Consider the following 57671-nt stretch of genomic DNA (forward strand, 5'->3'; position numbering starts at 1 on the left):
CCAGCCTCGTCGGCCGCTACGGCAAGGCGCTCTCCGGCTCCGACGTCCAGCAGATGGAGGGGTTAGAGAGCTTGGAGTTCGACGAGGAGACGGAGAAGATGCTCGGGTTAGAGGACATCGAGAGCGCCCTCGAACAGCTCGACACGGTGGCCGACAGCGACCTGCGGACCGACGAGACCCGCGACGCCGACACGGCCCGCGACGTCGACCTCGCCCGTCAGGACGAGGAGACCCGCGAGGCCGACCGCGACATCGAACTGGAGACCGAAAGCGAGCGGCCGGGAACGTAAGNCGTCGACCTCGCCCGTCAGGACGAGGAGACCCGCGAGGCCGACCGCGACATCGAACTGGAGACCGAAAGCGAGCGGCCGGGAACGTAAGCCCGACTCACAGCCGCCACACATCGCCGAGGGAGAAGACCGCCGGCACCGCGACCGCGCCGCCGACGCCGCTCGGGTCGCGGGCGTCCCCGGATCTGAAGACGTCGACCACGAGGCGGACCGGGAGGTCGACCTGGAGTCGGAGACGGAGTGATCGAGACGGTAAGTGAGCCGGCTACGAGTAGCGATCAGCTCTCACAGGCCCGACACTCGAGAATATCCCGACTGAATTTCTGTGCGGCGTTCACGCTGTGCTGATAGTAGAGGCTCTTGACTCCTTTCTTCCACGCTTCTATGTAGAGCTGATTGATCTCTTTGACGCTCACTTCACTCGGATCGATAGAGACGTTCACGCTCTGTGCTTGGTCGATGTGTTTCTGTCTCTGTGCTGCCTGGTTTATGATCGCCATCTGTGGAATCTCGGCGAAGGTCTTGAACACCTCTTTCTCTTCGTCCGTCAGACACTCGAGATGTTGAACACTCCCGTCGTTATTTGCGATGCTGTCCCAGACTTTGCGCGTGTCCTTGCCCCGCTCCGCCAGTATCGCCTGAAGGAATCTGTTTTTTTGCGTCGACTTTAGCTTCGCACCGTCTCGCACGAAGTAGTTCGATTTCAGCGGCTCGATGCTCGGACTGACCTGACCCAGAATGACGCTGCTCGATTTCGTCGGAGCCACGCTCATCGTCGTCGTGTTCCGCCTGCCGTATCCCTCGAGAACATCCGGCTCCCCGAACTCATCGGCAAGCGCTTCGCTCGCCTCGTAGCTCCGCTGTTTGATGGTCCGGAACAGTTCCCCGTTCTTCTCCATCGCCTCCATGCTGTCGAAGGGGATCATGTTGCTCTGGAGATAGCTGTGCCACCCGAGGACGCCGATCCCTATCGCTCTGTGTCGCTTCGCGAACCGAACGGCCCGCTCCATGAACCGTACGTCCTCCGTGCGCTGGATGAACTCCTCCATCACTGCGTCCAGGAACCGCGTCAGTGTCTCCACTGCGTCGGTGTCCTTCCATTCGTCGTAGTGGAGAGCGTTCATACTCGAGAGACAGCAGACGAAGCTCTCGTCCGCCGTGGCCGGCAGCGCTATCTCGGTACACAGGTTGGACGCGTTTATCTGGTACTCCTTATCCTTGTACACCTGTGGCTTCCCCTCGTTCATGTTTCCCCGAAAGATGATATACGGGACGCCGATGTTGATCCGGGTCTCGATGATATCCGCCCAGGTCTCTCGCTTCGCTTCGTCGCCGTCGATCATCGCCTGAAACCAGTCGTCACCGATGATGACGCCGTAGTAGATGTCCTGTACCGGGTCTCCTTCGGTTTTGATGTTGAGCCACTCTTCTAAGTCGTCGTGTTCGACGTCGATGTAGCCGGCGAACTGTCCTCGCCGGGTTTCGCCCTGGCTGACGACGTTGATGATCGTATCGAACAGCTCTGTGAAACTGTAACTCCCGTTGCTCTTGCCGTTGTTCGTTATCGGACTGCCCCGGGGGCGCAGCTCACCGAAGTACCCGCTCGTGCCGCCGCCCCGCTTGGTCATCTCACCCACCTCGGCTTGGGTGTAGAGAATACTCTCGATGGTGTCCTCCATGTAGCTGCCGAAGCAACTGATAGGAAGGCCTCTGTCCAGTCCGAAGTTGGACCACACCGGGCTGGCGAGACTGTAGAAGCCGCGGCTCATGTACTCGTAGAACTTGTCCGCGAAGCCCTCTTCACCGAGAATCTCTTCGGCGCGCTCCGCTATCTGCCTTACTCTCTCTTCCGCTTCGACGCCCTCGAGCAGGTATCCCTCTCTGAGAAACTCCCTGCTGTCCTCGTTCAGCCAGTAGAACGGTTCCGTCTGTTGGTCCGCAACGCTGTCGAGTGCTGTTTGTGCCATTGTTAGAACATGTCCTCGGCGGTAACGCTCTGCGTGTGTTTGTTGTACGTGGTCGACCGCTTGCTGAAGAAGTCGTTATCCTTCGTCATCATAATGTCCTCGTCGAACCAGCGCGTCTCCTTGAGCGGGTCGTCGTCCGTCTCGAATATCGGTTCCACGTCGACGTTTTCGAGACTCTGATTGAACCGGTCTCGCAGAAACGCGTCGACGTGCGCCCTGGGAAGGAACTCCAGCTCGCCGTCATCGAATATCCAATCCAGGATCTCCATCTCTGCCTCGTAGGCCTGCCGACAGGCTTCTTGAACGTCTTCCTCGAAGTCGTCATCGAAGAGGTCCGGGTTCTCCTCTCTGATCGTCTCCACCAGCTCGACCCCGAACAGACCGTGAATCTGCTCCTCTTTGCTGGTTGCTTCGACGGCGTTCGCTATTCCCTTGAACTTCTTTTCGTGCTTGTCGAAGCTCGTCATTATGAGGAACTGACTGAATAGCGATACGTGTTCGACGAACGTACTGAACAGCAGGATGCTCATCACGTACTCCCGTTCGTCGTCACTCTCGCTCTTCTCCAGATACTCGTCGAGATACTCGATCCGCTTTTTTATCGCCGGCTCCTCAGTTACCTGCTCGAAGTCGTCTGTGATTCCTAAGACGTCAAGTAGGTGGCTGTAGGCGTCCATATGCCGCACCTCGCTTTCCGCAAAGGTCATACCCACATTCCCGACCTCGGCTTTGGGCATCTCCTCGTAAATGTCCGACCAGAACGTCTTCACCTGCACCTCGATCTGCGCGATAGCCAACATCGTCCGCTTGATAACGGTCTGCTCAGCAGGAGTCGTGTTGACTTTGAAGTCTTGGACATCTCCGTCGAAATTAAACTCCGTGTGTACCCAGTAGCTGTTCCGAATCGCCTCGACGTAGTCGAGAAACTCGCTGTACTCGTAGGGCTTCAGCTGTTTTCTCTCCGAGAAGATGTCCGTCTGTATATCTGTGCCTGTACCCGCGTTCGTGTTTGCGTTTTCGCTTTCACTCATTTCGCTATCTCGAACGTGACTGATTGCGTTGGATTGCCGCTGCCACTGTCTAGGGTCAGTCTGGTAGTCCGACCGCTGTCGTGTCGCTCGGGAGACGGTCTTACAGCGTCGTGTGTGTAGCCGTGTGAACCGTATCGGACCACACAGACTCCACTGTCATAAGTATTACCAACAAAATTGTAGTATAACAAATTCACTTTCATATCCGGGGAGCGGAGTCGTTCCTCCGATCCACGAACGAGCGGTGCCGAGACGGAGACTGAGCGGTGAGACACAGGCACCGTCGACCTCGCCCGTCAGGACGAGGAGACCCGCGAGGCCGACCGCGACATCGAACTGGAGACCGAAAGCGAGCGGCCGGGNTTTCATATCCGGGGAGCGGAGTCGTTCCTCCGATCCACGAACGAGCGGTGCCGAGACGGAGACTGAGCAGTGAGACACAGGCACCGTCGACCTCGCCCGTCAGGACGAGGAGACCCGCGAGGCCGACCGCGACATCGAACTGGAGACCGAAAGCGAGCGGCCGGGGAGCTGAGGTCGAGCAGCGACCGATCCAGTCACTCAGGGCCGCCACGTCGCCGGATCGACCGCCCAGAGCAGGGCCACAGCGACGGTGCCGGCGACGCCGGCGGCGGCGAGCGCGAGCGGCGAGTCGGCCGCGGCGGCGATCCCGACAAGCAGCAGAGCGGCGGCGGCGAGCAGCGTGATCGTGTCCTCCGTGGTCGCGGCGCGGACCACGGGCGCGACGGTCGCCCCGACGACGGCGCCGGCGGCGATCGTCCCCGGCCACCCTGAGATCGCGGCCGCCAATGCGTCCGTCTGGGCGAGTGCGGGGAGGACCGCCGCGGGCGCGGCGAGGACGCCGGCCGCGACCGCGAACGCGACGACCGCCCCGACGGCGGGCGCGAGGAGGGTCGTCCGCGCCGAGAGGTCGACGCCCGCGAGCGCGGCGCCGCCGGCGACTAGGAGCACCGCCCCGACCGCGAGGAGGGCCGGCGCGGCGATCAGGGAGAACGGCGTGGCAGCGATGGCCGACACGTCGGCCGACGCGGCCGCCGACTCGGGGACGACAGCGGGCGCGACGTCGACAGCGGACGCGAACGCGGCGACGGCGACGACGAGCAGCGCGAGGCCGATAAGGCGGCGGCGAAGGGAGGTCATACCGGCGGAAGGCCGCCGAGGCACTAAACGATCGCGGGACCCGAGCGCGGTCGACGTTCGGAGGCGGGGGGACGCGACCCGATACCGCTCCGCCTCAGACCGTCACGCCGGCCCGGTCGCCGCCGATCGAGACGACGACGCGCTCGGGCGGCCCGCGCTCGTCGGTCAGCCGCAGGAGAAGCGTCTTGACCACGGGGTCGTCGGTCTCGACCTCGCCGCGGACGCCCGCCACGTCGACGGCGACGCGGAGGGAGTGATCCCCGGTTCGACTGATCGATCCGAGTCGCAGCTCCACCTCGGGCGCGGTGAGCCGCTGGGCGGCAACGAGGATCGACTCGCCGCCGTCGTCGACGAACGACGTGGCCTCGACGAACGCCAGCGTCTCGGACTCGCCCGGGAGGACGGCGGCCTCCGCCTCCGACTTCGACCGGAACGAGGCGGCGTGCGTCAGGAGCTCCTCGGGCAGCGAGCGCACGCTTTTCCCCTCCACCAGCGGGTTCCCGTCGACGTAGCGGCTCCGGACCGCGAGGTCCCGCGGCGTCGACGCCGCGAGGTCGTGCAGGCGGTCGGTACAGCCCGCGCTGGCGACGACGAGGCCGGCCACCACCGCGCGGCGCTTCATGTGACGGGTTCCAACGGTCGCGGATAAAACCCCGTCGTCGCGGGTCTCGCCGCGCGAGAATCGGCGCCGGGGAGGCGGGCGCCGAGGCCACGGTCGCTCCGCCCGGCTACTCCTCGACCATCGGCGCCGGCACGCCGTCGTCGCCGCCGTCGAGCTCGAACGCGCGGCGGAGCTCCGCGATCCGGTCCCGGATGTCGGCCGCTAGCTCGAACTCCAGGTTGCTCGCGGCCTCGTCCATTCGGTCTTCGAGCGCCTCGATCTGCGCTTTCGCCTCCTCGGCGCTCTCCACGTCCCCGACGCTGACCGACGAGGTGTCCGTCTTCGAGCCCGGGAGGTTCGTCTCCCCGACCGGCTTGTCGATGGTGGTCGCCTCGTAGCCGTGCTCTTCGTTGTACTCCAGCTGGATCTCGCGGCGCCGCTGGGTCTCCTCGATCGCCGCCTCCATCGAGTCGGTCGTCCGGTCGGCGTAGAGCACGACCTCGCCGTTGACGTTCCGGGCGGCCCGCCCCATCGTCTGGACGAGGGTGGTCGTCGAACGGAGGAACCCCTCCTGGTCGGCGTCGAGGATGGCGACGAGCGAGACTTCCGGGATGTCGAGCCCCTCGCGGAGCAGGTTGATGCCGACGAGCACGTCGATGTTGCCCAAGCGGAGGTCGCGGATGATCTCGTGGCGCTCCAAGGTGTCCGTCTCGTCGTGCATGTACGCCACGTCGATCCCCGCCTCCTCGAAGTACTCCGTGAGGTCCTCGGCCATCCGCTTGGTGAGGGTGGTGACGAGGACGCGCTCGTCGCGCTCGATCCGGTCGTCGACCCGTTCGAGGAGGTCCTCGACCTGCCCGGTCGCCTCGGTCACCTCCACCTTCGGGTCGACGAGGTGGGTGGGGCGGACGATCTGCTCGACGATCCGGTCCGAGGTCTCGCGCTCGTAGTCGCTCGGCGTCGCCGAGACGTAGAGGGTGCGGTCCGTCTTCGCCTCGAACTCCTCGAACGTCAGCGGGCGGTTGTCGTAGGCGGTCGGGAGCCGGAACCCGTTCTCGACCAGCGAGTCCTTCCGCGACTTGTCCCCCTCGTACTGGCCCTTTATCTGCGGGATCGTCTGGTGGGACTCGTCGATCACGGTGAGGAAGTCGTCGGGGAAGTAGTCGAGTAAGGTGTAGGGGGCGTCGCCGGACTCCCGGTCGTCCATATGGACCGAGTAGTTCTCGATCCCGGAGCAGTAGCCCGCCTCCCGGAGCATCTCGACGTCGAAGGTGGTGCGCTCCTCGATGCGCTGGGCCGCCACGAGGTCGCCCTGTCGCTCGAAGTAGCGCACGCGCTTCTCCATCAGGTCCTCGATCTCTCCGATCGCCTGCTCCAGCTTGTCGTCCGGGATCGAGTAGTGCTCCGCCGGGTGGAGCATGACGGCGGGCTCCTCCGAGACGACCTCGCCTTTCATCGGGTCGACCTTGAGCATCCGGTCGATCTCCTCGCCCCACAGCTCCACCCGGACCGCGTAGCGCCCGTACATCGGGTAGATCTCGACGGTGTCGCCGCGCACCCGGAAGGTGCCCTGCGTGAAGTCCACGTCGTTGCGCTCGTAGTTCAGGTCGACGAGCCGGGCGAGCAGCTCCTCGCGACCGACCTCCTCGCCGACCTCCAGCCGGAGCGCCATGTCGCGGTAGTTCTGCGGGTCGCCGAGCCCGTAGATGGCCGACACCGAGGCGACCACGATCACGTCGTCTCTCGTCAGGAGCGAGCGCGTCGCAGAGTGGCGCAGGCGGTCGATCTCCTCGTTGATCGACATCTCCTTGTCGATGAACGTGTCCGTCTGCTCGACGTACGCCTCCGGCTGGTAGTAGTCGTAGTAGGAGACGAAGTACTCCACCGCGTTGTCCGGGAACAGCTCGCGGAACTCCTCGTACAGCTGGGCCGCGAGCGTCTTGTTGTGGGCCAAGACGAGGGTGGGCTGGTTCAGCTCCTCGGCAACCCACGAGACGGTGTTGGTCTTCCCGGACCCCGTCACCCCGAGGAGGGTCTGTCTGTCGGCGCCCGACTCGAACCCCTCGACCAGCCCTTCGATCGCCTCCGGCTGGTCGCCCGCGGGCTCGAACGGAGCGTCGACGCGCAGGGGGCGGTCGACGGTCGGACGGTCCTCGGAGAGAGGGGAGTCGGCGTCGCTCACGATACGCGTCGTTGGCGGCGGAGACACTTGAGCGGCGCGGCTACGTCGTTTTTATTTCGAACACCCCCGTTTCCATCGACTCTCTCGGAGACGGTCGAAGGTAACGCGACGGCGTTTTCCGAGCCCCAGCCGCTCGGCCCTACACGGTCGACAACTCGGTGAAGACCTCCAAAGCCCCAGCCGCGACGACTCGCGCGGCTTGCTGTGCTCCTCGCTCGCGCTGCTCGCTGCGGTGCTTGCTGCGCCGTGCTTCGTCCTCGCGGCAGCGAGGCGCGAAGCGCCTCTGGAAGCCGGCGGCTCCGCCGCCGGCGACTTCCCCTTTGAGTCCCACCCGACCGCACCGCAACCGCAGCCTCACACCTCCCCAGCCTCGGCGGACGGCCCGGCGCGGGCGGGAGCCGCGCCGGACCGCCGCCTCCCTCGCGCGCGCACCTCGTGGCCGCCGCAGGCGGCCACTCGGAGGCACGCGCCACCGCGTTCATTTATAAACGGGCTCGCGTTGCCGCTCGTCGCCGCTCCCCGGACGAAAACGTTTCCCGCTCCCCCCGCGACGCTTGCCGTATGCGCATCGCCGTCCCCAACAAGGGCCGCCTGCACGATCCGACGCTCTCGCTTCTGGAGCGCGCGGGACTCCACGTCGAGGAGACCGCCGACCGCCAGCTGTACGCCGACACCGTCGACCCCGACGTGTCGATTCTCTTCGCGCGCGCGGCCGACATCCCCGAGTACGTCCGCGACGGCGCGGCCGACGTGGGGATCACGGGCCTCGATCAGGCCGCGGAGTCGGGCGGGGTCGCCGACGCCGCGAGCGCGGCCAAGGAGGGAGACCTCGTCGACCTGCTCGACCTGGGGTACGGCTCCTGCAAGCTCGTCCTCGCGGCGCCCGAGGACGGCGACATCTCGACCGTCGCGGATCTGGCCGGCGGCACGGTCGCCACCGAGTTCCCGGCGGTCACCCGCGACTACCTCGCCGGGGTGGGCGTCGACGCCGACGTGGTCACCGTGACGGGCGCGACGGAGCTGACCCCCCACGTCGACATGGCCGACGCCATCGTCGACATCACCTCCACGGGGACGACCCTGAAGGTGAACCGGCTCGCCGTGATCGACGACGTGCTCGACTCCTCGGTGCGGCTGTTCGCGCGCCCGGACGTCGTCGGCGACGCGAAGGTCGAGCAGGTGCTGACCGCCTTCGAGTCCGTGCTCGCGGCCGACGGGCGCCGGTACCTGATGATGAACGCCCCGAAGGAGCGCCTCGACGAGGTGAAAGACGTGATCCCGGGGCTCGGCGGGCCGACCGTGATGAACGTCGAGGCCGACGAGAACGGCAACGGGATGGTGGCGGTCCACGCCGTCGTCGAGGAGCGCGACGTGTTCGCGACGATCTCGGAGCTCAAGTCGGTCGGCGCGACGGGCATCCTCGTCACGGAGATCGAGCGGCTCGTCGAGTGAGTCCGGGTGAAGGCGCTGCGCGCTGACGCGCCTACGCGTCGCCGATCAGCCGCTCCTTCTCGGCGCGCGTGAGCGACTTGATAGCGTGTTCGCGCGACATCGCCGCCGACTTCGAGCCGAACGACTCGACGTGGCGCAGCGTCACGGGGGTCCGGCCGCGGGTGTACTTGGCGCCCTCGCCGGCGTCGTGCTCGGCGACGCGCCGCTCCACGTCGGTGGTGTACCCGGTGTAGAGCGTGCCGTCGGCGCACTCGATGACGTAGACGTGGTGAGACGAGCTCTGACTCGGCGTCGACACGACACGGGATCGGTGCGACCGAGGCGAATAGTTACCGGTCTCTGGACGGCTCGGCTTCGCGGCGGGGTCGACGAGTCAGTCTCCGGTGCGGGCGCGTTCCCGGGAGACCTCGGCGATCCCGGCGTTCGCGGAACAGTCCGGACAGGCGTTCAGGTCGCCGTGCTCGTCTGCGAACACGCGCGCGAAGCGGTCCGAGACGTGCGACCCGCAGTGGTCACAGCGTGGCATTTGGTACCGGCCTTCACCGGCGTCGATCTGTAGGAACTCGACGAACAAATACCCTTTCTCACCCCCGCCAGTGTCCGGAAAACCACTTATAAACGCCCGTCGCAAGCCGGGCGCCGAACCGAGCGGTCAGTCGCGCCCGGCCGCGTCGACCGCCCGAGCGATCAGGCCCGCCTGCGCGCCGGCGACGAAGCCGGCGTCGACGTTCACCGTCGAGAGCACCGAACAGGACTGGAGCGCACCCTCCAGCGCCGCGACCCCCTCGCCGCCGACGCCGTACCCGGTCGAGACCGGGAGCGCGATCACCGGTGCGGCGACGAGCCCCGCGACGACCGTGGGCAGCGCCCCCTCGCGCCCGGCGGCCACCACGACCACGTCCGCCTCGCGGATGCGGTCGCGCTGGTCCAAGATCCGGTCGAGGTTCGCGACCCCCACGTCGTCGACCCGATCGACCGTCGCGCCGATCTCGCGGGCGACCACCGCCGCCTCTCCCGCGACCGCCGCGTCCGCGGTGCCGGCCGCGACGACCGCGACGGTCGCGTCGAGGGCCGGCCGCTCGAAGTCGCCGGCGTGGACGACGACGGTGTCGGTCCGCTCGTCGTGGTCGACGGTCGGGTCGAGCGCGTCCGCGGTGTCGAGTTCGAGGTCCGCGACCGCCGTCCGGATCGCGTCCGCGTCCTCCGCGTCGGCCCGGGTCACGAGCGCGCGGCCCGTCGTCTCCACGGCGGTCGCCGTCAGCGCGGCGACCTCCGCGGGCGTCTTCCCCTCTGCGAGGATCGCCTCGGGGATCCCGCGTCGTCCCTCGCGCCCGGCGTCGAACCGCCCCGCCGCCGTCGTCGCGTACCCCGCGAGCCGTGACTCCGCCTCCGCGACGCCAATCTCCCCGGCGTCGAGCGCCTCGAGCGTGTCGCGCATGGTCCCTCGTCCGGGTCCGAACGGGTCGAACCTATCGATCCGCGGTGGCCGAGCGGCCGCGCTGGCCGACGAGTCTCACAAAGTTTATAAGGTAGCATTCCGGCTCCCCCTCGCGAACGGCCCGCACGACGCCCCTCGCGGTCGAATTCAGGAACTCTTATTAACTGTCGATGGATACGACCGATCGCATGGCAGACCTTATTGTCAAAGCGGCCGTCAAGGAAGCCCTGGACGACAAGAACGTCGCTTCGGACTTCTACGACGCGCTGGACGACGAAGTGGACGAGCTGCTCGAAGACGCCGCGCGCCGCGCCGAGGCCAACGACCGGAAGACGGTCCAGCCTCGCGACCTCTAAGACGGACGCGCTTTCAGTCCTTCATTTTTTGAGCGACCGCCGACCGGCGAGCGACGCGGCCACCGCTCTCGGCGGTGCGAAGCCGTCCTCACCGCGTCGCGACCCGCACGCCCGTCTCCGTCCCGACGTGGACCGCGTCCGCGAGCCCGACGAAGATCCCGTGCTCGACGACGCCCGGCGTCGTCGCCAGCGTCGTCGCCAGCGCCCCCGGGTCCGCGATCTCGCCGAACGCGCAGTCGAGCACGAGGTTCCCGTTGTCCGTGACGACCGGGCCGTCCTTCCGTTCCGCGCGCCGGAGGGTCGGCTCGCCGCCGGCCGCCCGCACCGCCTCGGCGACCGCGGTTCGGCCGGCTGGGAGGGCCTCCACCGGAACGGGCCGGTCGAGGACCGCCGCCTCCTTCGAGGGGTCTGCGACGACGAGGAAGCGGTCGGCCGCCGCGTCGACCAGCTTCTCGCGGGCGTGGGCGGCGCCGCCGCCCTTTATAAGTGCCCCGACGCCGGTCGTCGGTTCGTCGCCCTCCTCGCCGACCGCGACCTGATCCGCGCCGTCTATCGCGACGTCGATCCCGGGCGCGTCCGGCCCTACCGCCTCGTCGAGGTCGAGCAGGGGGATCCCGCAGTCGGCCGCGAGCTCGCGGCTCGCGAAGGAGGTCGCCACGCCCCTGACGTCGATGCCGGCGTCGACCCGCTCGCCGAGCCGCCGGATCGCGTGTGCCGCGGTCGACCCGGTGCCGAGGCCGACCACCTCGCCGTCGGCGACCGCCTCGGCCGCGGACTCGCCGGCGCGTCGCTTCGCCGCGTCGCTGCCGCCGCTCGTCTTCATACCTGCGACTCGACGGGGCGGATTGAAAAGGCGTCGGCGTCGACGGCGGGGACCGAGCCGGAAGCCGATCGCCGCGGTCCCCTCACTCCAACCGGTCTAACACCGCCTCGGCCTCGTAGGCCAGGGAGAGCTCTCGCGAACGGCCGCGTCCCTCCACGTCGGCGTACTCGGCCTCGATCACGCCGAGCTGATCGAGCTTGTTGATGATCTCGGAGTAGCGGGTGTAGCCGAGGTCGGTCTCCTCGTGGAACGCCTCGTACACGGTGCCGGCGCGCTCGCCGTCGTTCTCGGCGAGGACGCGGACGAGGGCGCGCTCGGACTCTGAGAGCCCGCGGAGCGACCGCGAGAGGTGGACGTGTTTGGACTTGTCGTAGGCCGACTCCACGTCCTCCTCGGCGATCGTCTTCGAGGCGCGCATCTCCGCGTTGAGCCCGGCCCGGCGGAGCAGGTCGATTCCGACCCTGAGGTCGCCGCTCTCGGCGGTGAGGTCGGCGACGCGCTCCAGTTCGGCGTCGCCGATGACGCCGTCGTGGAACCCGCGCTTCGCGCGCTCGAAGAGGATGTCGTAGATCTCGGTCGCGTCGTAGACGGGGAAGTACACCTCCTCGGGGCGGAACACCGACTGAACCCGCGTGTCGAGGTCGTCGATCACGTCGAGCCCCAGGTCGGAGGAGACGACGATGACGCCGATCTTCGCGCCCGAGTGCGCCTCGTGGGCGCGAAGCAGCGAGTAGAGCGTGTCGGAGGCCTCGTTCTCGTAGAAGAGGTAGTTCACGTCGTCGAGCGCGACGACGAGCACGTCGTCCTCCTCGACGAGCCGGTCGGTGATCTGGCCGAACAGCTTCTTGAACGAGATCCCCGACGACGGGGGCTCGTAGTCGAATATTCCCTCGAACAGCCGCGAGAAGACGGCGTATCGCGTCGAGTCGACCTGGCAGTTCACCCGGACGGTCCGCACGTCGGTCCGGGCGCCGAGCTCGCCGAACAGCTTCTGGACCGCGGTCGTCTTCCCGGTGCCGGGCGGGCCGCGCACCATCGTGTTGAGCGGGCGGGAGCCGCGCACCGCGGGGCGCAGCGCGTACTTCAGGCTCTCGAGTTGGCTCTCGCGGTGGCGGAACGTCTCGGGGACGTGGTCGATCTCGAACACCGACTCGTCGCGGAACACCGACTCGTCCCACGAGAGCATGTCGCCGCCGGCGTCCCCGGTCATGTGAACACCACGACAGGCCGCCCACTTAACCGTTGCCCGCGGGGACGGTGAAACTGAAACTTGTCGCTCACGGCGCTCACGCCCGAGGTATCGGCGACCGAACGTTCACTCTCGGGCCGGTGGAATCCCGCCGCGGTCGCCCCGGAACTGCGCCCGGGTCGCGCCGTCGCGGGCCGGTCACGCCCGATCGAGCACGAGCACGTGCCGGGTGAGCGACCGATGGACCCGGCGCTCGAAGACGGCGTCGACCGCCCAGCCGGCCGCGCGCGCCTCTCGACGCCAGTCGCGGTCGGCGACCATCACGGCCCGAGGCGCGACCCGGGCGGCCTCGGCGAGCGCGCCCCCCACGAGGTCCGCGAGCTCGTGACGGGCGATCTTCGACTGCCGGCCGTACGGGGCGTCGAACGCGACGCCGTCGACCGCGTCGTCGCGCAGCGGGAGGGCCGTGGCGTCGCCGCGGGCGACGTGCCAGTCGGGGCTGTCCGCGTCGCCGCCGTCACCTCCTCCCACGTACTTCCGGAGGTTCTCGCGCGTCCCGCGGACCATCTTCGCCTGCGCGTCGCACGCGACCGCGTTGCTCCCGACGAGCCCGGCCTCCAGCGGGAGCCCGCCGGTGCCGCACATCGGGTCGAGGAGGGTCCGGCCGGGCGCCGCGCCGGCGAGGTTGACGTACGCGCGGGCGTCGGCCGGCGCCATGCTCCCCGGCTGGAAGAAGGGGCGGTCGGTCGGCTTGGGCGCGAAGTCGCGGGCGGCCTCGACCGCGACCCACCCGAGCGCGCAGACGGACGCCTCGCCGCCGTCAGCGCCCGGGACCGCGTCGTGGTCGTCGCGCTCGCCGGCCGTGAACAGCGCGCGCAGGACGTGGTCGGGGTCGTCGAGGTCGACGTCGAACCCGCGGTCGACGAGGACCCCGCCCAACTCGCGCTCCGCCGCGCTCGTCGAGACGTCGGCGGTGTTCCGGACGTTGCGGGCGCGGACCGCGACGGTCCCGGACCGGTCGAGCGGCGCCGCGTCGAGGACGGCTGCGGCGGCGTCGATATCGGCGTCGGTTCGGGCGATCGCCTCGTGGGCGGCGCGGGTGTACGCGAGCCGGCGGACCGGGCCCTCTCGATCGCCGACGTCTCCCCCACCGCCGACGCTCCCGGCCCGCGCGACCCCCGGCGCGAGCAGCTCCACGCCCGTCGCCGCGACGGCGGCCTCGCGGGCGGCGAACGCGTCCTCCTCGCCGGCCAGTTCGAGCCAGTACACGCCGCGGAGTCCGGTCGCCGGTCGCAAGAGCATAGCGGTTCCGACCAGCCACCTTTTTACGTGCTTCAACTGTGTATCGAGGTAGTAATGGCCGATCCGAAGGAGACGATCACGATAGAGAACGTCGTTGCCTCCACGGGGATCGGGCAGGAGCTCGACCTCCAGAGCGTTGCGATGGACCTCGAAGGTGCCGACTACGACCCCGAGCAGTTCCCCGGGCTCGTCTACCGCACTACGGACCCGAAATCGGCCGCGCTGATCTTCCGTTCGGGGAAGATCGTCTGTACGGGCGCCAACTCCATCGACGCCGTCCACGAGAGCCTCGCCCTCGTGTTCGACGAGCTCCGCGCGCTCCAGATCCCGATCGAGGACCCGGAGATCACGGTCCAGAACATCGTCACCTCCGCCGACCTCGGCGAGAGCCTCAACCTCAACGCGATCGCGATCGGGCTCGGCTTAGAACACATCGAGTACGAGCCGGAGCAGTTCCCCGGGCTCGTCTACCGGATCGACGAGCCGGACGTGGTGGCGCTGCTGTTCGGCAGCGGGAAGCTCGTCGTCACCGGCGGGACGAGCCCCGACGACGCCGCGGCCGCCGTCGACGTGATCGTCGAGGAGCTCGACGGGCTCGGGCTGTTGGCGTAGGCGGTCGACGCGCTCCGCGCTCACTGGCCCCGTGCCGATTCCGCCGCCTCCGTCTCGTGCCGATTCCGCGACCACTTTTACCCGCCGTCCCGTAGCTCGCCCATGCTCCTTCAGACGGTGACGCCGGCGTCGGTGCTGGGGACGACCGTCCTGTTCGCGCTGTTCCTCTCCGTGACCGCCCACCTCGCCGCCCGGAACGTCCTCGGCGACGTCGACCCGCGCCGCGCCCTCTACGTCGGGCCGCTCCCGGCGGTGATCGGCGTGGTCGGCGGCGCCTTCGCGCTCCCCGAGGCGCTGATCGTCGCGGCCGCGCTCCTCGTCGACGGCGTGATGTTCGCGTGGAGCTACGACCAGCCTCGCCGGATCGTGATCGGGATGACCGTGATCCACGCGGTGATCACGACGCTGCTCGGGATCGTGTTGCTCGGGATCGCGGTGTTGCTCGCGGCGCGGCCGGGGTAGAGAGGGGACCGCTGTCGGCGGCTCCCGGTCCCATCGACTCACGGTTCCCGGCCCTACTGGCTCACGGCTCCGGCGGCGTCCCGTCGTACGCGTCGTGGTCGCCGTAGAAGTTCAGCATCGCGAACTTCAGTTTCGTCGGGTCGAGGTCGAGCAGCTCCTCGCGCTCCTCCGGCGGGAACGCGCCGCGGACCGAGTACTTCCCCATGTCCGCGGACGTGTACCGGCGGTCCGCGAGGATCCGAACGCCGAAGTCGTCGGGCCCGCGGACGACCCGACCGAGCGCCTGCCGCGTCTTCCGGATCGTCGGGATCTCGACCGCGTACGCCCAGCCGGGGTCTCGGGAGCGGTCGCGGTCGGCGAACGCCCGGTCGTAGGCGTCCTGTACCGCCTCCATCCGGTCGGAGAGGTGCGGGTACGGAACGCCGACGACCGCGACCGTCCGGGCGTCGTCGCCGTCGAAGCTCACGCCCTCGGCGAGCGTCCCCCACAGCGAGGTGAACAGCGTCGCGTCGTCGCTCTCGACGAACTTCCTGCGAAGGTCCTCCTCGTCCTCGCCGGGACCGTCGAGGTACAGCCTCCCGAGGTCGGCGCCCGCGAGCCGCTCGTGGTAGCGCTCGGCCTCGGCGTAGGAGGGGAAGAAAGCGAGCGTGTTCCCCGGGGTGAAGCGGATCGCGTCGCGCAGCAGCGACGCCACCGTCTCCTGGGTCTCCGGGTCGTTGCGCTCGGAGGCGAACAGCGGGGGCGTGTCCACCGCGAACGTCCGGCGGTTCGCCTCGGGGTACCCCATCTCGTACGCGAGCGACGCCACGTCCTCCAAGCCGAGGACGTCCTTGGTGACGTCGAAGGGGCGAAGCGTCGCGCTCATCAGCACCGAGGCGGCGACCTCGTCGAACAGCGCCTCGGTGACGCGGCGGGGGATGCAGGTGTACAGCTCCGCGCGGCCGTACACCTCTTCGGTGGCGGCGTCCCGGCGCACGGAGACGACCGGGTACTGGCCCAGCTCGGTCCCCTCCTCCATCCACGTCGAGACGAACCGGGCGACTTGGAGGGTCTGACACTCCGTGCGGGTCGTGGTCTCGCCGTCGCGGTAGCGGCGCTCGTACTCCTCGTCGAGCGCCTGTCCGAGCTGGACCGCGAGCTCGGTCTCGGTGTCGATCCCCTTCCCCTCGTAGCTGCGGAGAAACGCGAGCGTGAGGTCGTCGCGGCGGTCGTCGTTGGCGATAGAGAGGTCCTCCCAGTTCTCGCCGACCGACTCGCGTTGGCCGACGCCGAGCGCGTCGTCACGGGTCTCGACGAGGGCGTCGCGGAACGCGCGGACCACGTTTTCGGCCGCCTCGGCGCGGGAGTCGTCGCTCTCCGCCAACTCGTCGAGGGCGGCGTCGAGGGTGTTCTCGGTGAGCGTTCGGGTGGCGTGGTCGCGGGCGGCGTCCTCGACGTTGTGGGCCTCGTCGAAGACGGTGATTATCTCCGAGGGGTCGCGGTCGATCCACCGGAAGAACTGCTCGCGGATGTTCGGATCGAGCAGGTGGTGGTAGTTGCAGACGACCAGGTCGACTCCCTCCATCCCCTCCTTGAGCAGCTCGTAGCCGCAGAGCTCGCGCTCGTCCGCGTACGCGTACACGTCTTCGGGCGTGCGAACGTCCTCGAAGAGCCACGCGAAGAAGTCGTCCGTGTCCGCCACGAGGTTGTTCCGGTAGTGCGCGCAGACGTTCGCGGTCTCGTACTCGTCGATTTCGGCCTCCAGCTCGTCGAGCTCGTCCATGACCGACTCGCGGGCCTCGGCGGCCCCCGCGTCCCCCTCGCGGCTCTCGGCCAGCAGCTCGCGCTGGCGCGCCTCGAGTTCGCGGACCTCGCTCTCCGTCTCCACCATCTCGCGGGTGGTGTCCCGGAGGGTCTGACACTCCTGGTAGTCGACGTCGATGTGGCACATCGACGACTTTCCTTTAAATACTACCGCGCGGATGGGCTCTTCGCGCGTTATCGCGCGGGCGTCTTCGACGAACTGCCGCATCTGCTGGTGGACGTTGGTCGTGATGACGACCGTGCGGTCGCGCTCGCGGGCGTGCTCTAAGGCGGGCACGAGCGCCGAGAGGGTTTTCCCGGTTCCGGGTGCCCCCTCGAACAGCACGTCCTGTCCGCGGTCCAGCGCGTTGGCGACCCTGTCCATCGCCTCGCGCTGGTTCGGGTACGGCTCCTCGTACGGGAAGAACCGCAGATGCGGCGACTCTGACACGGGACGCAGTTCGGCGTCACCGGCTAAAAGGGGTGGGGTGCCGCGGCGGAAGTGGTCGGACGGCGCAGAACGTCGAATGAACGCCGACAGTTAGATCCGCTGCTGTAGTTTCAACAACTATATATAATTATGGGGACTGTGCGACGCGGTCGCATTATACCGGCACAGATTACCGGTTCTCGAGCGACTACTAGATCGAAATGGCGACTGAAACCGTAACCTCGACGGACGTATCGACAGCGGCCGGCAACTGGAAGGCGGGCGTGACCGGCGGAGTGGTCGGTGGGCTCGTCTTCGGCGCGATGATGTCGGTGATGACCCCCGGCGTACTGCAGATGGCGATCCCGGCGATGTACGGCATCGAGGGTCCCGCCGGCACCGTCGGCTGGGCGATCCACATGTCCCACGGCGCGGTCATCGGCCTCGGGTTCGCGGCGATCGCGAGCCTGAAGCCGGACCTCGGCCGCTCGATCGGAACGAGCCTCGGCGTCGGTGCCGGCTACGGCCTCCTCGTCTGGGTCGCGCTCGCGGTGATCGCGATGCCGATCTGGCTGGGCGCCGTCGGCTTCCCGGGCGCGCCGCCGCTGCCGAACGTCGGCGTCGAGAGCCTCGTCGGACACGTCGTCTACGGGGCGGTCCTCGGCGGCGTCTACTCGGCGGTCGCGAACTGAGGCCCCGCAGTCCCCGCTTTTTAAACCCGCGCGCGACGAGCACCGTAGCAACGAATGTTCGACGAGATCCTCGAGAAGTTCGAGGGATCGCCCAGCCAGCAGGCGGTGATCCGACTGTTCTTAGAGCGCGGTTTCTCCGTCAACGAGGAGGGACGGGTCGTCTCCGGCGGGATCGAGATCCCGTACACCGGTATCGCGCGCGAGCTCGACGTCGACCGCCGCGTCGTGGACTCGACGACCGACGCGATCCTCGCCGACCCCGAACTGAAGCGCATTTTCACCAACATCTCGTCGGTCCCGAGCCTGATGGACCTGGCGCCGGTCCTGGACCTCACGGTCCTCACGATCGAGGTGGCGGCCGCCGACGAGGCCGGAATCGTCGCCGAGGTGACCGGTATCCTCGCCGACCACGACGTCTCGATCCGGCAGGTGTTGAGCGAGGACCCGGAGTTCACCGACGACCCCAAGCTGTACGTGATCACGGACGCGGACCTCTCCGGTGACCTCCTCGTCGAGATCCGCGACCTGGCGTACGTCCGCCGCGTCGGGTTCTGAGCCGGCCGGACGAGGCGGGTGACCGCCGCCGATCGAGCGATCGGCGAACCGACCAGTTCCGCCGCGGCGAGGGGGCGCCGCGTCCGCGGGAACCCTTACGTGCGATGCCGAGCGAGTCCGGAGCGCGGCTCCGGCCGGATTTTCACTTTCACTCGGGTGTAAACGAGTCTTTATACGGGGTGGAGAACAAGGGACGCGTACATGCCAGAAGACGAACTCGAGGACCTCCCCGGAGTCGGCCCCGCCACCGCAGACAAGCTCGTCGAGAACGGGTTCGAGAGCTACCAGTCGATCGCCGTCGCGAGCCCCGGCGAGATGTCGAACACCGCCGACATCGGCGAGTCGTCGGCCGCGGACATCATCAACGCCGCCCGCGACGCCGCCGACGTCGGCGGCTTCGAGACGGGCGCGGCCGTGCTCGAACGCCGCGAGGAGATCGGGAAGCTCTCGTGGCAGATCGACGAGGTCGACGACCTGCTCGGCGGCGGCATCGAGACGCAGTCGATCACCGAGGTGTACGGCGAGTTCGGGTCCGGGAAGTCGCAGGTGACCCACCAGATGGCGGTCAACGTCCAGCTTCTGCCGGAGAACGGCGGGCTCGACGGCGGCTGTATCTTCGTCGACACCGAGGACACGTTTCGCCCTGAGCGGATCGACGACATGGTCCGCGGGCTCGACGACGAGATCCTCGCCGACGAGATGGAGCGACGCGAGATCGAGGGCACCCCGAGCGACGAAGAGGCGATGGAGGAGCTGATCGAGGCCTTCTTGGACCAGATCCACGTGGCGAAGGCGTTCAACTCCAACCACCAGATCCTGCTGGCCGAGAAGGCCAAAGAGCTCGCCGGCGAACACGAGGAGAGCGAGTGGCCGATCCGGATCGTCTGCGTCGACTCCTTGACCGCCCACTTCCGCGCCGAGTACGTCGGTCGGGGCGAACTGGCCGAGCGCCAGCAGAAGCTCAACAAGCACCTCCACGACCTGATGCGGATCGGCGACCTGTTCAACACCGCCATCCTCGTCACCAACCAGGTCGCCTCCAACCCCGACTCCTACTTCGGCGACCCGACGCAGGCGATCGGCGGCAACATTCTCGGGCACGCCTCCACCTTCCGGATCTACCTCCGCAAGTCGAAGGGCGACAAGCGGATCGTCCGGCTCGTTGACGCGCCGAACCTCGCCGACGGCGAGGCCGTGATGCGCGTGCAGGGCGAGGGGCTGAAGCCGGAGTAGCCGGTTCCGCCCCCGCCACTCCCCCGGACCGTCCGGCGATCCGGACGCGAACGAGCGCTTCGACTACCGAACCCGCATCTGAATCGCGGATGTGGTTGACAAACGTATACTTTCTCGTTAGGCCCCGAAACCGCTGTTATCGCTCTTCTCGCGCCGTGCCGCCGGAACCGACCGCAGATCCCCCGGCAAAAATCGCCCGAACTGTCCGCGCCCGGCGTCTAGCGGCGCGAAAACGGTCGGTTCACGACGTACTGACAACTGTGTTACAAAACGTCCGTCCGATTCGATCGCAAGGATTGCGGAAACTCCGACAAGAATATGTCCTTATACACCATCAATTAGTCCTTATATTTGACAGCCGCCGTAGTATCAATGATATTTTTTGTGAAACTCAACTCGAACGTTTATATATTCCTGTTCCCCGTTGTCGGAACGTGATTCAGCACATGAACACGAACGAAACGCGTTGTTCAAAGGACGTATGTTCAGTTGAGGTGGTCGTCGCGTGACGACCGGCGTACTCGCGACGGTCGATCCGAGCACGTTCGCGTCTGCGATGAACGGGACGTGGATCCTCATGGTGACGTTCCTGATCTTCTTCATGCACGCGGGCTTCGCCATGCTCGAAGCCGGGCAGGTCCGCTCGAAGAACGTCGCTAACCAGCTGACGAAGAACCTCCTGACGTGGAGCGTCGGCGTGACGGTGTTCTTCCTGATCGGAACGGCGTTCACCAGCGTGATGAGCGGCTCCGGTGGGCCCGTCTCCGCCGCCGGGACGCTGTTCTCCGGCGGCGAACTCGCCGTCGACGCCGGCGCCGTCGGCCCGTACGTCAACTGGCTCTACGGCGCCGTGTTCGCCATGACGGCCGCGACGATCGTGTCCGGCGCGGTTGCCGGCCGCGCGAAGCTCCGCGCGTACGTCACGTACACGTTCCTGCTCGCCGCGGTCATCTACCCGATGGTCATTGCGTTCACCTGGTCGGCGTCGGGCGACGGGCTCGTCGCGCAGCTGACCGGGACCGCGTTCCACGACTTCGCGGGCGGCATGATCGTCCACGGCATGGGCGGCATCGCCGGGCTCACCGCGGCCGCCGTTCTCGGTCCGCGGATGGACCGCTACGCCGAGGACGGCTCGACGAACGTCATTCCCGGTCACTCGCTCACCTTCGCCGTCCTCGGGACGCTCATCCTCGCGTTCGGCTGGTACGGCTTCAACGTCGGGACGGCCTCCGTGGTCAGCGGCGGCGTGTTCAACACGCTCACCGTCAACCTCGTCGCGATGGGGACGACCATCGCGATGGCGGCCGGCGGGATCGGCGCCGCGCTCGTCGTGTGGCTGAAGACCGGTAAGGTCGACACGCTGTACGTCGCTAACGGCCTGCTTGCCGGCCTCGTCGGTATCACCGCGATTCCGGACACCACGGCGTGGTGGGGCGCGCTGATCGTCGGCGGCCTCGCCGGCGCGCAGCTCCCGATCGTCTTCGAGTTCGTCTCGGACACGCTCAAGATCGACGACGTCTGCGCGGTGTTCCCGGTCCACGGCAGCGCGGGCGTCCTGGGGACGCTGCTGTTCCCGTTCGTCGCCGCTCCGGGCAGCCTCAGTAGCAGCATCGGCGCGCACTTCATCGCCCAGCTGACCGGCGTCGTCATCATCGGCGGCTGGACGCTCACCGCGACCGCGGCCGTCTGGTACGTCCTCAAGCTGAGCGGCGAGGCGCGCGTCACGGCGGAACACGAACAGGAGGGCCTCGACATCTCCGAGCACGGCGTCGAGACCTACCCCGAGTTCGGCGGCGACCGCGTCGCGACCGACGGCGGTCCGTCCGTCATCGACACCACCGAGGACTCCCCGCGCGCCGACGGCGGCGAGGAGCCCGGCTCGGGGATCAAGATGGTCACGGCGGTCGTCCGCCCCGACAAGCTCGGCGCAATCAAGCAGGCGCTCGCGGAGATCAACGCGCCCTCGCTCACCGTGACGAACGTCTCCGGCCGCGGCAGCCAGCCCGCGAAGAAGGGCCAGTGGCGCGGCGAGGAGTTCACCGTCGACCTCCACCAGAAGGTGAAAGTCGAGGTCGTCGTCGCCGACATCCCGGCCGACGAGGTCGCGGACGCCATCGCCGGCGCCGCGAAGACCGGCGAACCCGGCGACGGCAAGGTGTTCATCATGCCGGTCGAGGACGCGCTGCAGGTCCGCACGGGGACGACCGGTTCGGAGGCGGTGTAAGTCGGAACGGGCGCTGACGGCAGGGCTATCGAACCATCGACCGACGGATTTCGACGCGCGCTTTTTCAGTGACGCTCCGGTGTCGAGCCGCGGCGCTCTCCGGCGCGACCCCCGGCGATTCGGTTCCGCTCCCGCCGGCGGTCGGCAACTACTTTCATCCCGCCGACCCAACCGTTCGACATGAACCACGAGCGCTCGCGCGCGCTGTACGACCGCGCGCTGTCGGTGATGCCGGGCGGCGTCAACTCCTCCGTCCGGGCGACGATGCCGCACCCGTTTTTCGTCGAGCGCGGCGACCGCGGTCACGTGATCGACACCGACGGGAACCGGTACGTCGACTGGGTGATGGGGTACGGCCCGCTCCTGTACGGCCACGACCTGCCCGACCCGGTCGAGGCGGCGGTCCAGTCGCACGCCGCGGAGGGGCCGATGTACGGCGCGCCCACCGAGATCGAGGTCGAACACGCCGAGTTCGTGGCGCGACACGTCCCGAGCGTGGAGTCGATCCGGTTCGTCAACTCCGGGACGGAGGCGACCGTCTCGGCGGTGCGGCTCGCCCGCGGCCACACCGGTCGCGACAAGATCGTCGTCATGCAGGGCGGCTACCACGGCGCGCAGGAGTCGACGCTCGTGGAGGGGTCGCCGGAAGACGCTCACCCCTCGACGAAGGGAATTCCCGAGGCGTTCGCCGAACACACCCTTCCGATCCCGTTCAACGACCCGCGGGCAGCGAAGGAGGTGTTCGCCGAACACGGCGACGACATCGCGGCGGTCCTCGTCGAGCCGATCCTGGCGAACATGGGCATCGTCGCCCCGATCGACGGCTACCACGAGACGCTTCGGGACCTGTGTGACGACAACGGGTCGCTGCTGGTCTTCGACGAGGTCATCACCGGGTTCCGCGTGGGCGGGCTCGGCTGCGCGCAGTCGAAGTTCGGCGTCACCCCGGACGTGACGACGTTCGGCAAGATCATTGGGGGCGGGTTCCCGGTCGGCGCGATCGGAGGGCGAGCGGAGATAATCGAGGAGTTCACGCCCGCGGGCGACGTGTTCCAGTCCGGGACCTTCTCGGGACACCCCGTGACGATGGCCGCCGGGAAGGCGTCGCTGGAGTACGCCGCCGAGAACGACGTGTACGAGCACGTCAACCGGCTCGGTCGTCGGCTCCGCGAGGGGATCGCCGAGATCTGCGCGGAGCGCGCGCCCGAGTACACCGTCGTCGGCACCGACTCGATGTTCAAGACAATATTCACCCGCGAGGCTCCGGACGACCCGGACGCCTGCTGCGCGGGCGGCTGTCGACAGGACCCCGACTGCGCCCGCTACGACAGTTGTCCGAAGACGGGCGCGGACGTGGCCCGCGCCGCGACCGACCGCTGGGAGCGCGTGTTCTGGCAGGAGATGAAAGACCGCGGGGTGTTCCTCACCGCCAACCAGTTCGAGTGCCAGTTCACCTCCTACGCGCACACGGCGGAGGACGTCGAGCGGACGTTGGAGGCCTACCGGGAAGCGCTGTAGCCGCCGCCGGGGGCGGCAACGCTTACCAACCGACGGCGGGTGCGGAACGTTTTTATACCGAAACTCGGGTAGGTACAAGCGATGACCGCGGAGGCTCGTCTCGACGCCGCCCGTATCCGAGGCCGACGAGCCCCGCGACCGCGACGAGGCGTCCGACCGCCGCGACCGGCTTCCGGCGCGGCGCGACGACCGGCCCCCTCGGGCCAGTAACCTTCCTCCCTCGTCGCGTTCGCGCCGTTCCGTTCCGGAGAGTGACAGCTACGTCCGTCCGTAGCGTCGCCGTTGCGTTTTTCTTACGAACACTAAAGCGACGAATTTAAGGGGTAGAGTCTATTCTACTCCGGTAATGGCAACCGTTGCACTCGCGTTCAGTGGGGGACTCGACACCACCGTCTGCGTGCCGCTTTTAAAAGAGGAGTACGGCTACGACGAGGTCATCGGCGTCAACGTCGACGTCGGGCAGCCGACCGAGGAGTTCGACGAGGCCGAGGAGACCGCGGAGGCGCTCGGGCTCGACCTCCACGTCGTCGACGCGAAAGCGGAGTTCGCGGACCTGTGTTACGACGCGGTGAAGGCGAACGCGACGTACCAGGGCTACCCGCTCGGGACCGCGCTCGCCCGCCCCGTCATCGCCGAGGCCATCCTGGGCGTCGCCGAGGAACAGGGCTGTGACGCCATCGCGCACGGCTGTACCGGGAAGGGGAACGACCAGCTCCGGTTCGAGGCCGTCTGGCGCGGCTCCGACCTGGAGGTCATCGCGCCCGTCCGCGAGCTCGGGCTCACCCGCGAGTGGGAGATCGAGTACGCCGCGGAGAAGGACCTGCCCGTCGAGGCCGGCGACGGCGGCGTCTGGTCCATCGACGAGAACATCTGGTCGCGCGCGGTCGAGGGCGGCAAACTCGAGGACCCGAACTACCAGCCGCCGGAGGACATCTACGAGTGGACCGCGGAGCCGGAGGGCGAGACCACCATCGAGGTCGCCTTCGAGGAGGGCGTCCCGGTCGCGGTCGACGGCGAGGCGATGGACCCCGTCCCGCTCATCCAACACCTCAACGAGTACGCCGGCGGCTACGGCATCGGCCGCACCGACGTGATGGAGGACCGCATGCTCGGACTGAAGGTGCGCGAGAACTACGAGCACCCGGCCGCGACCGTCCTGCTGACGGCCCACCAGGCCTTAGAGGACCTCGTCTTAACGAAGAACGAGCGCTCCTTTAAGAAGGGGATCGAGCAGGAGTGGTCCGAGAAGGCGTACCAGGGGCTCGTCTTCGCCCCCGTCGTCGACGCGCTCAACGCGTTCGTCGACGAGACGCAGGACGTGGTGACGGGCACCGCGACCGTGAAGGTCTCCGGCGGTAACTGTCGCGTCGTCGCCCGCGACTCGGAGTTCGCGGTGTACTCCGAGGAGATGGCCTCGTTCAACACCGAGGACGTCGCCGGCATCGCGCAGGAGGACGCCACGGGCGTCGCGAAGTACCACGGGCTGCAGGAGCGCCTCGCCAACGACGTGAAGAAGGCGGTCTCGAAGCCCGAGCTCGCGACGGACGGCTCCGGCGAGACGGACGGCCACGACGACGAGTCCGAGTAGATGACCGACGACGATCCCGGCACGGCGGCGGACGACGCGACGGACGCCGCCGGCACCGCCATCCGCCGCGACCGCTTCAGCGGCGGCCCCGCCCGCGAGTTCCTGTCGAGCCTCGCGGCCGACGCCGCCATCTTCGAGGCCGACCTCGCGGTCGACCGCGCGCACACGGTGATGCTCGCCGAGCAGGGGATCGTCGACAGCGCAGTCGCCGGCGAGATCCTCGCGGCGCTCGACGACGTGGAGGCCGCCGGCCACGACGCGCTGCCCGACGGCGAGGACGTCCACGAGGCGATCGAGACGGCCGTCATCGACCGGGTGGGGCCGGACGGCGGCCGGATGCACACCGCCCGCTCGCGCAACGACGAGGTGGCGACGTGCATCCGGTACCGGCTGCGTGAGGATCTGCTCGCGGCCGCCGAGGCGACGGTCGCGCTCCGCGAGGCGCTCGTCGAGGTCGCGAGCGAGCACGCGGAGACGGTGATGCCCGGCTACACCCACCTCCAGCCCGCCCAGCCCACGACGGTCGCGCACTACCTGCTCTCCTACGAGGGTGGGGTCGCCCGCGACACCGAACGCCTGCTCGACGCGTACGACCGTGTCAACCGGTCGCCGCTCGGCGCGGCCGCGTTCGCGGGGACGCCGTTCGACGTCGACCGCGACCGGACCGCCGAGCTGCTGGGGTTCGACGGGACCGTCCGGAACTCGACGGACGCGGCGTCGTCGCGCGACTTCCTCGCGGAGGGGTCGACCGCGTGCGCGACGCTCGCGACCACGCTGTCGGGGCTGGCGGAGGACTTGATCCTCTTCTCGAACAAGGGGTTCGTGGAGCTGTCGGACGCGTACGCCTCCACCTCCTCGATCATGCCCCAGAAGAAGAACCCCGACACGCTGGAGCTGACCCGCGGTGTCGCCGGCGACGCCATCGGGGAGGCGACGGGCACGCTGAGCCTGCTCAAGGGGCTTCCGCGCGCGTACAACCGCGACCTCCAGCGCGCCCACGCGGGCGTGTTCGAGGTCGCCGGCGACGTGCGGGAGGCGACCGAAGTCGCCGCGGGCGCGGTCGCGACCGCCGACTGGGACGAGGCGACGCTCGCGGACGCCGCGGGCGAGGGCTTCTCGACGGCGACGGGCGTCGCCGACCTCCTCGCGATGAGCGGGCTGCCGTTCCGGACCGCCCACGAGATCGTCGCGACCGCCGCCGAGACCGTCTCCGACGGCGACTCCGCGGACGCCGCGGCCGCAAAAGTTGACGAGGCCACTCGAAAGGTGACGGGCGAGCCCCTCTCGGCGCACGTGAGCCGTGAGGACGTGGAGTCCGCGCTCGACCCCGCCGCCAGCGTCGCGAGCCGGGACTCCGCCGGGGGGCCGGCTCCCGACGCCGTCGCCGACGAGCTCGCGACCGCCGAGGCGGGGATCGAGGCCGACGCCGCGACGCTGGCCGACGAGCGGGAGTCGCTCGCGGCGGCGGCGGCGCTGCTGGACGCGGAGGTGGACTCGTATGTCTGAGTCGACGCCGACCGTCGCGATTCGGCGACTGCGACCGTCGACGTCGTCGGCCGAGCCGCGACCGCCGACGGCGCCGCCGTCCCCGCGAGGGGACAACATCACTACTGGAATCTGACACCGGATTTCACACGGCGGTTGTGCGACCGATTTCCATCCGTTAGCTGGTCGTCTATTTATTGTAAACTAGATTACAAGTTCGAAGGGTTTATGCGGGTTCACGGTCGATTGAGAGGTACGATGACGAACGACACCGATCCGGTGCTGGCAGAGGACCCGATCACGGGCGAAGAGATCGAGCTTCCGGCCGACGTCGAGGTCGGCGAGATCATCGACAGCCCGGTCACCGGGACCGAGCTGGAGGTCATCTCGCTGGACCCCGTCGTGTTGGAAGAGGCCCCCGAACTCGAGGAGGACTGGGGCGAGTAGATGGCGACGACCGCCACGACCGCGACACGCGAGTGGTCTACATGCAAATAGGGATCCTCTACTCGCGGATCCGGAAAGACGAGAAGCTGCTGCTCGGCGAGCTCCGCGAGCGCGGCCACGAGGTCGCGAAGATCGACGTCCGCAAGGAGCGGTTCGGGCTGGAGTCGACGACGGCCGACGTCGCCGACCTCGATCTGGTCGTCGACCGCTGTCTCTCGACGAGCCGGTCGCTGTACGCGACCAAGTTCCTCGACAGCTACGGCGTCCCGGTGATAAACTCCCCCGAGACGGGCGACGTCTGCGCCGACAAGGCAAAGAACTCGCTCGCGCTCGCTGAGGCGGAGATCCCCACTCCGGCGACGGAGGTCGCGTTCACCAAGGAGACCGCGATGGAGGCCATCGAGGAGTTCGGCTACCCCTGCGTGCTCAAGCCCGTCGTCGGCTCGTGGGGCCGGCTCATGGCGAAGATCGACACGCAAAACGCCGCGGAGGCGATCTTAGAGCACAAGGAGACGCTCGGCCACTACGAGCACAAGGTGTTCTACATCCAGGAGTTCGTCGACAAGCCCGGCCGCGACATCCGCGTGCTGGCGGTCGACGGCGACCCGGTCGCCGCGATGACGCGCACCTCCGACCACTGGCTCACGAACGCCGCGAAGGGCGGCGAGACCGCGTCGTTCGACCTCGACGACCGCGCGCTGGACCTGGTCGAGCGCGCTTCGGAGGCGGTCGGCGGCGGCATGCTGGGCGTCGACCTGATGGAGGTCGGCGGGACCGGGTCCGGCGAGTACACCGTCCACGAGGTGAACCACACGGTCGAGTTCAAGGCGCTGGACGCCGCCAGCGAGGTCGACGTGCCCGCGAGGGTCGTCGACTGGCTGGAGGCGAAGGCGGCCGCGGCGGCCGACGGCAAGGAGGTCACGGCATGAGCGCCGACGACGCGACGGCCGACGCCGCCTACACCGCGAGCGTCGTCGGCGGCACCGGCTTCACCGGCGGCGAGCTGCTGCGGATCCTCTCGGGTCACCCCGACTTCGAGGTCGTGCAGGCCACGTCGCGGTCGGCCGACAACATGACGATCGGCCGCTCGCACCCGAACCTGCGCGGGCTCGACCTGCGCTTTTCGGACCCGGACGATCTGGAGTCGGTCGACGTGCTGTTCTCGGCGACGCCCCACGGCGTCTCGATGGGGCAGATCGACGAGTACTTCGAGGCCGCCGACACGGTCGTCGACCTCTCGGCGGACTTCCGCCTGCCCGAGGCGGAGCTGTACGACGAGTGGTACGACGGCCACGAGTCGCCCGAGTACTTGGAGCGCGCGGAGTACGCGCTCCCCGAGATCAACCGCGACGGCCTCCCCGGCGCCGACCTGATCGCCGGCGGCGGCTGCAACGCGACCGCGACGATGCTCGGGCTCAAGCCCCTCGTCGACGCGGGCGCGCTCGGCCCCGACGCGGGCGAGGTCGTCGTCGACGTGAAGGTGGGCTCCTCCGAGGGCGGCGCCGGCGGCGGCGCGGCCTCCTCGCACCCGGAGCGTTCGGGCGTCGTGCGCCCGTACGCTCCGACCGGCCACCGCCACGAGGCGGAGATCGAGGCGTACCTCGGCCTCGACGTCTCCTTCACGGTCCACGCGGTCGAGATGGTCCGCGGCGCGAGCGCGACCTGCCACGTCTTCCCCGACGAGCCCGTCTCGAAGGCGGACCTGTGGCAGGCGTACCGCGGCGCGTACGCCGACGAGCCGTTCATGCGGATCGTCTCCGGCGGGGGCGGCGTCTACCGCTACCCCGAGCCGAAGGCGGTCGCCGGCACCAACTACGGCGAGGTCGGCTTCGAGCTCGACCCCGGCAACCGGCGCGTCGTCGTCTTCTCGGCGATCGACAACATGATGAAAGGCTCCGCCGGACAGGCGGTCCACGCGGCGAACGTCGCCCTCGGACTGCCCGAAGACGCCGGTCTGGAGTTCCAGGGACTCCATCCCGTGGGATCGCCATGAGCGGAGAACAGTCCGGCGCTGGCGGCGCGCCCGCCGACGAGCCTCCGGTCGTCGTCAAGATCGGCGGCGCGAAGGCGGTCGACCCGGCCGGCGCGGTCGGCGACGTGGCTCACCTCGCCGCCAACGGGCGGCGCGTCGTCGTCGTCCACGGCGGCTCGACGGTCGTCGACGAGGTCATCGAGCGGCTCGGCATGGAGCCCGAGTACGTCGAGTCCGCCTCCGGCGTCACCGGTCGGTTCACCGACGCGGAGACGATGGAGGCGTTCACGATGGCGATGGCGGGCAAGCTCAACACCGAGCTGACCGCGCAGTTCCGCGAGGCCGGCGTCGACGCGGTCGGCCTCTCCGGCGTCGACGGCGGGCTCCTCTCGGGGCCGCGCAAGTCGGCGGTCCGCGTGGTCGAGGACGGCAAGAAGAAGATCCGCCGCGGCGAGCACTCCGGCCGGATCGAGTCGGTCAACGCCGACCTGTTATCCGGGCTGCTCGCCGACGGCTACACCCCCGTCGTCTCGCCCCCGATGGAGGGAAAAGAGGGAGACGGCGGCGTCACGCCCGTCAACACCGACGCGGATCGGGCTGCCGCCGCGGTCGCGGGCGCGCTCGGCGCGGACCTCGTCCTGCTGACGGACGTGGCGGGCGTGTACGCGGACCCCGACGATCCCGACACGCTGATCGAGTCGGCGGCGACGCCCGATGAACTGGCGGCGGTCGAGGACGCCGCCGAGGGGTTCATGGGCAAGAAGGTGATGGCCGCGAAAGAGGCGCTCTCGGGCGGCTCCGGGCGCGTCGTCGTCGCGGACGCGAACGTCAACGACCCCATCGTCGCCGCGCTCGGGGGCGCGGGGACGACGATCGAGCGGTCGGCGCTCGGTGACGACGCGGACGACGCGGCGGCCGAAACGGAGGGGGAGACCGCATGAGCGGCTTCGTCTTCTCCGAGAAGCCGATCGAGATCGCCTCGGGCGACGGCGTCCACGTCACGGACACGAACGGGACCGAGTACCTCGACTTCGGTGCGAGCTACGCGTGCACGCCCGTCGGCCACTGCCACCCCGAGGTCGTCGACGCCGCGACGAGCCAGCTGGAGGAGCTCATGTACGTGCAGGCGTCGTACCCGCACGCGGCGCGGACGGCGCTGTACGAGCGGCTCTCCGAGGCCGGCCCGGTCGACGTCGACAACGTGTGGCTCTGTAACTCCGGGACGGAGGCCAACGAGGCCGCCCTGAAGTTCGCCCGGCACGCCACCGGGCGCGAGAAGATCGTCGCGACGACGCAGGGGTTCCACGGCCGGACGATGGGCGCGCTCGCGACCACCTGGAAGCAGAAGTACAAGCAGGGGTTCGAGCCGCTCGCCGGCGGCGTGGAGTTCGTCGAGTACGGCGACGCCGACGCGATGCGGGAGGCGATAGACGACGAGACTGCTGCAGTGATCTTGGAGCCCCTGCAGGGCGAGGGCGGGATCAACCCCGCAGACACCGAGTACCTACAGACGGTCCGCGTCGCGACGGCGACGTCGGGCGCGGCGATGATTCTGGACGAGATCCAGACCGGGCTCGGCCGCACCGGGTCGCTGTGGGCGGCCGAGAAGCACGACGTGGTGCCCGACGTGCTCACGACCGCGAAGGGGCTCGGCAGCGGGCTCCCGATCGGCGCGACGCTGTGTCGCGACTGGATCGCTGAGGACGCCGGCAACCACGGCTCGACGTTCTCCGGCGGTCCCGTCGTGTCGGCCGCCGCGGGGGCGACGCTCGACGTGATCGAGCGCGAGGACCTCTCCGCGCACGCCGACGAGATGGGGGCGTACCTCCGCGGACAGATCGAGGAGCGCCTCGGCGACGACGTCCGCGACGTGCGGGGCGACGGCCTGATGATCGGCATCGAGGTGAAGCGCGGATCGAACCGGCTGCTGCGCGATCTGGCGATCGACCACCAGGTGCTCGCGCTGCCGGCGGGCCGGACCGTGCTGCGCCTGCTCCCGCCGCTGACGATCGAGCGCGAGCACGCCGACGCCGTGGTCGACGCGATCGCTGAGGTGATCGGCTGATGTCGACCGGGACGGAGCGTGAGCCGGAGGACTCTGCCGGCGAGTCGTCGTCGGCCGACGACTCCTCCGCGGCCGGGACCGACGTGGTTGCCGGCGGCGGCTACCCCGAGGCCTGCGACACCCCGGCCCGGAAGCTGCTGTACGACATGGTCTCCATCCCCTCGCCGTCCGGCGAGGAGGAGCAGGCCGCGAAGCGCCTCGTGGACTTCTTCGAGGCGAACGGTCGGGAGGCGTGGATCGACGAGGTCGGCAACGTCCGCGCGCCCGCCAGCGACGCCGTCCTCCTCACCTCCCACGTCGACACCGTCCCGGGCGACATCCCGGTCGAGGTGAAACCGGCGGCGGAAGATGACGCGGTCGGCGAGCCCGGCGAACCCGTCCTCTGGGGGCGCGGGACCGTGGACGCCACGGGCCCGCTCGTCGCGATGGCGGTCGCGGCGGTCAAGACCGGCGTCTCCTTCGTCGGCGTCGCCGGCGAGGAGACGAACTCGCGGGGCGCCCGGTTCCTCGTCGAGGACCGCGACGCGCCCGAGGCCGTGGTGAACGGCGAGCCCTCCGGCTGGGACGGCGTCACCCTCGGCTACCGCGGCTTCCTCGCCGGGACGTACGTGAACACGAGCGAGTCCGGGCACACCTCCCGGCCGGAGCCGAACGCGATCCAGCACGCGATCGACTGGTGGCACGGCGTCGAGGAGACGTTCGAGCCCACCGACGAGGACACGCCCGTCTTCGAGCAGGTGACGACCAAGCCCGTCTCGGTCGACGGGGGCCTCACCGACGACGGACTCGCCGTCGAGGCGACGATGGACGTGCAGCTCCGCGTCCCGCCCAACCGGACGGTCGACGAGATCCACGAGCTGGCCGAGACGGAGCTGTCGACCGGCTCGGTCCACTGGAAGGAGCCGATCCCGCCGGTGATGGAGAGCCCGCGGACGGAGCTGGCCCGCGCGTTCCGCGTCGCGATCCGCGGCGCCGGCGGCGACGTCCGGCTGCTGCGCAAGACCGGGACGAGCGACATGAACCTGTTCGCGGCCGCGTGGGACTGCCCGATGGTCACCTACGGCCCCGGGAACTCCGACCTCGACCACGCGCCCGACGAGCGGCTCCCCCTCTCGGAGTTGGACCGCGCGACGGCAGTGTTGAGCGACGTCTGCCGGGACCGACCGTAGGCGTCACGGTCGGTGCCGTGACGCCGCCTCCTTTTGAACCGGGCCGTTTCGCCGCCGACGACTGACCCAACTGTCACGGCACGCCAACCGCCGACGCACTGATCACCGACCCCACCGACCCCACACCCACCATCCACCCATGCCACTCGCCACCGACGACTTCCTCGACATCGACGACGTGACGCCAGCCGAACTGGACGCCCTGCTCGACCGCGCCGCCGCGATGAAGGCGGGCGAGACCGACCCCCGACTCGGGGACGCAACGCTCGGGATGATCTTCGAGAAGCCCTCGACGCGCACCCGGGTCTCCTTCGAGACGGGGATGACTCGACTGGGCGGCCACGCCATGTTCCTCGGCCCCGACGACATCCAACTCGGGCACGGCGAGCCCCTGAAGGACACCGCCCGCGTGCTCGGTCGGTACGTCGACGGGGTGATGGCTCGGCTGTTCGACCACGCCGACGTGGAGACGCTCGCCGCGTACGCCGACTGTCCCGTGATCAACGGGCTCACCGACGAGGCGCACCCCTGTCAGACGCTCGCCGACCTCCTGACGATCCGCGAGACGGTCGGCGAGGACGCCACGGTCGCGTGGGTCGGCGACGGCAACAACGTCGGGCAGTCGTTCGTCGTCGGCGCGGCGATGGCCGGGATCGACGTGCGGGTCGCCACCCCCGCCGACTACGGGATGAACCCCGCCGTCTTCGACCGGGCCGCCGAGTTCGGCGCGGACGTGGCGCCGACGACGGACCCCGACGCCGCCGTCGACGGCGCCGACGTCGTCTACACGGATGTGTGGATCTCGATGGGACAGGAGGACCAGCGCGAGGAGAAGCTCGCCGCCTTCGACGGGTTCCAGGTGAACCGGGAGCTGCTGGCCGGCACCGACGCGACGGTGATGCACTGCCTCCCCGCGCACCGCGGCGAAGAAGTCACCGACGACGTGCTGGAGTCAGACCGCGCCCTCGTCTGGGACCAGGCCGAAAACCGGATGCACGCGCAGAACGCGCTGCTCGTCGAACTGCTCGGCGGGGAGTGAGAGTGCGTCGGAATCTGATTGGGCAACGAGGCTATTTATAAATAGATTCGCGGTGGCGCGCGCCCGTGAGCGGCCGTCAGGCCGCGAGCGGCGCCGCGCGAGGGAGTCGGTCGCCCGAGGGAAACGACGGGCGACCGACGAGGCTGGGGAGGTGTGAGGCGCGGTTGCGGTGCGGGACGGGAGGGACTCAAAGGGGCAGTCGCGAGGACGAAGGTGGCCGCAGCAAGCACCGCAGCGAAGGAGCGCAAGCGACTGAGCGAGGCGCGCAGCAAGGCCCCCGAGTCCTCGCGACTGGGGCTTTGGAGGTCGTCACCGCGACAACGAATTGCTTATAAATATCCGATCCGCGGTCTAGTTCCCGGTCCAGCGCAGGATCGCCAGCGTCCCCTCGTACAGGACGATCATCGTGAGCGTCACGATGATCGGCGCCATCCCGGTCGGGTCAGGGCTGAACAGGAAGGCGATCCCGAGGAACGACCCCCAGAAGATCAGCCGCTTCGCCTCCAGCCATTCCCGGGTAACGAGGTTCATCATGATCGCGAGCATGATGAACAGCGGGATCTGGAACACGATCGCCATGAACGCGAGCATGATGACGATCAGGTTGAACGTCTCCGCGAGCCCGAACGCGATCGTCGCGGCGTCGGAGGTGTAGGTAGTGAAGTACGAGAAGATCGCGGGCAACACGAGGAAGTGCGCGAACGCGATGCCGATCCCGCCGAGGACGAGGCTCGTCGGGACCGCCGCGAGGTAGTAGCGCCGCTCTTTCGGGTACAGTCCGGGCTTCATGAACCGGTAGGTCTGGTAGACGAACGCCGGCAGTCCGACCACGACGCCCGCGAGGCCGGCGACCTTCAGCCGCGTGAGCGGCAGCTCGAGGGGGCCGTACAGCCGCGGGCGGTTCTCCAGCGGCGCGGGGATGTGGTAGCTCCAGAAGTAGTTGATGAGCTCCGTCGACTCCGTCACCACGACCAGCGTCGCCAGCCCGCCGAAGAGGAAGACGACGGCGAGCCGCCGCATCATCTCCTCGATGTGGGCCGCGAGCGGCATCTCCTCGTCCGTCTCGGGCGCCTCGAGCCCCGCGAACTCCTCGTCCGCGGCGTCCTCGCCGACGACTCTATCGTCCGCGGCCTCCTCGCCGACGACTCCCTCGCCCGCGACGCCGCCGTCCTCGACGGTCGGGGGTTCCGGGTCGTCGTCGCCGACGCCGGACGGCGCCTCTCGGAGATCCGGCTTTTCGCTGTCGTCGAGGTACTCCGCGCTCCCCGGCTCGTGCGCGTTGAACGTGCCCTCCGCGTCGTCCGCGTCGTCCGCGTCGTCCGCATCGTCTGCGTCGCTTGCGTCGTCCGCGTCATCCGCATCGTCCGCATCGTCCGCGTCATCCGCATCGTCCGCGACCTCCGACGCGACCTCCGGAGACACCTCCGGCTCGACGGGTTCCGACTCGGTGTCGTCCCCGTTTCCGCCGCTGGCGGTTCGGTCGTCTCCGGCGGCACTTTCGGTCGTTTCGGTCGCCTCGTCGGTTTCGGCGTCGGCGCTGTCGACCGTCCCGTCGTCGGCGACCGAGCCGTCCTCGGGGGCCGAGGGCTCGTCACGCGACCGGTCCGAGTCGTCCATTCACTTCTTCTACGCAACCGGGTGACTATAGGCCTTTTCGGATAGCGGCGAGCGGCGGGCCGGCGTGCCGACGCGAACGCGGTCGAAAAGGTTGATAACGGCGACGGACTTCCACTCCCGTATGGCGAGTGCCCTCGACGAGGATACCCAGCAGTCGCTCGCGGAGGGACGCGAGTCGGCGAAGGCCTTCCTCCGGTCGGTCCAAAAAGACCTCCAGAAGGTCTTCGTCGTCTTCCTGCTGGGTTTCCTCGCGACGTTCTGGGCGCTCCGCGTGTTCATCTGGGACCGGCTCAGGGCGATCACCGAGTCGAACATGAACGCCGCGGTCGCCGCCGAGACGGACGTGATCGCGACGACCCCGTTCGAGGTGATCCTCCTGCAGGCGAAGATCGGGCTGATCGTCGGCGTGATCTTCGCGATTCCGCCCTTCATCTACGTCGCCCGCGACGAGCTCCGCGCCCGCGGAGCGTGGCCGCAGTCGCCGGTCGCGCGCTGGAAGCTCGCGGGGATCGGCCTGCTCGGAGTGGGTCTGTTCGCGGTCGGCGTCGCCTACGGCGTGTACGCCTTCTTCCCGATCATGTTCTCCTTCCTGGCCGGCTTCGGGCTGGAGGCCGGGCTCCAGCCCACCTACGGGATCGTGATGTGGACGGAGTTCATCGTCTTCCTCTCGCTCTCGTTCGGCCTCGCCGGGCAGATGCCGCTTTTGATCACCGGGCTCTCCTACTCGGGCATCGTTCAGTACGAGACGTTCCGCGACAAGTGGCGCTACGCCGTCGTCGCCATCTTCGTCTTCGGCGCCGTGTTCTCGCCGCCCGACCCGTTCACCCAGCTGATGTGGGCGTTCCCGCTCATCGTCCTGTACGGGTTCAGCCTCTACCTCGCGAAGCTCGTCGTCACGGCCCAGCGGAGCTCCGACCGGATCGACGTGTTCGGCGCGGCTCGGAACCACTGGAACGTCGTCGGCGGCGCGGCCGTCCTCGGCGGCGGGCTGGTGTACGCGTTCTACGAGTACGGCGGCCGGACCGGCTTCAACGACCTCCTCCGCCTCGTCAACAGCGACTGGCGCTTCCTCGAGCCCGGCGCGGGCCTCGGCACTGACCCCGCGACCGCGGCCGCGATCTACGCCGCCGCGTGGGCCATCGTCTTCGTCGCTGTCGCGACGCTGTGGGCCGTCTACGCCGACCTCGACACGACGAGCGCGGGGTACCAGTACGGCGACCCGTCCGCGATCGACGTGAGCGAACTCGACGCGGCCGGCGTGCGAGCCGCCCCCGACGACGCCTTCGCAGAGATGGGCGAGGACGAGTCGCTCGCGCTCGCGCAGGCCGCGATCGACGACGACGACCCCGAGAAGGCGCAGGCGATCCTCGACCGGTTCGACGCGGTACACGAGGGCGACGGCGAGGGCGGTGACGGGGCAGGTACCGAAAGCGGGGACTCCGCGGGCGGCTCCGGCGACGACGACGGCCTGGTGGGCAACGTTCAGAACCGGACCTCCCGCGCCGGGTCGACGTTCCTCGCCGAGCTCACCGACGGGGACGAGGACGAGGCGGAAGACGACATCGGCGGCTACTACAAGGACCTCAGGTTCATCTTCGACTCGCTGCGGTCGCGCTCGTTCCGGCTCGTCGCCGTCTTCGGCGGCGTGATGGCGGCCGCGTTCACGTGGCTGTACCTCGGCGGGCTCGCGACCGTGCGCAACGACCTGGAGTCGCGCGTTCCGGCCCAGATCGAGGGCGGGATCAACATCATCACTCTCCATCCCGTCGAGGCGCTGATCTTCATGGTGAAGTTCTCGGTGCTGCTCGGGATCGTCGCCGTGTTCCCGGTCGCGCTCTACTACGCGTGGCCCGCCCTCCGCGAGCGCGGGTTCGTCGCCGGGCGCATCTATCAGGTGTACCTCTGGTCGGGCGCGCTGCTCGCCGGCCTGATCGGCGGCTTCGCGCTCGGCTACGCGTACATCGCGCCCGGGATCATCGGGTGGCTCGTCACGGACGCCGAGCTGGCGAACATGATCATCACCTACCAGGTGAGCGACTTCCTCTGGCTCGTCGTTTACACCACCGTCGGGATCGGGTTCCTCGCGGACATCCCCATCGCGATGGTCCTGCTGAACAACGCCGGCGTCCCGTACCAGGTCTTCCGGAGCCGCTGGCGCGAGGTCACCGTGGGGATCATGCTGTTCGCGGCGGTGTTCACCCCCGCCGACGTGATCACGATGATCCTCGCGACGCTCCCGCTGATGGCGGCGTACGGCCTCGGCGTCGGGGTCCTGTTCCTCGTCACGTTCGGCGGCCGGCGGAACCTCTCGCCGCCCTCGGAGATCGTCGAGCCCTGACGAGGGGCGTCCGGATTCCCTCCCCTCCCTCGGTCGCCAGCGCCGTAGACCGCCGAGACCGACGGGTATTCCCGCGCGCGCACGCAACAGATGTGACAAGATGAGCAAGGACTACATCGAGGTCCGCGGCGCCGAGGAACACAACCTCAAGGACCTCGACGTCCGGATCCCGCGGGAGGAGTTCACCGTCGTCACCGGGCTCTCCGGCTCGGGGAAGTCGTCGCTCGCGTTCGACACCGTCTACGCCGAGGGACAGCGCCGGTACATCGAGTCGCTGTCGGCGTACGCCCGCAACTTCCTCGGGCAGATGGACAAACCGCAGGTGGAGTCGGTCGAGGGGCTCTCGCCCGCGATCTCCATCGACCAGAAGAACGCCGCGAACAACCCCCGCTCGACCGTGGGGACCGTCACCGAACTGCACGACTACCTCCGGCTGCTGTACGCCCGGATCGGCACCCAGTACGACCCCGTCACTGGCGAGGAGGTCGGCGAGCAGTCGGCCCAGGACATGGTGAAACAGATCCTCGAACTCCCCGAGGGGACCCGCGCGAAGGTCGCCGCGCCGGTCGTCCGCGACCAGAAGGGCGCGTTCGAGGAGCTGTTCGAGGAGCTCGTGAGCGACGGGTACGCCCGGGTCGAGGTCGACGGCGAGCCGACCGACCTGACCCTCGACGACCCCGACCTCGACGAGAACTACGACCACACGATCGACGTGATCGTCGACCGGGTCAAGGTGTCGCCCGACGCGCGCTCGCGGATCACGGACTCCGTGGAGACCGCCTTGGAGGAGGCCGGCGGCGTCCTCAAGCTGATCGTCCCCGATCCGCCCGAGGACGTGCCCTTCGCCTCGAACGCGCGCTCGACCGGGTCGTTGGCGGCTGACGCCGACGCGGACGACCGGCTCGTCGTCGAGTTCTCCGAGGAGCTCGGGAACCCGAACTCCGACGTGCAGTTCTCCGCGATCGAGACGCGCTCCTTCTCGTTTAACAGCCCCTACGGCGCCTGTCCCGAGTGCGAGGGGATCGGCTCGACGAAGGAGGTCGACGAGGGCCTCGTGGTCGAAGACCCCTCGAAGCCCCTGAAACACGTCTTCGAGCCGTGGAGCTACGACCGGACCTACTACTCCCGGCAGCTCGACAACGTCGCGGATCACTTCGGCGTCTCGCTGAACACCCCCTTCGAGGAGCTCGACGAGTCGATCCAGCGGCAGTTCCTCTACGGCACCGACGACCTGGTCCACTTCGAGTGGACCACGAAGAACGGCACTCGCGAGAAGACGGAGCGCTTCGAGGGCGTCATCCCCAACCTGGAGCGCCGCCACGTCGAGACCGACTCGGAGCGCGCCCGCGACCACATCGAGGAGTACATGGCCGTGACGACGTGTCCGGACTGCGAGGGCACCCGGCTCAAGGAGCAGTCGCGGCACGTGCTCGTCGCGGACACCGCGATCACGGCGGTCAACGAGATGTCGATCGCGGAGGCGCGCCGGCACTTCGAGGGGATGGAAGCGGAGCTGAACGAGCGCGACACGACGATCGCGACGGAGATCTTGAAGGAGATCCGCGCGCGGCTCGGCTTCATGGAGGAGGTCGGCTTGGAGTACCTCACGCTCGACCGCGAGGCGTCGACGCTCTCCGGCGGAGAGAGCCAGCGCATCCGGCTCGCCACGCAGGTCGGCTCCGGGCTCGTCGGCGTGTTGTACGTCCTCGACGAGCCGTCGATCGGGCTCCACCAGCGCGACAACGATCGCCTGCTGAACACCTTGGCGGGCCTCCGCGACCTCGGGAACACCCTCGTCGTCGTCGAGCATGACGAGGAGACGATGCGCCGCGCCGACGAGATCATCGACATGGGGCCCGGCCCGGGCAAGCGCGGCGGCGAGGTCGTCGCGCAGGGCGACTTCGACGACGTGATCGCCGCCGAGGACTCGATCACGGGCGACTACCTCGCCGGCCGGAAGGAGATCCCGGTGCCCGAGGAGCGCCGCGACCCGGACGGCGAGCTGACGGTCCGCGGCGCCCGACAGCACAACCTCGCGGACCTCGACGTGTCGATCCCGCTCGGCACGCTGACGACGGTCACCGGCGTCTCCGGCTCTGGGAAGTCGACGCTGATCAACGACATTCTTTATAAAGGGCTCGCCCGCGAGATGAACGACAACACCTCGGTCGACCCCGGCGAGCACGACGCGATCGAGGGGATGGAGGGGATCGAGACGGTGCGGCTCATCGACCAGTCGCCGATCGGTCGGACGCCGCGTTCGAACCCCGCGACGTACACGGACGTGTTCGACTACGTCCGCGAGCTGTTCGCGGAGACGAAGCTCTCCAAGCGCCGCGGCTACGAGAAGGGTCGGTTCTCGTTCAACGTGAAGGGCGGCCGCTGTGAGGAGTGCGGCGGGCAGGGAACAGTAAAAATCGAGATGAACTTCCTCTCGGACGTGTACGTCCCCTGCGAGCAGTGCGGTGGCGCCCGGTACAACGACGAGACGCTCGACGTCACGTACAAGGGCGCGACCATCTCGGACGTGCTCGACATGAGCGTCGACGAGGCGTACGACTTCTTCGAGAGCCACCAGGGGCTCCAGCGCCGCCTGAAGCTCTTAAAAGACGTGGGGCTCGGCTACATGGAGCTGGGCCAGCCCTCCACCACGCTCTCCGGCGGCGAGGCGCAGCGCGTGAAGCTCGCCGAGGAGCTGGGGAAGAAGGCGACCGGCGACACCCTCTACCTGCTCGACGAGCCGACCACGGGGCTCCACAAGGCGGACGAGCGCAAGCTGATCGACGTGCTCCACCGCCTCGTCGACGCCGGCAACACGGTGGTCGTCATCGAACACGAGCTCGACCTCGTGAAAAACGCCGACCGCGTCATCGACCTGGGTCCCGAGGGCGGCGACGGCGGCGGCGAGCTGGTCGCGAGCGGGACCCCCGAGGCGGTCGCCCGCGAGGACGACTCCCACACCGGGCGGTACCTGCGGGACCTCCTCCCCGACGTCGACATCGAAGGGCCGCGCGACGACCGCCGGAAGCCCGCGGCCGCGGACGACGACTGAGCGGGAGCGCTCTGTCGAGATTCCGTGCTTCGGACCGAACGACGGACAGATCGAAACGTCCGGTGGCCGGAGACCGTTTGTCGAGTGATAGCGGGAGTAAGTGTAGTACGTCGCTCAGTGTGGTGGCGTGGTTGTTTATAGAGATTCGAGGAGAATACCTGCGGCTTTAGCCGTCCCCAGAAATCTCTGATTTCTGGTGTGCGAACGAGACCTGTGGTCTCGTCAACGCAGGATGAATCCGACAGAACTCTACACGAACCACGGTTCGGTGGTATCCCCGAGTTTCCAAAGTCCGCAGTTTCAAGTGGTGTCAGTTCATATCAAAGGGTAAGGTCAGGTCGGAACGGAGCGATTCCGAACGGCCTTCGGAGGCGGCCTCGCCGCCGCTAATGAGACAATATCCGAAACACCTANAGGGTAAGGTCAGGTCGGAACGGAGCGATTCCGAACGGCCTTCGGAGGCGGCCTCGCCGCCGCTAATGAGACAATATCCGAAACACCTACACGGTGAACGCGAATGCCAGAAGCGTTCGTCTGTGCCTGTTGGTCGAGCAAGCCCAAAGATACCTCCAAGTCCGTCGACGTGTCAGCGACTCCCTGCTGGTAAAAATAACAGATGAGAGTCAGCGGCAGTGACGATAGGAGTAACGGCGGTTTGGCACCGCCAGTCAGCCACCGTTTCGTGATGGGTTAAACGGGTTCCCGAAGAAGAAATCGGACTCATGGTTGCGAACCTGAAACTCCCACCGCTCGGGATTCCTCCGCGTTCACGCGGAGGAGGATGTCAATCGACGCTGCTGCGGTGAGAGCCTCCAAAGCCCCAGCCGTGAGGACGACTGCCACTTTGAGTTCCACCCGCACCGCACACCTCCCGCACCGCACAGCACCCGCACCGCACACCTCCCCAGCCTCGTCGCCGGCGGCTCCGCCGCCGGCTTCCAGAGGCGCTTCGCGCCTCGCTGCCGCTCGCTCCGCTCGCGGCGTCCCTCGCGGGCTGGCTCGCGGCCGCTGATGGCGGCCGCTCGCAGGCGCGCCACCGTACTCTCCTTTTATAAGCGTTCGTTGCCGTCGCTCACGGCTATTTAAACACGACCTCGCGGCCGGCTGTCTGCGATACTCACTCCCGCCATCGATCGCCGCTGTCGGTATAAGAAGCGAACGAAGCCGAGAGGTCACCTTGCCGGACGTCACGGCGAAGCCGGACGGAGCGAAACGACGACCGTGAACGCCTCGATACAGTCGATTCGGGGGCTCATCACCCCGCAGTCGGGCGACGACCGGAGGATCCCGTCGCGCTCGCAACGACGAGGAGCGCGATCAGGTCGACGGTGAGCGCCGCGACGGCGCCGAAGCGGAACAGGACCAAGAGGCCCAGTACCGCCACGGCGAGGCCGACCGCGGCGCGACGAGCGCGGTCACGGTTGGGGAGCAAGCGGGACACCTGAGCGCCGACGCCGACCTGCGCCGCGAAGAGGAGGACGCCGAACAGGGACGCGGCTGGCATACCCCTCGGTTCCGACCGAGCCCGTATGAATATGTCGGCGGGCCGAAGAACGCCCGGAGCGGGCCATCGACCGGAGCGACAGCCTCGCGGTGGTGTCAGAGCGGCCGAACTGACCCCCGCGACCCGCATCTTGATACCGCGGCGCGCCGTCGGTCCGAGAATGCGAGAGATCACGACGGACGACGTGCCGGAGGCCCTCGGCCCGTACTCACAGGGGATCGTCTCCGGCGACACGGTCCACGTCTCCGGGAAGACGGGCGTGGACCCCGACACCGGCGAGGCGCCCGACTCGGCCGCCGAACAGACGACGCAGACGCTCGCGAACGTGGCCGCGATACTGGAGGCGGCCGGGACGACCCCGGACCGCATCGTGTCGGCGACCGTCTACCTCACCGACATGGACGACTACGACGCGGTGAACGAGGCGTACCGGTCGTTCCTCTCGGAGCCGTACCCGGCGCGGACCTGCGTCGAGGTGTCCCGGCTTCCCGCGCCGCTCGACGTCGAGATAACGGTGACGGCAGAGCTGGGCGGCGACTGAGCGTTGGGGCCGCTTCGGTGGAAGCAGCTTCGTGCGACAGCTCCTCGCGTGCGGCCACGGAGCGACGGTCGTCACCGAACGGCCTTCTCGATCCGCTCCGCGAGGATCTCGTACTGCTTCGGGCCGACGTCCTTCTCGACGTAGTCGGTCACGTCGTCGAGGATCGCTTTCTTCGCCACCGCTTCGCTCCCCCGTCCGGTGTACAGGATGAACGGGAGCGTCGGATGGCGGTCTCGAACGGCGCCGAGGAACTCGATCCCGTCCATGACCGGCATCTTGTAGTCGCTGACGACGCAGTCGATCCGCTTGGCGCCGCCCGCCTCGGAGAGGCGCTCGAGGGCCGCCCGAGCGCTCTCCGCCTCGGTTATCGACAGCCGGCTCGACTGCTCCTGCAGGAACACGCGGGTCATCTCGCGGCTCAACCGGTCGTCGTCGACGAGCAGCGCCTCGACCGCGCCGTCCCCGTCGGAGACCGAGCCGAGCGCGTCGACCGCGAGCAGGTCGGCACGGAGGTAGCGACCGAAGAGGTTCAGCAGGCGAAACGAGGGGAACCGGACGCTGAGTCGCTCGACCCGGTCCGCCGCCCGCAGGTACAGAACGACCGCCGGGACGTCGGTCCCGGAGAGGCTGAACCGCGCGACGTCGTCGCGGCGGACGGTGATCCGCGAGGCGCGGTCCGCGGGTTCGAACCGGATCTCCGTGGCTGAGACGTCGAGTCGGCAGGGCCGCCTGTCGTCGGTATCGTCGTCGGCGCGTCGACGGGCGACGGCCACGTCCGCGTCGACGAGGAGCCGCTTGAACACCAGCCGCTGGAACTTCACGAGCGTCGCGGCGTTCGCCTTCACGTCGAGCGTCTCGCGGCGCCCGCCGGCGTCGAACGCCAGCGTCACTGTCTCCGTCGAGTCGGCGGACGCCGCCACTGAGACGTCGCGGACGACGTCGAAGATGTCGTCGACATCAATCCGGCGCGCGGTGCCGTCGGCCCGGACGCGGATCTGGGAGGGCGTCATCGCGACCCGCCCCCGACCAGGTGCGTCGCTCGTCGACCGACTGAACCCAACGACGGCGTCGAACTCGGCGATGATCGGACCAGTCAACACGTGATGTACGCCAGAATAATTGATAAGCGTACTGCCGAACGTCCGACTGCGGGGCCGTTCGGACGCCGAGTCGGCGGCTCAGAACTTCTCCAGTAAGTCCCCGTAGAAGTCGGTGTCGCGGTCGCCGGCGAGCTTCTCGACGATGAGCTCCGGTGTCGACCGCGCGAGGTGGCCCTTCCGCGGCGAGCGGTTCACCCGGAGTTCGCCGTCGACGAGCCCGGCGGCCTCGATCCCGTCGACGGCGACCTCGAAGTCGGCCGCGTCGCGGATCTCGCGGGCCAGGTGCGAGACGAAGACGCCGGTGGCGTCCTGCTCGTCGAGCGCCTCGAGGATCCCCGCGATGATCTTCGCAGAGGCGCCAGGTTCCGTGATCGACTCCAGCTCGTCGACCAGGACGAGCCGGCCGTCCGCGCCTTCGACGAGATCGCCGAAGTCCCGGAGCGTCGCCTCGAACGCGCCGGCGTCGAGGGTCCCCTGCGATTTCGCGTAGTAGTGGACCTCCTCGAAGCGCTCGACCGTCGCCGACTCGGCCGGGACGGGCATCCCCATCTGCGCCAGGACGACGACGAGCGCCACGAGGTCGAGCGTGGAGGTCTTCCCGCCGGAGTTGACCCCCGACAGCAGGGTCGCGCCCGACACCGCGTAGTCGATCGGCTCCACGTCTTCGAAGCCGACGTCGAGGAGGGGAGAGCGGCCGCCCTCGATGCGGAAGCCGGAGTCGGACGAGTCGGGGGCAACCACCTCGGGCATGACGCAGTCGAAGTCGCGCGCGAACCGCGCGACGGCCAGCTCCACGTCGAGTTCGAGGGCATCTCGCACGAGTTCCTCCACGGGCTCCCGCAGATCGCCGAGGTCGCTCGCGAGCTCCGCCTTCAGGCGGGCGGCCCGTCGGTCCCGCGCCGCGGAGAGCTCGGTGCGGAGCCGAGAGACCGCGCTCTCGTCGTGTTCCACCGGGAAGGAGGGGTCCCCGCCGAAGACCCGGTCGGCGAGCTCCGCCTCCTCGGGCTCCAACCGGAGCGCGTCGGCGAGGTGCTCGCGGGCGCGGTCGATCGCCTCGTCGTACTCGTCGGCCAGCTCGCGGTCCAGAAGCGAGTCGACCCGGGCGCCCTGCTCGACGAGGGAGAGGAAGTCGGTCCCCTCGATGGTCACGTCGCGCTCGCGGATCGCCTCCCGGAGCCGGTCGTCGGCGACCGACTCCGCGGTCGACACCGCGGCGTCTAAGTCGTCGACGGCGGCCGTCAACCGCTCGAGCTCCTCGTCGCCGACGACCGTCCCGTCGTCGTCGAGCCGCGCGAGGGCGTCGCGGAGGCGGTCGAGGTCGGCGGCCCGGGAGAGCCCCGCCGCCCCGTGGACCGCCGCGGCCGCCTCCAGCCGCTCGCGGTTCGCGGCGAAGAAGGCGAGCAGGCGCTCCGGGACGGTCTCGGCGGGCTCATCGAGGGCGTTCGGCCGGACGTGCACGTCGCCCTCGACGTCGAGCCCGGCGAACGCCTCGTCTAAGACGATCACGGTGGCGTACGACCGCGCGAGCTCAGAGACGTCACGGGCGTCCTCAACGGTCTCGACCGACAGCTCCGGGACGGCCGACTCGGCGCGGGCGAGCGTCTCGGCGTCGGCCGTCGCGAGACAGCGGTCGCGAACCCGGACCGTCGGCGGGTCTGTGAGGGGTTCGACCCCGGCGAGCGCCTCCCGGACCGCGGGGTCGGGGTCGCGCTCGACCGCGCTCTCGACGAACGACTGCGCCTCGCCGATCCGCGAGGCCGAGGCGCTGGGGTAGAACGTCTCCAGCCGCTTTGCGGCGTAGCCGGTGACCGTGCGCTCGCGCAGTAAGTCGATCGCCTCCCGGTACACCTCGCGGGCCCGGTCGGTCGCCAACACGCGGCCGTCGTCGCCGTGTCGCCGCCGGATCGCGCCGCGGGCGATGCGGGCCGCGCGCGCCTCGTTGACGCCGGGAGCGCGGGCGATCGCGGCCACGTCGCCGGACTCGACGGTCGCGACCGGGTCGTCGAGCTCGCGCAGCGCCGCGGCCGTCTTCGCGCCGACGCCGGGGATCGCCTCCAACTCCATTCACTCGCGGGTATCGCGGCAACGCGCAAAAGGATAGGGGTCCGAGGCCGCGCGGGGACGGCCGTCTCGACGCGGACGCGGGCCCGACCGTCCGCGGCCGACGCGCTTTTTCCCGCCGACCGCGAACCCGAGGCCATGAGCCACCACACCCTCGCCGCCGACGGGAGCGACCTCGCCCCCGAGACGGCGGCGAAAGCGGCGGCCGCCCGCGACGCGATCGCCGAGCGGGACGGGGTCCTCGTCGCCTTCTCCGGCGGCGTCGACTCCTCGGTCGTCGCGGCGCTCGCGCGGGACGCGCTCGGCGACGACGCGGTCGCGTGCACGGCGCGGAGCGAGACGCTGCCGGCCGCGGAGCTCGACGACGCGACGCGCGTCGCCGACGAGATCGGGATCGCCCACGAGACGGTCACCTTCTCCGAGCTCGACGACCCGAACTTCGTCGCCAACGACGGCGACCGCTGTTACCACTGCCGGACGATGCGGCTCGGCCGGATGTACGAGACGGCCACGGACCTGGGGATCGACACCGTCTGCGACGGGACGAACGCCGACGACCCCGGCGAGGGGCACCGCCCCGGCCTGCGCGCGGTCGAGGAGCTGGACGTGTTCTCGCCGCTCTTGGACGCCGGGATCACGAAAGACGAGGTCCGGGCGATCGCCGACGCGTACGACCTGTCGGTCGCCGACAAGCCCTCGATGGCGTGTCTCTCCTCGCGGATCCCGACGGGGCTCGAAGTGACGGAAGAGCGCCTGAGTCGCGTCGAGAAGGCAGAGCGGGTGCTCCGCGAGTGGGGGTTCGAGGGGTTCCGCGTCCGCGACCACGACGGCCTCGCCCGCGTCGAGATCGCCCCGGACGAACTGGAGCGGGCCCTCGATCCCGCCTTCGCCGACGCGGTCCACGAGCACCTCACCGACGTGGGGTTCGAGTACGTCACCCTCGACATGGCCGGCTACCGGACCGGAAGCGTGAGTCCGGGCGCCGACGCGGACGAGGAGGAGGCGGGCGAGGAGGAGGCGGGCGAGGAGGAGGCGGAGACGGGCGACGGCGAGGACCGCGACGGCACCGCCGAGAGCGACGGTCGTCCCGTCGATCTCGGCCGCCAGTACCCCCGCTGAGGCGGTCGCGAGGCCGACGCGGACACGGACCGTCGTGAGCCGGTCGTTATCACCCGAGAGAACCTGACGCGAACGTTTATCTTCCTTGTTGGGAAAGCGACACCTATGAGCGAGGCGAAGACGCTCGCGGTCATCGCGGGCGGCGTGGGAGGCTCCGTCGGCGCGTTCGTCGGCGTCGCCGTCGGCGGCGACACGCTCGGCGTGACGCTGACGACGCTCGTCGTCGCGGTGCTCGTCGGCGGAGCGGTCATCGCGAGCGCCGTCATCGCGGGCGACGTGGAGTTCTTCGCGAGCGCCGACGGCGAGTGAGCCCGAACGAGGTCGTGTGCACTTCTAAAAGCTCGACACCGGTCCTCAGAACAGTCCCGGGCCGCCCTCGGCACCCTGTCGGCGTCCGCTGATGACGCTCGGGGTCCCGCCCGTCTGGATGATGTTGAACGCGGTCATCAGGTCCGAGCGGGAGATGAGTCCGACCAGCTCGTTGTCTCGGTCGACGACCGGGAGCCGGCCGACGCCGTTCTCCTGCATCGTCTGGAGCGCGGTCATCGCGTCGGTCTCGGGGCCGACGCCGACCAGGTCGGTCTCCATCACGTCGGCGACCTGGTAGGCGTCCCGCTCGACCTCCCGGACCGACCGGGCGTCTTCCAAGGTCACCATCCCGACGAGGTCGTCGCCGTGGAGCACGGGGTAGCCGGTGTGGCGCTCCTCGAACATCCGGTTCATCAGGTCCGCGACCGAGGTGCCCCCGCTGACGGTGTGGAGCTCCTCGCGGCGGGTCATCACGTCGGCGACGGTGACGTCCTCGAAGGCGGCCTTCAGCGTCGTCTGCTGGGCCTCGCCGGAGGCGGCGATGTAGATGAAGAATGCCAACACGATCAGCAGCAGCTGGAAGGAGAACAGCCCGATCAGCCCCATGAAGAAGGCGAACACCTTCCCGATTGTCGCGGCGCGTTGGGTCGCCTGCGCGTGCGGCTGGTTCCGCGCGAGGAGCGCGCGGAGGACGCGCCCGCCGTCCATCGGGAAGGCGGGGAGCATGTTGAACACGGCGAGCACGATGTTCAACAGCGCGAGGTAGCCGAACACGAACAACACGGCGTTCGAGCCGACCGGCGCGAGCACGAACACGCCGTAACAGACGAGGCCGACGGCGACGCTGACGACCGGTCCCGCGATCGCGATCCAGAACTCGTGTTTCCAGTCCTCGGGGAACTCCGTGAAGCTGGCGAGCCCGCCGAGCAGCCAGAGGGTGATCGACTCGATCTCGTAGCCGTACCGCATGGCGACGATCGAGTGGCCGAACTCGTGGAGGAGGACGCCGCCGAACAGACCGAGCGCGGCCGCCAGCCCGAGCGCCCACGGCGTGACCCCCGCACCGAGCGCGGCGGGGTCGATCCCGGCGCCGAACGCGCCGTTCATCACCTCGGCGATCATCCCGACCTGCGAACCGATGAGGTACGCGAAGAGCGGCAACACGATCAGGAACGTCCAGTTGAGCCTAACCGGGATCCCCAGCACCGTCCCGATCTTGATTCCACGCATACCCGCGAGTTGGGCGGGTGGGTGGTTAAACGTCTGGGCGGTGCCGACGGAGCCGCACGACGTCGACTTCCCCGCCAACGTTTATAAGCGGCCAGCCGTCGATCGGTCGGTATGACCGACACCACTGAGAACGAGGCGGCGGACGCGTCCGGCGCGGTCCTGAAACGCGGCGACGAGATCGAGTACGACGCGGTCGACGCCGCCGACGGCCTCCGGAAGGGCGTCCTCCTCGACGAGTCCGACGGCGCCCCGAACTTCGCGATGCGGCGGTTCGAACTCGCGGCCGGCGCCGCGGTCCCGCGGCACACGAACGCGGTCGAACACGAGCAGTACGTGCTCGCCGGCGAGTACGTGGTGGGAATCGGGGAGGAGGAACACCGCGTCGGCCCCGGCGACGCCCTCCTCATCCCGGCGGGCGTCGAGCACTGGTACCGGAACGAGGGCGAGGAGCCGGGGGCGTTCATCTGTGCGGTGCCGAACGGCGACGACGAGATCGAGCTGGTCGAGTAGTCGGTTCGACCCCGCCGTCACTCGATCGTGCCGACCCGGTCCGCGACGTAGCCGAACTGGTCGCGGTAGCCGTACGGCGACAGCAACACCGGGTAGAAAGGCTCGTCGGCGCGGAGCTGTTCCTCGCCGGCGGCCGCGAACGCCTCGCCGGCGGCGACGCGCTCGAAGTTGCGTGCGAACACCTCGTACGTCTCGGCGTCCGGCTTGGGGATCCGGTCGCGGAGTCGGAACACCGCCACGTCCTCGCGTCCGCCGGCGTCGACCACGCTCTCCGCGCCGGGCGCCGGGACGACGCCGGTCGCCGCTAAGAAGGCCCGCGCGAGCCAGTAGGCGTTGTCCGCGGCGCCGTCGGAGCCCTGCAGGCCGGCCTCCACTTCGAGGGTGTGCGGGTGCTCGATGAGCCGCCCTTCGGTGAACGCGTCGGTCTGTATCACGGCGTCGACCGGGAGGTGCGGGGCGACCGCGCGGGCGACCTCGTCCATCGAGTCGACGACGGCGAACGGCTCGGCGTACGACTGCGTCGAGTGGATCGCGAGCGTGGAGCAGCCGTCGAGCGCGTCGAGCAGCTCGGCGGCGAGCCGCTCTTCGAGCGCGTCCGCGTCCGGATCGCCAGGGAACGAGCGGTTGAGGTCGGCGTCGAGGTAGCGCTCCTCGGCGTCGAGCGCCGGCTCGTTGGCGACGATCAGCCGCACCGGGCGCTCGATGTCAAGGTCGGCGTCACGGAGCCGTCGGACCGCGCGGGCGCCGCAGGGCTCGTCGCCGTGGATCGCGCCGACGACCGCGACCTCCGGCTCCCCCTCGCCCAGTTCGTACACGTCCATACCACCGCGAGGGGTTCAGCCGATAAGTGGCGTTCGGATCCGGAACGCGGCTCGGCGGTCCGCGCCGACGCCGCTCGGCGGTCCGTGCCGACCTCGGCGGTCCGCGCCGACGACGCTCGGCGGCTCAGTGGCTCTCGTCGAGCGCCTCGGCGTACTCGTAGTCGGCGGGGTACGCCTCGGGGCGGGCGCCGTCGATGGCGATCGTCCACCCGTCGATCGCGGTCGGGTCGTCGAGCGCGGCCCGCAGGGTCGCCCGGACGTCGTCGACGTCGACGCCGTAGAAGTCGCCCGGGATCCCCCGGAGGTACTCCAGCGCGGTCTCGAACAGGGACCGCATCCCAGCGTCGTTCTCGAAGTCGACGCGCTTGTACGCCCCCGCCGCGACCTGCACCATCCCGTGGAGGAACGCGCTCTCGGCGGTGCCGCTGCCGTAGTTGTACCACTCGTCCTCGAAGCAGTCGTGCGACTCGTGGTACGCGCCGGCGTTGAACAGCCGGACGCCGTGTTCGGTCGCCCGCCGGAGGGTGGCGTGTTCCCAGTGGCCGCCGGCGAGTCGAGCGTCGGTGCCGTCGGCCGCTCCCTCGTCCGCGGCGTCCTCGGTCGCCGCGTCGCCGGCCGCCGCGTGCCACCCGGTCGGGTTCCCGAGCGGCGGGGCGACGCCCGGATCGCGGGTGTGGTCGTTCATGCCCGAGTAATGAGCGGTGAGGGTGCTAACCCTTTCGCGCCCGCGAGGGACCGTTCCAGTCCCTCGCTCGGTTTCGGGCAGTGGTCGTCGCACGAATGTAGAATCTGCACAATATTCATCCGTCTCGGTCACCGACGTATCAGTATGCTTGACAGCGACGAGCTTCCCTGTGGCACGGTCGACGACGCGTCGAAACGCAAATTCGGGTCGCTGCTCGTGATCGGACAGGGCGTTCTCACGGCGCTCGCGCCCGGGATCAGCGAGCGTCTCACCCGCAAGATGCTCTCGAAGAACTTCGAGAACGCCGATCAACTCGAAGCGAAACCGGCGTACCGGAGACAGGTTCGCGCGCTCGGTATCGGTACCGCCGCCGCCGGGATCGCCGGATACGCCATGGAGGTCGCGAGCGAAGGCGACGCCGCGGACGGCGAGACCGACGACGACGCGGGCGACGACGAAGCGACCGCGTAAGCGAGCCCGGACCGTCGCCGGACCGAACGCTTCTTTCCCCCGCCGGGCGTCGAATCGCCCGATGGACTTCGGGCTCGTCTCCGCGATCGGCGCCGCGGTCGTCTGGGGGACGTACATTTTCGTACTCAAGCGCTCCTTCTCCGGCTACCCGCCCGCCGGGCTCACGGTGCTGATCAACGCCTCGGCGATCGCGTGGTTCCTCCCGGTCACCGTCGCGACGACCGACGTCTCCGCCATCGGGGCCGCGTCCGGGTCCGGGCCTACCGGCGCCATCGAGCGGCTCGTCCGGGCCGCGACTGACGTGGACCCCGCCGCGGTCGCCGTCGTCGCCGGGACCGCGGCGGCGACCGCGGCCGCGTTCGTGCTCTTCCTCCGGGCGATCGAGGAGGGGGACGTCTCGTACGTGACGCCGATCAACAAGGTGGTCCCGATGTTCGTGCTCCCGCTCGAGGTGCTGCTGCTCGGCGAGGTGCTCGCGCCGATACAGGTGGCCGGCGTCGTCGTCGCCACGGCGGCCGTCTACGTCGCGAACTACGAGCCCGGGAGCCTGATCGCGCCCCTGGTGGGCGCCGTTCACTCGCGGCCCGCCCAGCTCGCGCTGGTGAGCGCGGCCTGCTACGCCGTCGCCGACCTCGGGAAGCGGGTGGGGCTTCAGGAGCTCGCGATTCCCGGGACGCTGTGGGTGCCGCTGCTGCTCACGGGCGCCGGCCTGATCCTGCTGCCCGCCGCGATCCGGAACCCGCCCGCGGTGACTCGGGCGGACGCCCCGAAGTTCGTCGCCGGCGGCGCGCTGGTCGCGCTCGGCGAACACTTGACCACGATCGCGTTCGCGGCGCTGCCCGCGAGCGTCGCCTCCCCGGTGATCAACACGCAGGCCATCATCGCCGTCGTGTTGGGCGGCGTGATCCTCGGCGAGCGCTACTTCCGCGTCCGGCTCGTCGCGGCCCTCCTCGCGGTCGTCGGCGTCGGGATGATCGCGCTGTGAAGGCGGGGCGATCCCCCGTCCGAGGTCGAACAAATCATCATCAGATAATTGGGGTATATTTAAAAATTTAATATCGGATAAATAAAACGAGTAGTCGCATGGTGAACCACACCTCACGGCGGAGCGTGCTGAAAGCGATCGGTGCGGCCGCGACGGTGCCCAGTATCGTCGGCACCGCGGCGGGAAAGGGACGAGGCAACGCGCCCACGCCCCGGTACGCCGCATTCAACGTCGAAAACTTCGAGACGGACCAGGTACAGGAGACAGGCGACAAACAGGCGGAGGCCGCCGCCCGCGTGATACAGGAGGTCGACCCGGACGTGCTCGTCGTTAACGAGCTCGCGAACAACATTCAGGAGGCGACGGCCGAAGACCTCGACGGAGACGGAGAAAAAGAAAAAGACGTCCCCACGGACCAGACGAACATCGAGGCGTTCGTCGACAACTACCTCAGCGAGTCGCAGGGAAAGAACTTGGAGGGGATCGAGTACGAGCACACGCTCCAGCCCGAGAGCAACACCGGGCTCCTCCCCGAAGACGACTACGACTTCAACAAGGACGGTGTGGCGGGTAACCGCCCCGGCGACGCCTTCGGGTTCGGCTTTTACCCCGGCCAGTACGCGTTCGCGATCGCGAGCAAGTACCCCTTCGACAAGGACGAGATCCGCTCGTTCCAGGAGTTCCTGTGGGCCGACATGCCCGGCAACCTGATCCCGCTCGCAGAGGACGACGGGGTCGTGACAGAACCGGGAGATGACGAAACCGCGATCTACCTGAACGAAGACGAGGGAGACCTGGGCGCCTTCCGCCTCTCCTCGAAGACGCACATCGACGTGCCGTTCGACGTCGACGGCGAGACCGTCCACGGGCTGTTCTCGCACCCGACGCCGACCGGATTCGACGGCGTCAACAACTTCAACGGCCGCTGGAATCACGACGAGAATCGGTTCTGGGCCGACTACGTCGCCGGCGCGGACTACATCTACGACGACTCCGGTACGGAGGGCGGGCTCGCCGACGACGCCTCCTACGTGCTGCTCGGCGACATGAACGCCGGTCCCGGCGACGAGCCGCTCGACCCGGCGACGGAGTTCTTCATCGAGAACGACGACTTCAACAGCCGTAGCCTCCCCACGAGCCCCGGCGGGGCACAGAAGGGCGACCCGTACGCGACGGCCGACTTCGGAGACTTCGGCATAGCCCAAGTCGACTGGGTGCTCCCCTCGCCGGATCTCTCCTTGCGCTCCTCCTCCGTGGTCTGGCCGAGTTCGAACGCCAACAAGCGCGGGCTCGGTGACGACGTGACCGGGGCCTCGGACCACCGCCTCGTCTGGGCGGACATCGCCGCGAAGTGAGCCGCCGCGCGCGAGGCGTCCCGCCCCGCGACCGATCACCGGCGCGGAAACCGGTGGTTTAAATCTCCGTGCCGGTCTCGTTCCGGGTGTGCGAGGGTAGCCAAGCCCGGAAACGGCGGCGGACTCAAGATCCGCTCCTGTAGAGGTCCGTGGGTTCAAATCCCTCCCCTCGCATGAGCGCGTCCACAACGCGCGAATGCACAACAGGGGGGAGGATTTGAATCAGGGAGCGCCTCTGGCGCGACCGTGGTTCAAATCCCTCCCCTCGCATCGCCGGGGTCCACCCCCGTGATGCGGAAGAGGCTCACTGGAGCGCTCTTCCCTCGCAAAATTCCTCGAACTCGACCAGCGTCGGCTGTTTATAAGTGCGATCGGCGACCTCGACCGCTAGGTCACGCCGCCGGATGCGGTGGCGCGCGCCTCCGAGTGGTCGCCTTCGGCGGCCACGAGGAGCGCGCGAGCCCTCACGGCGGGGGCTTTGGCGGAGTTCACCGCTCACACACACTCAACCGCTTATAACCGAGACGCGAGGGAGTCGGCAGCGTCAATCGCCGCTCCGTCATCACCCACTGATACCCCATCGGCCAAGCGCGAGCCCGGCGAACGCGACGACCACCAGTTCGACGCCGACGCCGACCGCGGACCCGAGCGTGCCGACGGCGACGACCCACCCCTGCTCGGGGCCCGCCCACAGCAGCACCGCGCCGGTCACGACGACGTACCCGACCGCGCCGACGACGCCGGTGGCCAGCGTCGTCGCGCCGACGTCGAGCGCGTCGCCGCCGCCGCGACCGACCCGGTACGCGACGCCGAGGAGGAGCCCGTACACCAGCGCGAACGCGACGAAGCGCCCGCCGAGGGTGTACCGGGTGAGCGCGCCCGGTCCGGGGATACCGATCGGAGATTCCAACACGAGGGTCGCGATGCGACGCGTGAGGGCGACCGTGGCCGCGACGACCGCCGCGACCGCGGGAGGGGCTGGGGACCAGTTCATGAGGCGACCGGGGTGTGCGTCCGGATCCCGTGAGTAGCTTTCGCTCCGGGACCGGCTCGGCGCCGCCCATTCGTCTCGGCGCCGGTTTGCCGGCTCGGCGCCGCCCTGTCGCCATGGCGTCGGTCTGCCGGCTCGACGTGCCCTTTCGTCTCGGCGTCGCCCCGCGCGCCAACCGAGCCCGCCGCCGATCCGCGCGTTCGCCGCTGAAACGTCACGAACGTCCACCTGAAACGGAGGGTCCGAAACGGTTTTGCCGGCCCCTGACGGACGGTCGATATGCCAACGGATCCCGACACTGGGTACGACCCGTCGCTGGGTCGGAAGTTCGTGTTCGTCACCGGCGGCGTCATGTCCGGGCTGGGGAAGGGGATCACCGCCGCCAGCACCGGGCGACTCCTCGCGAACGCGGGCTTCGACGTCACCGCCGTGAAGGTGGACCCCTATCTCAACGTCGACGCCGGGACGATGAACCCCTACGAGCACGGCGAGGTGTACGTCCTCAAAGACGGGGGCGAGGTCGACCTCGACTTAGGCAACTACGAGCGCTTCCTCGGCACCGACATGACGTTCGACCACAACGTCACCACGGGGAAGACCTACCAGCACGTCATCGAGCGCGAGCGCGCCGGCGACTACCTCGGCAAGACCGTCCAGATCATCCCGCACGTCACCGACGACATCAAGCGGCGCATCCGCGAGGCGGCCGAGGGGAGCGACGTCTGCCTGATCGAGATCGGCGGGACGGTCGGCGACATCGAGTCGATGCCCTTCCTCGAGGCGCTCCGTCAGTTCGCCCACGAGGAGGACGACGAGGACATCCTCTTCACTCACGTCACCTTGGTTCCCTACTCGAAGAACGGCGAGCAGAAGACCAAGCCGACCCAGCACTCGGTGAAGGAGCTGCGGTCGATCGGGCTCCAGCCCGACATCCTGGTCGGCCGGTCCGAGGACCGACTGGACCCGGAGACGAAAGAGAAGATCGCCTTGTTCTGCGACGTGCCGACGGAGGCCGTCTTCTCGAACCCCGACGTCGAGGACATCTACCACGTCCCGCTGATGGTCGAAGACGAGGGGTTAGACGAGCACGTGATGGAGCGGCTCGGGCTCGCCGACGAGGCGCTCCCGAAGGCGGAGCGGTCGACCGAGTGGCGCGAGCTCGTCACCCGCGACCGCGACGAGGCGATCGACGTGGCGCTCGTGGGCAAGTACGCCCTCGAAGACGCGTACATGTCGATCCACGAGGCGCTGAAACACGCCGGGATCCAGACCGAGACCGAAGTGAACGTGCTGTGGGTCGACGCGGACGAGACCACGGACCGCCACGAGCAGCGCCTCGCCGAGGCCGACGCAGTCGTCGTCCCCGGCGGGTTCGGCTCCCGCGGCACCGACGGGAAGATCGAGGCGATCCGGTACGCCCGCGAGAACGACGTGCCCTTCCTGGGGCTCTGCTTGGGCTTCCAGATGGCGGTCGTCGAGCACGCGCGCAACGTGCTCGGGCTGGCGGGCGCCCACTCCGCCGAGATCGACCCCGACACCCCGCACCCTGTCATCGATCTGCTCCCCGACCAGTACGAGACGGAGGACATGGGCGGGACGATGCGGCTCGGCGCCCACGAGACGGACATCGAGCCCGACACGCTCGCGGCGCGGGTGTACGACGCCGACTCCTGCACGGAGCGCCACCGCCACCGCTACGAGGTGAACCCCGAGTACATCGACGAGCTGGAGGCCGACGGGCTGACGTTCTCCGGCCGCGCGGACAACCGGATGGAGATCCTCGAACGCGCGGACCACCCGTTCTTCTTCGGGACGCAGGCGCACCCCGAGTTCCGGTCGCGGCCGGACCGCGCGAGTCCGCCGTTCGTCGCGCTCGTCGAGGCGGCGCTGGAATCGACGGACACAACCGAGCGGAACGCGGACGTGAGGCTATAGATGGTCGAGACGGAGGAATTCATCGCGGAGGCGAAAGCGGAGATCCGGGAGGCGATCGGCGACGCGAACGCGGTGATCGCCTTATCCGGCGGCGTCGACTCCTCGGTCGCGGCGACGCTCGCGTACGAGGCGGTCGGCGACCAGCTCACCCCCGTCTACGTCGACACGGGGCTGATGCGGAAGGGCGAAACGGAGGAGATCCGCGACACCTTCTCGTTCATGGAGTCGCTGCGGGTGATCGAGGCGCAAGAGCGCTTCTTCGACCGGCTCGAAGGCGTCACCGACCCCGAGGAGAAGCGCCACGTCATCGGCGAGGGGTTCATCGATGAGTTCGAGACCGTCGCCCGCGACGTGGGCGCCGACTACCTCGTGCAGGGGACGATCTACCCCGACCGCATCGAGTCGGAGGGGAACATCAAGTCGCACCACAACGTCGGCGGGCTCCCCGAGGTCGTCGACTTCGAGGGGATCGTCGAGCCGGTGCGCGACCTCTACAAGGACGAGGTCCGCGAGGTCGCCCGCGAGCTCGGCTTGGAGGAGATCATCTCCGAGCGCATGCCGTTCCCCGGCCCCGGGCTCGCCGTCCGGATCGTCGGCGAGGTGACCCCGGAGAAGGCCGCGGTCGCCCGCGAGGCGACCCACGTTGTCGAGGAGGAGCTGGAGGAGTACGACCCGTGGCAGGCGTTCGCCGCCGTCCTCGGGAAGGCGACGGGGGTGAAGGGCGACAACCGCGTGCACGGCTGGGTCGTCGCGGTGCGCTCGGTCGAGAGCCGCGACGGGATGACCGCCCGGGCGCAGGAGCTCGACTGGAGCACGCTCCAGCGTATTCAGAGCCGGATCACCGGCGAGAACGAGAACGTGGCCCGCGTCGTCTACGACGTGACCCACAAGCCGCCCGCGACGATCGAGTACGAGTGATGGCGGGGACCCCCGCTCGCGCCGACGGCGGCCGCCCCGACGGCGGTCGCGCCGAGGGCTCGCTCGCCGTCGTCGCCGGCCCCGACGAGCACGGACTCGGCGAGGAGCTCGAAGCGCTCGGCGTCGAGATCCGCCGGATCGAGGGGCTCGTCACCGCCGACGCGCTCTCCGAGGCCGGGATCGAGGAGGCCGCCTACTTCGTCCTCACCGACGTGGAGGAGGCGACCGGCATCCCGATCGCGAAGGAGCTGAACCCGGACGTGCTCGCGGTGACGTACGCGGAGCGGTCGCTGCCGCAGTTCGTCGCCGGCGTCGCCGACCTCGCGATCGACCCGGGCCTACTTGATCCCGAGACGGTCGCCGAAGAGCTGGTCGACGACGCTGCCGAGCGGACGGCGTAGCGGTCGCGAAGTCAGCGGCGAACAGCCGGTGTCAATCGCAGCGCCGCGGTGCGGTTCCGAGAGTCGGGCTCGGTTTCGTCTCCGTTTTCAGGCCGTTTCCATCTCGCGCTCCAGATCGCGGAGCCGCTCGATCCGGTTCTCCGTCGACGGGTGCGTCGAGGCGATCTTGCCGACGAACCCCGCCTTGATCGGGATGATGAAGAACGCGTTCATCTCCGCCTCCTCGCGGAGGTCCTCCTTCGGCACGCGGTCCATCCGACCGTCGATCGTCATCAGCGCCGACGCGAGCGCGCCGGGCTTCCCCGTGATCAGCGCCGCGCCGCGGTCGGCGGAGTACTCGCGGTACCGCGAGAGCGCCCGGATGAGCAGGAACGAGACGACCCAGACGACGATGGAGACGAGGATCGCGACGATGACGGGCGCGCCCTGCCGGTTGTCGCCGCTGAACAGCCATCCCCACCGGACGATGAAGAAGGCGATCGTCGAGAGGAACGAGGCGATGGTCATCACCATCACGTCGCGGTTCTTGACGTGGGCGAGCTCGTGGGCGAGCACGCCGTCGAGCTCGTCGTCGTCGAGCGCCCGGAGCAGGCCGGTGGTCACGGCGACGGTCGCGTTCTTCTTGTTCCGGCCGGTCGCGAACGCGTTCGGCACCTGCGTGTC

At 68.8% G+C, this 57671-nt stretch carries 51 protein-coding genes, 1 tRNA gene and 1 pseudogene (1 of these 53 running past the window's edge); 32 read left to right on the top strand and 21 right to left on the bottom strand.

Annotated elements, in window-relative coordinates; all coding sequences use genetic code 11:
• A pseudogene (locus C468_RS02450) lies at positions 1-290 on the top strand (SPFH domain-containing protein); the annotation flags it as partial.
• Positions 291-568: 278 nt separating this feature from the next.
• On the opposite strand, the gene C468_RS02455 reads toward C468_RS02450, so the two are convergent.
• The 5 genes from C468_RS02455 to uvrB form a co-directional block, all read right to left on the bottom strand.
• Positions 569-2257: a ribonucleoside-diphosphate reductase subunit alpha gene (locus C468_RS02455; protein WP_008847292.1), complete on the bottom strand. Its 1689-nt coding sequence runs from the start codon at positions 2255-2257 to the stop codon at positions 569-571.
• 2 nt (positions 2258-2259) lie between these two features.
• Complete coding sequence (locus C468_RS02460; RefSeq protein WP_008847293.1) at positions 2260-3288, bottom strand: ribonucleotide-diphosphate reductase subunit beta; 1029 nt, start codon at positions 3286-3288, stop codon at positions 2260-2262.
• Positions 3289-3849: 561 nt separating this feature from the next.
• The gene (locus tag C468_RS02465) at positions 3850-4449 is read right to left on the bottom strand and encodes a hypothetical protein (protein ID WP_008847294.1); all 600 of its coding nucleotides are present in this window, start codon (positions 4447-4449) and stop codon (positions 3850-3852) included.
• A gap of 94 nt (positions 4450-4543) precedes the next feature.
• Positions 4544-5071, bottom strand: a complete 528-nt coding sequence (locus tag C468_RS02470) for a hypothetical protein (RefSeq protein WP_008847295.1) — start codon at positions 5069-5071, stop codon at positions 4544-4546.
• Positions 5072-5177: 106 nt separating this feature from the next.
• Complete coding sequence (gene uvrB / locus C468_RS02475; protein ID WP_008847296.1) at positions 5178-7232, bottom strand: excinuclease ABC subunit UvrB; 2055 nt, start codon at positions 7230-7232, stop codon at positions 5178-5180.
• A 561-nt stretch (positions 7233-7793) separates the two neighbouring features.
• Here uvrB and hisG point away from each other — a divergent pair.
• Positions 7794-8684 (top strand): ATP phosphoribosyltransferase, encoded by an 891-nt coding sequence (gene hisG, locus C468_RS02480; protein WP_008847297.1) that lies wholly within the window; start codon positions 7794-7796, stop codon positions 8682-8684.
• A 31-nt stretch (positions 8685-8715) separates the two neighbouring features.
• Here the strand turns inward: hisG and C468_RS02485 are convergent, their stop codons facing one another.
• The 3 genes from C468_RS02485 to larB form a co-directional block, all read right to left on the bottom strand.
• Positions 8716-8982: a GIY-YIG nuclease family protein gene (locus C468_RS02485; RefSeq protein ID WP_008847298.1), complete on the bottom strand. Its 267-nt coding sequence runs from the start codon at positions 8980-8982 to the stop codon at positions 8716-8718.
• A 75-nt stretch (positions 8983-9057) separates the two neighbouring features.
• Entirely contained in the window at positions 9058-9210 is a 153-nt protein-coding gene (locus C468_RS18480; RefSeq protein WP_008847299.1) for a DUF7563 family protein, read from the bottom strand.
• Between the two features lie 126 nt (positions 9211-9336).
• Positions 9337-10122 (bottom strand): nickel pincer cofactor biosynthesis protein LarB, encoded by a 786-nt coding sequence (gene larB / locus C468_RS02495; RefSeq protein ID WP_008847300.1) that lies wholly within the window; start codon positions 10120-10122, stop codon positions 9337-9339.
• A 188-nt stretch (positions 10123-10310) separates the two neighbouring features.
• On the opposite strand from larB, the gene C468_RS02500 reads away from it, so the two are divergent.
• Positions 10311-10478 (top strand): DUF1931 family protein, encoded by a 168-nt coding sequence (locus C468_RS02500; RefSeq protein ID WP_004047560.1) that lies wholly within the window; start codon positions 10311-10313, stop codon positions 10476-10478.
• Between the two features lie 88 nt (positions 10479-10566).
• Here C468_RS02500 and rpiA read toward each other — a convergent pair whose 3' ends face one another.
• The 3 genes from rpiA to C468_RS02515 all read right to left on the bottom strand — a co-directional run bounded on the left by rpiA (position 10567) and on the right by C468_RS02515 (position 13792).
• Positions 10567-11301: a ribose-5-phosphate isomerase RpiA gene (gene rpiA / locus C468_RS02505; protein ID WP_008847301.1), complete on the bottom strand. Its 735-nt coding sequence runs from the start codon at positions 11299-11301 to the stop codon at positions 10567-10569.
• Positions 11302-11383: 82 nt separating this feature from the next.
• A complete protein-coding gene (locus C468_RS02510) occupies positions 11384-12511 on the bottom strand; it encodes an ORC1-type DNA replication protein (protein WP_008847302.1) in 1128 nt (375 codons plus the stop codon).
• A 177-nt stretch (positions 12512-12688) separates the two neighbouring features.
• Positions 12689-13792, bottom strand: a complete 1104-nt coding sequence (locus C468_RS02515; protein ID WP_008847303.1) for a THUMP domain-containing protein — start codon at positions 13790-13792, stop codon at positions 12689-12691.
• Positions 13793-13846: 54 nt separating this feature from the next.
• On the opposite strand from C468_RS02515, the gene C468_RS02520 reads away from it, so the two are divergent.
• The gene (locus C468_RS02520) at positions 13847-14404 is read left to right on the top strand and encodes a TATA-box-binding protein (RefSeq protein ID WP_008847304.1); all 558 of its coding nucleotides are present in this window, start codon (positions 13847-13849) and stop codon (positions 14402-14404) included.
• Between the two features lie 102 nt (positions 14405-14506).
• Positions 14507-14866: a DUF7473 family protein gene (locus C468_RS02525; protein WP_008847305.1), complete on the top strand. Its 360-nt coding sequence runs from the start codon at positions 14507-14509 to the stop codon at positions 14864-14866.
• 61 nt (positions 14867-14927) lie between these two features.
• On the opposite strand, the gene C468_RS02530 is transcribed toward C468_RS02525, so the two are convergent.
• Positions 14928-17099, bottom strand: coding sequence for an ATP-dependent DNA helicase (locus tag C468_RS02530; RefSeq protein WP_008847306.1), 2172 nt, complete (start codon positions 17097-17099; stop codon positions 14928-14930).
• Positions 17100-17299: 200 nt separating this feature from the next.
• Here C468_RS02530 and C468_RS02535 point away from each other — a divergent pair, with 200 nt between their 5' ends.
• The 14 genes from C468_RS02535 to argF all read left to right on the top strand — a co-directional run bounded on the left by C468_RS02535 (position 17300) and on the right by argF (position 33065).
• Complete coding sequence (locus C468_RS02535) at positions 17300-17770, top strand: hypothetical protein (protein WP_008847307.1); 471 nt, start codon at positions 17300-17302, stop codon at positions 17768-17770.
• Positions 17771-17824: 54 nt separating this feature from the next.
• Positions 17825-18325, top strand: a complete 501-nt coding sequence (locus C468_RS02540) for an ACT domain-containing protein (protein WP_008847308.1) — start codon at positions 17825-17827, stop codon at positions 18323-18325.
• A 201-nt stretch (positions 18326-18526) separates the two neighbouring features.
• Positions 18527-19558, top strand: coding sequence for a DNA repair and recombination protein RadA (gene radA, locus C468_RS02545; RefSeq protein WP_008847309.1), 1032 nt, complete (start codon positions 18527-18529; stop codon positions 19556-19558).
• Positions 19559-20063: 505 nt separating this feature from the next.
• Positions 20064-21782: an ammonium transporter gene (locus C468_RS02550; RefSeq protein ID WP_008847310.1), complete on the top strand. Its 1719-nt coding sequence runs from the start codon at positions 20064-20066 to the stop codon at positions 21780-21782.
• Positions 21783-21962: 180 nt separating this feature from the next.
• The gene (gene hemL, locus C468_RS02555) at positions 21963-23300 is read left to right on the top strand and encodes a glutamate-1-semialdehyde 2,1-aminomutase (RefSeq protein WP_008847311.1); all 1338 of its coding nucleotides are present in this window, start codon (positions 21963-21965) and stop codon (positions 23298-23300) included.
• A 346-nt stretch (positions 23301-23646) separates the two neighbouring features.
• Positions 23647-24888, top strand: coding sequence for an argininosuccinate synthase (locus C468_RS02560; RefSeq protein ID WP_008847312.1), 1242 nt, complete (start codon positions 23647-23649; stop codon positions 24886-24888).
• Positions 24889-26394, top strand: coding sequence for an argininosuccinate lyase (gene argH / locus C468_RS02565; protein ID WP_008847313.1), 1506 nt, complete (start codon positions 24889-24891; stop codon positions 26392-26394).
• A 237-nt stretch (positions 26395-26631) separates the two neighbouring features.
• Positions 26632-26820 (top strand): lysine biosynthesis protein LysW, encoded by a 189-nt coding sequence (gene lysW, locus C468_RS02570; RefSeq protein ID WP_008847314.1) that lies wholly within the window; start codon positions 26632-26634, stop codon positions 26818-26820.
• 41 nt (positions 26821-26861) lie between these two features.
• Complete coding sequence (gene lysX / locus C468_RS02575; RefSeq protein ID WP_008847315.1) at positions 26862-27749, top strand: lysine biosynthesis protein LysX; 888 nt, start codon at positions 26862-26864, stop codon at positions 27747-27749.
• Complete coding sequence (gene argC / locus C468_RS02580; protein WP_008847316.1) at positions 27746-28813, top strand: N-acetyl-gamma-glutamyl-phosphate reductase; 1068 nt, start codon at positions 27746-27748, stop codon at positions 28811-28813. The genes lysX and argC overlap by 4 nt, the downstream gene beginning before the upstream one ends.
• On the top strand, positions 28810-29733 hold the full coding sequence (locus C468_RS02585; protein ID WP_008847317.1) for an acetylglutamate/acetylaminoadipate kinase: 924 nt from the start codon (positions 28810-28812) through the stop codon (positions 29731-29733). The genes argC and C468_RS02585 overlap by 4 nt, the downstream gene beginning before the upstream one ends.
• Positions 29730-30857 carry an aspartate aminotransferase family protein gene (locus C468_RS02590; RefSeq protein WP_008847318.1) on the top strand — a complete coding sequence of 376 codons (1128 nt, stop codon included), beginning with the start codon at positions 29730-29732 and terminating at the stop codon, positions 30855-30857. Before C468_RS02585 ends, C468_RS02590 begins: the two co-directional genes overlap by 4 nt.
• Positions 30857-32026, top strand: a complete 1170-nt coding sequence (locus C468_RS02595) for a [LysW]-lysine hydrolase (RefSeq protein WP_008847319.1) — start codon at positions 30857-30859, stop codon at positions 32024-32026. The genes C468_RS02590 and C468_RS02595 overlap by 1 nt, the downstream gene beginning before the upstream one ends.
• 139 nt (positions 32027-32165) lie before the next feature.
• Positions 32166-33065: an ornithine carbamoyltransferase gene (gene argF, locus C468_RS02600; RefSeq protein WP_008847320.1), complete on the top strand. Its 900-nt coding sequence runs from the start codon at positions 32166-32168 to the stop codon at positions 33063-33065.
• A 351-nt stretch (positions 33066-33416) separates the two neighbouring features.
• Here the strand turns inward: argF and tatC (C468_RS02605) are convergent, their stop codons facing one another.
• On the bottom strand, positions 33417-34682 hold the full coding sequence (gene tatC / locus C468_RS02605; RefSeq protein WP_008847321.1) for a twin-arginine translocase subunit TatC: 1266 nt from the start codon (positions 34680-34682) through the stop codon (positions 33417-33419).
• A 121-nt stretch (positions 34683-34803) separates the two neighbouring features.
• On the opposite strand from tatC (C468_RS02605), the gene tatC (C468_RS02610) reads away from it, so the two are divergent.
• Positions 34804-37020, top strand: a complete 2217-nt coding sequence (gene tatC, locus C468_RS02610; protein ID WP_008847322.1) for a twin-arginine translocase subunit TatC — start codon at positions 34804-34806, stop codon at positions 37018-37020.
• 100 nt (positions 37021-37120) lie between these two features.
• Positions 37121-40072 (top strand): excinuclease ABC subunit UvrA, encoded by a 2952-nt coding sequence (gene uvrA, locus C468_RS02615; RefSeq protein ID WP_008847323.1) that lies wholly within the window; start codon positions 37121-37123, stop codon positions 40070-40072.
• 1255 nt (positions 40073-41327) lie between these two features.
• Here uvrA and C468_RS02620 read toward each other — a convergent pair.
• Positions 41328-41576, bottom strand: a complete 249-nt coding sequence (locus tag C468_RS02620; RefSeq protein ID WP_008847324.1) for a hypothetical protein — start codon at positions 41574-41576, stop codon at positions 41328-41330.
• 160 nt (positions 41577-41736) lie between these two features.
• Here C468_RS02620 and C468_RS02625 point away from each other — a divergent pair, with 160 nt between their 5' ends.
• On the top strand, positions 41737-42117 hold the full coding sequence (locus tag C468_RS02625) for a RidA family protein (RefSeq protein WP_008847325.1): 381 nt from the start codon (positions 41737-41739) through the stop codon (positions 42115-42117).
• Positions 42118-42188: 71 nt separating this feature from the next.
• Here the strand turns inward: C468_RS02625 and C468_RS02630 are convergent, their stop codons facing one another.
• Both C468_RS02630 and C468_RS02635 read right to left on the bottom strand, forming a co-directional pair.
• Positions 42189-43214, bottom strand: coding sequence for a response regulator (locus C468_RS02630; RefSeq protein ID WP_049911921.1), 1026 nt, complete (start codon positions 43212-43214; stop codon positions 42189-42191).
• Between the two features lie 81 nt (positions 43215-43295).
• Positions 43296-45281 carry a MutS-related protein gene (locus C468_RS02635; protein ID WP_008847327.1) on the bottom strand — a complete coding sequence of 662 codons (1986 nt, stop codon included), beginning with the start codon at positions 45279-45281 and terminating at the stop codon, positions 43296-43298.
• Positions 45282-45416: 135 nt separating this feature from the next.
• On the opposite strand from C468_RS02635, the gene larE reads away from it, so the two are divergent.
• Together larE and C468_RS02645 are read left to right on the top strand one after the other, a co-directional pair.
• Positions 45417-46397, top strand: a complete 981-nt coding sequence (larE, locus tag C468_RS02640; RefSeq protein WP_008847328.1) for an ATP-dependent sacrificial sulfur transferase LarE — start codon at positions 45417-45419, stop codon at positions 46395-46397.
• A gap of 105 nt (positions 46398-46502) precedes the next feature.
• Positions 46503-46706, top strand: coding sequence for a hypothetical protein (locus C468_RS02645; RefSeq protein ID WP_008847329.1), 204 nt, complete (start codon positions 46503-46505; stop codon positions 46704-46706).
• Between the two features lie 45 nt (positions 46707-46751).
• Here C468_RS02645 and C468_RS02650 read toward each other — a convergent pair whose 3' ends face one another.
• Complete coding sequence (locus C468_RS02650) at positions 46752-47936, bottom strand: CBS domain-containing protein (RefSeq protein WP_008847330.1); 1185 nt, start codon at positions 47934-47936, stop codon at positions 46752-46754.
• 111 nt (positions 47937-48047) lie between these two features.
• Between C468_RS02650 and C468_RS02655 the strand changes: the two genes are divergently transcribed.
• Complete coding sequence (locus C468_RS02655) at positions 48048-48446, top strand: cupin domain-containing protein (protein WP_008847331.1); 399 nt, start codon at positions 48048-48050, stop codon at positions 48444-48446.
• A gap of 17 nt (positions 48447-48463) precedes the next feature.
• On the opposite strand, the gene C468_RS02660 is transcribed toward C468_RS02655, so the two are convergent.
• Both C468_RS02660 and C468_RS02665 read right to left on the bottom strand, forming a co-directional pair.
• On the bottom strand, positions 48464-49267 hold the full coding sequence (locus C468_RS02660) for a succinylglutamate desuccinylase/aspartoacylase domain-containing protein (protein WP_008847332.1): 804 nt from the start codon (positions 49265-49267) through the stop codon (positions 48464-48466).
• A 124-nt stretch (positions 49268-49391) separates the two neighbouring features.
• Complete coding sequence (locus C468_RS02665; protein ID WP_008847333.1) at positions 49392-49952, bottom strand: DUF309 domain-containing protein; 561 nt, start codon at positions 49950-49952, stop codon at positions 49392-49394.
• A 144-nt stretch (positions 49953-50096) separates the two neighbouring features.
• Here C468_RS02665 and C468_RS02670 point away from each other — a divergent pair, with 144 nt between their 5' ends.
• The 4 genes from C468_RS02670 (at position 50097) to C468_RS02685 (ending at position 52937) form a co-directional block, all read left to right on the top strand.
• Positions 50097-50423 (top strand): hypothetical protein, encoded by a 327-nt coding sequence (locus C468_RS02670; protein WP_008847334.1) that lies wholly within the window; start codon positions 50097-50099, stop codon positions 50421-50423.
• A gap of 61 nt (positions 50424-50484) precedes the next feature.
• Positions 50485-51408 (top strand): DMT family transporter, encoded by a 924-nt coding sequence (locus C468_RS02675; RefSeq protein WP_008847335.1) that lies wholly within the window; start codon positions 50485-50487, stop codon positions 51406-51408.
• Between the two features lie 98 nt (positions 51409-51506).
• Positions 51507-52763, top strand: coding sequence for an endonuclease/exonuclease/phosphatase family protein (locus C468_RS02680; protein ID WP_008847336.1), 1257 nt, complete (start codon positions 51507-51509; stop codon positions 52761-52763).
• 90 nt (positions 52764-52853) lie between these two features.
• Positions 52854-52937 (top strand) — tRNA-Leu (locus C468_RS02685).
• A 388-nt stretch (positions 52938-53325) separates the two neighbouring features.
• Here C468_RS02685 and C468_RS02690 read toward each other — a convergent pair.
• Positions 53326-53757, bottom strand: coding sequence for a hypothetical protein (locus C468_RS02690; protein WP_008847337.1), 432 nt, complete (start codon positions 53755-53757; stop codon positions 53326-53328).
• Between the two features lie 276 nt (positions 53758-54033).
• On the opposite strand from C468_RS02690, the gene C468_RS02695 reads away from it, so the two are divergent.
• Genes C468_RS02695 through C468_RS02705 form a run of 3 tightly spaced genes read left to right on the top strand, consistent with a single transcriptional unit; the run spans position 54034 to position 57008 of the window.
• Positions 54034-55689, top strand: a complete 1656-nt coding sequence (locus C468_RS02695) for a CTP synthase (protein ID WP_008847338.1) — start codon at positions 54034-54036, stop codon at positions 55687-55689.
• Positions 55690-56607, top strand: coding sequence for a glutamine-hydrolyzing GMP synthase (gene guaA / locus C468_RS02700; RefSeq protein WP_008847339.1), 918 nt, complete (start codon positions 55690-55692; stop codon positions 56605-56607).
• Entirely contained in the window at positions 56607-57008 is a 402-nt protein-coding gene (locus tag C468_RS02705) for a DUF7126 family protein (RefSeq protein ID WP_008847340.1), read from the top strand. The genes guaA and C468_RS02705 overlap by 1 nt, the downstream gene beginning before the upstream one ends.
• Positions 57009-57095: 87 nt before the next feature.
• Here the strand turns inward: C468_RS02705 and htpX are convergent, their stop codons facing one another.
• A protein-coding gene (gene htpX, locus C468_RS02710) for a zinc metalloprotease HtpX (RefSeq protein ID WP_008847341.1) crosses the window boundary here: on the bottom strand, positions 57096-57671 show its 3' portion. 297 nt of this gene lie beyond the right edge of the window; 576 of the gene's 873 nt are visible here — the last part of the coding sequence; the start codon falls outside the window, past its right edge — the gene reads right to left on this strand; its stop codon occupies positions 57096-57098.

Source organism: Halorubrum kocurii JCM 14978 (assembly GCF_000337355.1).
In the GTDB taxonomy this organism is placed as follows: Archaea; Halobacteriota; Halobacteria; order Halobacteriales; family Haloferacaceae; genus Halorubrum; species Halorubrum kocurii.

Coding starts and splice junctions, on each gene's coding strand:
- guaA (WP_008847339.1), top strand. CDS start 55,690: ATGGTCGAGACGGAGGAATTCATCGCGGAGGCGAAAGCGGAGATCCGG.
- larB (WP_008847300.1), bottom strand. CDS start 10,122: ATGCGCGACACGCTCGAGGCGCTCGACGCCGGGGAGATTGGCGTCGCG.
- C468_RS02515 (WP_008847303.1), bottom strand. CDS start 13,792: ATGCTCTTGCGACCGGCGACCGGACTCCGCGGCGTGTACTGGCTCGAA.
- C468_RS02660 (WP_008847332.1), bottom strand. CDS start 49,267: ATGGACGTGTACGAACTGGGCGAGGGGGAGCCGGAGGTCGCGGTCGTC.
- C468_RS02535 (WP_008847307.1), top strand. CDS start 17,300: ATGGCGACTGAAACCGTAACCTCGACGGACGTATCGACAGCGGCCGGC.
- radA (WP_008847309.1), top strand. CDS start 18,527: ATGCCAGAAGACGAACTCGAGGACCTCCCCGGAGTCGGCCCCGCCACC.
- C468_RS02705 (WP_008847340.1), top strand. CDS start 56,607: ATGGCGGGGACCCCCGCTCGCGCCGACGGCGGCCGCCCCGACGGCGGT.
- C468_RS02655 (WP_008847331.1), top strand. CDS start 48,048: ATGACCGACACCACTGAGAACGAGGCGGCGGACGCGTCCGGCGCGGTC.
- C468_RS02680 (WP_008847336.1), top strand. CDS start 51,507: ATGGTGAACCACACCTCACGGCGGAGCGTGCTGAAAGCGATCGGTGCG.
- C468_RS02460 (WP_008847293.1), bottom strand. CDS start 3,288: ATGAGTGAAAGCGAAAACGCAAACACGAACGCGGGTACAGGCACAGAT.
- C468_RS02540 (WP_008847308.1), top strand. CDS start 17,825: ATGTTCGACGAGATCCTCGAGAAGTTCGAGGGATCGCCCAGCCAGCAG.
- tatC (WP_008847321.1), bottom strand. CDS start 34,682: ATGGACGACTCGGACCGGTCGCGTGACGAGCCCTCGGCCCCCGAGGAC.
- C468_RS02585 (WP_008847317.1), top strand. CDS start 28,810: ATGAGCGGAGAACAGTCCGGCGCTGGCGGCGCGCCCGCCGACGAGCCT.
- C468_RS02625 (WP_008847325.1), top strand. CDS start 41,737: ATGCGAGAGATCACGACGGACGACGTGCCGGAGGCCCTCGGCCCGTAC.
- C468_RS02470 (WP_008847295.1), bottom strand. CDS start 5,071: ATGAAGCGCCGCGCGGTGGTGGCCGGCCTCGTCGTCGCCAGCGCGGGC.
- C468_RS02620 (WP_008847324.1), bottom strand. CDS start 41,576: ATGCCAGCCGCGTCCCTGTTCGGCGTCCTCCTCTTCGCGGCGCAGGTC.
- argH (WP_008847313.1), top strand. CDS start 24,889: ATGACCGACGACGATCCCGGCACGGCGGCGGACGACGCGACGGACGCC.
- C468_RS02665 (WP_008847333.1), bottom strand. CDS start 49,952: ATGAACGACCACACCCGCGATCCGGGCGTCGCCCCGCCGCTCGGGAAC.
- C468_RS02595 (WP_008847319.1), top strand. CDS start 30,857: ATGTCGACCGGGACGGAGCGTGAGCCGGAGGACTCTGCCGGCGAGTCG.
- C468_RS02590 (WP_008847318.1), top strand. CDS start 29,730: ATGAGCGGCTTCGTCTTCTCCGAGAAGCCGATCGAGATCGCCTCGGGC.
- uvrA (WP_008847323.1), top strand. CDS start 37,121: ATGAGCAAGGACTACATCGAGGTCCGCGGCGCCGAGGAACACAACCTC.
- C468_RS02695 (WP_008847338.1), top strand. CDS start 54,034: ATGCCAACGGATCCCGACACTGGGTACGACCCGTCGCTGGGTCGGAAG.
- C468_RS02670 (WP_008847334.1), top strand. CDS start 50,097: ATGCTTGACAGCGACGAGCTTCCCTGTGGCACGGTCGACGACGCGTCG.
- C468_RS02560 (WP_008847312.1), top strand. CDS start 23,647: ATGGCAACCGTTGCACTCGCGTTCAGTGGGGGACTCGACACCACCGTC.
- tatC (WP_008847322.1), top strand. CDS start 34,804: ATGGCGAGTGCCCTCGACGAGGATACCCAGCAGTCGCTCGCGGAGGGA.
- C468_RS02520 (WP_008847304.1), top strand. CDS start 13,847: ATGGCCGATCCGAAGGAGACGATCACGATAGAGAACGTCGTTGCCTCC.
- C468_RS02500 (WP_004047560.1), top strand. CDS start 10,311: ATGGCAGACCTTATTGTCAAAGCGGCCGTCAAGGAAGCCCTGGACGAC.
- C468_RS02465 (WP_008847294.1), bottom strand. CDS start 4,449: ATGACCTCCCTTCGCCGCCGCCTTATCGGCCTCGCGCTGCTCGTCGTC.
- hisG (WP_008847297.1), top strand. CDS start 7,794: ATGCGCATCGCCGTCCCCAACAAGGGCCGCCTGCACGATCCGACGCTC.
- larE (WP_008847328.1), top strand. CDS start 45,417: ATGAGCCACCACACCCTCGCCGCCGACGGGAGCGACCTCGCCCCCGAG.
- lysX (WP_008847315.1), top strand. CDS start 26,862: ATGCAAATAGGGATCCTCTACTCGCGGATCCGGAAAGACGAGAAGCTG.
- C468_RS02690 (WP_008847337.1), bottom strand. CDS start 53,757: ATGAACTGGTCCCCAGCCCCTCCCGCGGTCGCGGCGGTCGTCGCGGCC.
- C468_RS02645 (WP_008847329.1), top strand. CDS start 46,503: ATGAGCGAGGCGAAGACGCTCGCGGTCATCGCGGGCGGCGTGGGAGGC.
- C468_RS02525 (WP_008847305.1), top strand. CDS start 14,507: ATGCTCCTTCAGACGGTGACGCCGGCGTCGGTGCTGGGGACGACCGTC.
- rpiA (WP_008847301.1), bottom strand. CDS start 11,301: ATGAAGACGAGCGGCGGCAGCGACGCGGCGAAGCGACGCGCCGGCGAG.
- C468_RS02675 (WP_008847335.1), top strand. CDS start 50,485: ATGGACTTCGGGCTCGTCTCCGCGATCGGCGCCGCGGTCGTCTGGGGG.
- C468_RS18480 (WP_008847299.1), bottom strand. CDS start 9,210: ATGCCACGCTGTGACCACTGCGGGTCGCACGTCTCGGACCGCTTCGCG.
- C468_RS02510 (WP_008847302.1), bottom strand. CDS start 12,511: ATGACCGGGGACGCCGGCGGCGACATGCTCTCGTGGGACGAGTCGGTG.
- C468_RS02650 (WP_008847330.1), bottom strand. CDS start 47,936: ATGCGTGGAATCAAGATCGGGACGGTGCTGGGGATCCCGGTTAGGCTC.
- lysW (WP_008847314.1), top strand. CDS start 26,632: ATGACGAACGACACCGATCCGGTGCTGGCAGAGGACCCGATCACGGGC.
- C468_RS02455 (WP_008847292.1), bottom strand. CDS start 2,257: ATGGCACAAACAGCACTCGACAGCGTTGCGGACCAACAGACGGAACCG.
- C468_RS02635 (WP_008847327.1), bottom strand. CDS start 45,281: ATGGAGTTGGAGGCGATCCCCGGCGTCGGCGCGAAGACGGCCGCGGCG.
- hemL (WP_008847311.1), top strand. CDS start 21,963: ATGAACCACGAGCGCTCGCGCGCGCTGTACGACCGCGCGCTGTCGGTG.
- argC (WP_008847316.1), top strand. CDS start 27,746: ATGAGCGCCGACGACGCGACGGCCGACGCCGCCTACACCGCGAGCGTC.
- argF (WP_008847320.1), top strand. CDS start 32,166: ATGCCACTCGCCACCGACGACTTCCTCGACATCGACGACGTGACGCCA.